The sequence below is a fragment of the Limimaricola sp. genome (assembly GCF_016125575.1).
Classification (GTDB): domain Bacteria; phylum Pseudomonadota; class Alphaproteobacteria; order Rhodobacterales; family Rhodobacteraceae; genus WGLM01.
Map to the genome: position 1 here is coordinate 57,152 of NZ_WGLM01000002.1, position 57,671 is coordinate 114,822.

A 57,671-nucleotide genomic window follows, 5' to 3' on the forward strand; every position below is an offset into this window, starting at 1 on the left:
ACGCCGGCATTGCGCGTGTCCCCGCCGCAAACAAAGCCGCGCGGCGCGGCTGCCACCCCGCGACCGGCGGAAGAGGCGCCTGTCAACTCGCAAGACGACACCACGCGCGATGACATCGCCGACCATGCATCGCATGACGACCTGGTGCACGACACCGTTTCCGATCATGCGGCAACGACGCCCGAAATGCTCGACTCCAGCCGCGATTATTTCGCCACCGACCGTTCGCGTCTGGAGGCCATCATCGGCGAGCTGGAGGCCGCTGTCACCCGCCAGCCCGACGAATGGGAACCCGACGGCAGCGAGGTCGAGCAGACGTTCTCGTTCGATTCGATGGCGGGGATGTCTCTGCTCGATTACGCCGAGGATGCCGAGATCGTCGAACCCGCCACGCTTGAGGACACCGCCGAGGATGACGCTGGTGCCCAAGACGCAGAACCAGAACCGGCCGCCGAGGACGACACGGCCGATGCAAGCAGCGATGAGGCCACCGTACAGGATCAGGCCGAATACGAAGACGCGGCGGTCGAAGAACCCGCCGGGTTGGACGGGAATGAAGCATCCCCAGCCGCCGGTGATGCGCTGGATATTGAAGCGGAAGAGGCTGAGGCCGCGCGCTATGACGAACTGGCCGAAGACCCGGTTCATGACGCGGAAATCGCCAATCTCGACGAGAATCCGGATGCCTATCTTGGCGATGTCGCCACTCTTGACGAGGAGTCGCTGCGGGGCCTGATTGCCGACGTGTTGCGGCAGGAATTGCAGGGCGAACTGGGCGATCGGCTGAGCAGCAACATCCGCAAGCTTGTGCGGCGCGAGATCGCTCGTTTCCTCGATTCCCGCGGAAGCTGAGCCGTAGCCCTACACCGGTGCGGCCATCGCAAGAAGGGCGTCAAGGTCGAGATGCGCCTCGACATGGGCGGCCAGCGCATCCAGCACAGTCTCCACCCCGGTTCCATAGTCGGCAAGGCCGCTTTGGCCACCCCAGTCCTGCAGGATGTCGGCGCGGAAAGTATCGGCGGCAAACAACCCGTGCAGATAACAGCCGCGAACCCGGCCGTCGGCACTGGCCGCGCCTTCGTCACGCCCGTCGATCTTCAGCCACGGACGTGCCCGGTCTGGCCCCTCTGTTTGGCCAAGGTGAATCTCGTAGCCGCTGACGGGGCTGCCGGTGGGCAGGTAGGTGGCGTTGCTCAGCGCCAGCCGCTTGTGAGGGCCCATCACCGTAGTCACGTCCAGATGGCCCAGCCCGGCCACCCGGCTGGGCGGCCCTTCGATCCCGTCAGGGTCATCGATCCATTGGCCCAGCATCTGGAAGCCGCCGCAAATGCCCAGCACATGGCCGCCGCGCCGCAGATGCGCGGCAAGGTCCACGTCCCAGCCCTGCGCACGGAAATGCGCAAGGTCCGCGATCGTGGATTTCGAACCCGGGATCAGTACCACCGTGGCGTCGCCGGGCAGGGGACGGCCGGCCTCGATGATCTCGACACTGACGCCTGGTTCAGCCGAAAGCGGATCGAGGTCGTCGAAATTGGCAATGCGGTTGAGGCGCGGGACGGCGATCTTCAGCGGCCCACCGGGGCGGCTGGCCACATCCATCACATCCTCGGCTGGCAGGCGCCATGCATCCGCGAACCACGGCACTATGCCCAGTCCCTGCCAGCCGGTCCTCGCGGCGATAATCTCCATCCCTTCGGTGAACAGGGTGGGATCACCGCGGAACTTGTTGATGGCAAAGCCACGGATCATCGCGCGGTCCTGGTCAGGCAGCACAGCATGGGTGCCGACAAGCTGCGCAATCACCCCGCCGCGGTCGATATCGCCGACCAGCACCACGGGCACGCCGGCGGCGGTGGCAAAGCCCATATTGGCAATGTCGCCCGCACGCAGATTCACCTCGGCCGGGCTGCCAGCACCTTCGACAATGATCAGGTCTTGCGTCACGGCCAGCCTGTGAAAGCTTTCCAGCACCGCCGGCAGCAAGGTGGCCTTCATCGTGCCATAGTCGCGGGCCTTCAGCGTGCCGTGCCGATGACCCTGCACGATCACCTGTGCGCCGATGTCGGTTTCGGGCTTTAGCAGGACAGGGTTCATGTCGATCACCGGATCAAGGCCGGCGGCCCGCGCCTGTAGCGCCTGCGCACGCCCGATCTCGCCCCCGTCGATTGTGACCGCGGCATTGTTGGACATGTTCTGCGGCTTGAACGGAGCAACGCGCAGCCCGCGCTTCAGACAAGCGCGTGCAAGGCCTGCGACCAGCAGCGACTTGCCCACATTCGAGCCTGCGCCCTGCACCATGATCGCCCGTGCCATGCCTGATGTCCCGTCGATTGTTCCCAGCGCGTGATAGGAGGCTGGGTGCGGCAGGTGCAAATGAAAAACGCGGCCCACGATGGGGCCGCGTCAAGAGATAGACAAGGACGGTAGTGTCAGGCCGCCTGGCTTTCCAGTTCGGCAGCGTGGCGACGTTCGCTCTCTTCGCGCGACAACGCGACCGAGGTGCGCACACCCTTGCCGACAAATTCCATCAGGCCCTGCACGACACGCTCATTGGGGTCGATGCCGGCGCAGGACAAAACCTCGCGGCCGTCACGCGACCGCGCCCAGCGGGCGATCTGTTCGGGGCCGTTACCGTACTTCTTGTCATCCGCAATGGCATCGTCCAACGCGGCCAACACCACTGCGGCAAACAGTTTGCGCGCGCGGTTGCCTTGCTCGTTGTTGTAGGCGGTGCCGTCAACGAAATCCTTCATGATACGTCCTTCTTCTTTTTGGTCTTGTAACCCGTCGGTGGAGGCCCTTATGCCGTCTTGCGGCTGATTCGGGGACGCTGATTTTACATGGCAGTCATGCGTCTGACGCATAACTGTCACGCGGGCAAAGCCAAATCTAGTCGTCTTGCCGGCGCCCACCCTCCCAGATATAGGCGACGCTAACGAAGCATCAACCTTTCGCCACAAACTTGACAAAGGCGCACCATGGCCAAGATCAACGGTAACGAAATTCGGCCCGGCGACGTGCTGGACTATGACGGTGGCCTGTGGGCGGCCGTGAAGTGCGACCATGTCAAACCCGGGAAGGGCGGCGCCTTTGCGCAGGTCGAGTTGAAGAACCTGCGCGACGGCCGCAAGCTCAACGAGCGGTTCCGGTCGGTCGACAAGGTCGATAGCGTCCAACTCGACCGCAAGGATCAGCAGTTCCTTTTCGAATCCGACGGCATGCTGACCTTCATGGACAGCGAGACGTTCGAGCAGATTGCGCTGTCGGTCGATTTGCTGGGGGACCGCCGCCCGTTCCTGCAGGACGGCATGATGGTGCAGGTCCAGTATTACGGCGATGAGGCGCTGAACCTCACGATCCCGCCCAAGGTGATCTGCACCGTGGTCGAGACCGAGCCGGTGGTGAAGGGTCAGACCGCCGCCAACAGCTTCAAGCCCGCGATCCTCGACAACGGAGTGCGGGTGATGATCCCGCCCTTCGTCGGCACGGACGAGAAGATCGTCGTCAATACCGAGCTGTTCCAATACGTCGAACGGGCCTGAGCAGACATGTCCGCGCCGCCGAGCCTGTCCGACCGCGCGATCATGATCGCCGCGGTGCGCGACGCGGCGCGAGCCGAGATCATGCCGCGCTTTCGCACGCTGGCCGCCGGCGACGTCCGCTCCAAGGGCGACCCGTCAGACCTTGTCACAGTGGCCGACATCGCCGCCGAGGCGCGCATCGCCCATGACATTGGCGCGGCCCTGCCGGGCCTGCTCGTGGTGGGCGAAGAGGCCGTGGCCGCCGACCCCGCGTTGCGCCCCAGCCTTGCATCCGCTGCAAGGGTCGTGATCGTCGATCCGGTCGACGGAACGTGGAACTTCGCCAAGGGCCTTGCCGTTTTCGGCGTGATCCTCGCCGTGGCCGAGGGCGGGCAGCCCCAGTTCGGGATGCTCTATGACCCGGTGATGGATGACTGGGTCGAGGCCGGGCCGGGCGCAACATGGTTCGTCACCGCCGACGGGTCGCGGGTGCCGCTCACTACCTCCGCCGAAACGCTGCCCGAGCGGATGACGGGCTACGTGCCGACCGGCCTTTTCAATGCCGATCACCGCATGGCACTGGCCACCGCGCTGGCCGATGTGCGTCGCGTGCACAGCTTGCGCTGCTCCTGCCACGAATACCGGATGCTGGCGCAGGGCCATGCCGAGTTCTGCCTCAGCGGCCCGACGCCGCATCCGTGGGACCATGCCGCGGGCGTGCTGGCGGTGCAGGGCGCGGGCGGGGTGGCGCGGTTCCTTGATGGCGCGCCCTACGACACGGCGCGCGAGACAGGCATCCTGCTGAGTGCCAGTTCCGAAACCGTCTGGCGCGAGATCGCCCAGCGGCTCGATTTCCTCGCCTAGATCTCGGCGGTCACCGTCGCATCCCCGGCGCGCATGGGCGATGTCGCCCGGTCGAAACGCAGGTAGGCGATGGCGGCGTCGCCCGCCCGCGTGAACAGCGTACCAGCCGGCTTTTCACCCGCGACAATCTCGGTTCCCGGTTCTGCGGCACCGGTGATCTGCACCCGCACAAGGCCCTTCTTCAGCTCGGTCTTGTGTTTCATCCGCGCGGTCACTTCCTGCCCGACGTAACAGCCCTTGCGGAAATCCACCCCGTGCAACCGTTCAAACCCGGCCTCGAGGATGTAGGTTTCGGGCGTCAGTTCGACTCCGCTTTCGGGGATCAGGTGTGCCACGCGCAGCGCGTCCCAGTCGGTCGCGTCGCTGACATCCGCCTCGCCATAGGCGCGCCAACCCAGGGCGGGATCGCGCGGGTCGGGCAGGGCGCCGTCGGGCGCGGGGCCGATGCCGCGCGACACGATCAGGCCCGTCGGCGCGATTTGCACGTCGGCGCGCAGCTTGTACATGCCCAGCCGTTGCGCCAGCCCAGCCGCCAGCGGCGTGGCCACGTCGATCAGGATGCGCTCGGGCTGCCCGATGAGAAAGAAATCGGCCAGGTATTTGCCCTGCGGCGTCAGCAGCGCGGCATAAACGATGCCACCCCGCGCGCGGGTCACGTCATTGCTGACCAGCCCTTGCAGGAAATCTTCGCGGTCGGCGCCGGTGACGGCCAGAACGGTGCGGTTGGACATGGGGGGCCTCCTTCGCGGCAGATATAGGGTGCCGCGCGGCCCGCGTCAGCCCTGTGCGCCCTCGGCGAATTGCAGGCGGTAGAGGTCGGCGTAGAGCCCGCCACGTGCCAGCAGCGTGTCATGCGTGCCCTCGTCCACCACGCGGCCGCGATCCATCACCACGATCTTGTCCGCGGCCCGCACCGTGGACAGGCGGTGCGCGATCACCAGTGTCGTGCGCCCCTCGCTGAGCCGTTCCAGCGCCGCCTGCACGATGGCTTCGGATTTCGTGTCGAGCGCGCTGGTCGCCTCGTCCAGCAGCAGGACTGGCGTATCGCGCAAGAGCGCCCGCGCGATGGCGATGCGCTGGCGCTGCCCGCCCGACAGGTTCGATCCGCGCGGGCCGGCCGGGCTGTCGAGGCCCTGCGGCAATTGGTCGAGGAAATCGGCCACGTGGGCGGCGCGCAGCACCGTCTCCAGCCGGTCGGGTGCGGTCAGGCCGCGGTCGAGTTCGATATTGTCGCGCAGTGTCTCGTCGAAAAGCGCGGCATCCTGTGTAACGACCGAGAAGAGGCCCCGCAGATCGGCCAGCGTCATCTCGGTTGTCGCCACGTCGCCCAGTGTCACCCGGCCCGCCTGCGGATCGACCAGCCGCGTCAGCACGTTGAAGACGCTGCTCTTGCCCGCGCCCGAGGCGCCGACCAGCGCGGTCGTCTTGCCCGCCTCGGCGGTAAAGGTCAGGCCGCGCAGGACCGGCAGGTCCGCATAGGCCAGTTCCACCCCGTCCAGCCGGATCTCGGGCGCGCCCTTCGGCGCGGGCCTGGGCGCGGCGGGCGAGGTCAGGCGCGGCACCTGCGCGAAAAGGTCATGCACCCGCGCGATACTTGCCGTCGCCGCCTGGAAGAGGCCGCTGACGTTGCCCAGCCGCCGAAGCGGCTCGAACGCCAGCGCCATCGCCGTGAAGAAGGCCATGAACTGGCCCACCGTCTTCTGTCCGGCGATGATCTCGGAGCCGCCGTAGAACAGCACGCCCAGAAACCCGATGCCGGTCATGATATCGATCAGGCCGGGAATGGCGGCCTGCCCGAACGAGGTTTTCACCTCGGCGTCGATCCGCGCGCCGATCAGCGCGGCGTAGCGTTTCGCCTGGTAGTCCTCCAGCGCGTTCAGCTTGATCGCGGCGATGCCGTGGAACACCTCGTCCAGCCGCGTCGACATCTTTGCCGCGATCTCGCGCGAGGCACGCGCCTTGCGCCGCACGAACCCTTGGGCCGCCAAAGAGGGCAGGACAAGGATCGGAATGCCCAGCAGCGCGATCAGCGTCCAGCGCCAGTCGATCCACATCGCCACGCCGAACAGCCAGACGACCGCGACGCCGTCGCGGGCGAACCCGGTGACGATGCCGGTCCAGACGCCGCCGATTGCATTGACGTCGCCCTGCACCCGCTCGATCAGCGTGCCGGGCGGGTGGGTCTGGTGGAACCCGCCATCCAGCCGCATCAGGTGGCGCAACAGGTCGGTGCGGATGGCGGCCGCCGTCGTTTCATTGACGCGGGTCATCACCACCTTCTGGCCGACCGAACTGAAGGCGCGGGTAAAGAAGATGGCCATGATCGCGAAACCGACCAGCCAGATCGCGCTTTGATCGCCCGCGATGAAGATGCGGTCGAACATCGGCTGCATGATGTAGCTCAGCACGCCAAGGGTGGACCCCTCCAGCATCATGAACAGCACCGCCACGGCCAGCCAGCCCAGCCGCCGCGACAGGTAGCGTCGCCACAGCCAAGCGAACAGGGAACGCCCGCTCAGGTCGGGCGCGGGGCCTGTCGTGACGGTATCGGGATCGCTCATCTCTCGCTTTCGGGCAGGGGCAGGCTGTGCCCTATCTTGCCCCCTCTAGTCGGAAACGCCCCGCAAGGGCAAGTTCGGCCGCGTCGCCGATTGACGCCGCCCGCGCCGACGCTAGGGTCCGCTCGTCCAATTCCTAGCGCGGTGTGCCCCGATGCCCCTGTCCCACGGTCGTTCCTATCTTGCCATTCCGGGCCCCTCGGTGATGCCCGACCGCGTGCTCAGTGCCATGCATCGCGCCGCGCCCAACATCTATACCGGCGAGTTGCACGAGGTGACGGCCGCGCTGGTGCCAGATCTGAAGGCGGTAGCGCGCACCCGCGGCGAGGTCGCGATCTACATCGGCAACGGCCATGCGGCATGGGAGGCAGCACTGGCGAACGTTCTCAGCCCCGGCGAGACGGTGCTAATCGCCGCCACCGGCCGCTTCGGTATCGGCTGGGGTGAAATGGCGGCGGGCCTGAAGGCGCATGTCGAGGTGATCGACCACGGACAGCGCGCGCCTGTCGATCCCGCCCGCGTCGAGGCGGCGCTGCGCGCCGATACCGCCGGCACGATCAAGGCGGTGCTGATGTGCCATGTCGATACCTCGTCCAGCGTGCTGAGCGATGTTGCGGCCGTCCGGGCCGCCATCGATGCTGCCGGTCACCCGGCACTGCTGATGGTCGATTGCATTGCTTCGCTCGCCTGCGACCGGTTCGAGATGGATGCCTGGGGCGCTGACGTGATGGTCGCGGCCAGCCAGAAGGGCCTGATGACGCCGCCGGGCCTCGGCTTCGTCTTCTTCAACGACCGCGCGGCGGACGTGCAGCGGCGGGCAGGCTGCGTCACAAGTTACTGGAACTGGGTGCCGCGCGCCCGTCCCGAGATGTTCCACCAGTATTTCGCCGGCACCGCGCCCACGCATCATATTTATGGCCTGCGCGCCGCGCTCGACATGATCGCCGAGGAAGGGCTGGAACAGGTCTGGGCGCGGCACGAGGTACTGGCGCGCACCATCTGGGCCGCGTTCGAGGCTTGGGGTGCCACCGGCCCCGTCGCGCTGAACGTCGAGGACCCGGCACATCGTTCGCATGCCGTCACATCGGTCGGGATCGGGCCGGGCAATGGCGACCGGCTGCGCGGCTGGTGCGAGCGGGTGGCTGGCGTCACGCTGGGCATCGGCCTTGGCCGCACGCCGGCAGATGCCTTCTTTCGCATTGGTCACATGGGCCATGTCAACGCGCACATGGTGCTGGGCGTGCTCGGTGTGGTGCAGGCGGGCCTGATCGCGCTGAAGATTCCGCATGGCGACGGGGCGCTTGATGCCGCCGCGGCCGTGATCGCAGGCGCCGGAGACTAGGCGCGCGCCGCTGCCAGTGCGGCGGGCAGGGCGGCGGCGAAGGCGTCAAGATCGGCAGGCGTGCCACAGCTGACGCGGATGCAGCGGTTTTGCGGCGCGACGAAGGGCATGCGCACGAAGATGCCCCGCGCGATCAGCTCCTCCAGCACTGCCTTGGCAAAGGCGCCATCGCGGCCGCAGTCGATGGTAACGAAATTGGTGGCAGAGGGCAGCGGCGACAGGCCGTTCGCGCGCGCGATGGCGGCGATCCGGTCGCGCGCGGCGGCCACCTGCGCCTGCACATGGGCCAGCCAGTCGCCGTCGGCCAGCGCCGCCAGCGCGCCCGCCTGGCTGATCCGGTTCATCCCGAAATGGTCGCGCACCTTGTCGAAGGCGCGGATCAGGTTGGCGGGGCCGATGGCATAGCCCACCCGCGCGCCCGCCATGCCATGCGCCTTGGAGAAGGTGCGCAACCGGATCACCCGAGGGTTTTCGGGGTCGAGCGGAGGCGCGGTGCCTTCCGGTGCGAACTCGATATAGGCCTCGTCGAGGATCAGCAGCGCGCCCGGCGGCACCGCAGCGATGGTGGCTGCGATTCGTTCGGCCCCGTGCCAGCTTCCCATCGGGTTGTCGGGGTTGGCGAGGTAGATCAGCCGCGCGCCCACCTCCGCCGCTTTGGCAATCAGCGCGGCGGGATCTTCGGCATCGTCGCAGTAAGGCACCGTGTGCAGCACCCCGCCAAAGCCCGCGACGTGGTAGTTGAAGGTCGGGTAGGCCCCGGCCGAGGTGACCACCGCCTCACCCGGGCCGACGATCAGCCGCACCAAGAGGCCCAGAAGCCCGTCGATGCCGCCGCCCACCATCACGTTCCCCGCAGTCACGCCGAGATGGGCCGCCAGCGCGTGGCGCAGGTCATGGCTTTCAGGATCGCCGTATTTCCAGACATCCGCGGCGGCCGCTTGCATCGCCGCGATGGCCTTGGGCGAGGGGCCGAAAACGGACTCGTTGGCGCCCAGCCGCGCCACGAATGCCGCCCCGCGCGCCCGTTCCTGCGTCTCGGGCCCGACGAAGGGCACGGTCGCGGGCAACGAGGCGGCAAGCGGGGTCAGGCGCGGATCATCTGTCATGTCCGCAGCTAATCCGGCGCGCTGCATCGGGGCAAGCGGCCTTGCGCTTCATCTTGCTCCAAATACTCCCGCCGGAGGCTCCCGCCGCGGGCCACAGGAGCCTCCGGCGGGAGTACTGGCAGCCAGAAGAAGCCTCAGCCGATCTCGGCCAGACGGTCCAGCGCGGCCTTGATCTGCGCCTCTTCCTCTTCGCGCAGCGCGAGGTTGGCGCGCGCCTCGTCCACCACTTCGGGCGGGGCGGACTCGACGAACTTGGGGTTGTTCAGGCGTCCGCGCAGGCCGCTCAGCTCTTTGGCGAGTTTTTCCAGACCCTTGGCCAGCCGCGCCTTTTCCGCCCCGATGTCGATGATCTCGGCCAGCGGCAGGCAGAAGGCGGCCCCGGCCACGGGGATGGTGATGGCCCCCTTGGGTGCCTCGGCGGCAGGCGTGATGCTGTCGATCCGGGCCAGCCGTTCGATCAGGGCGCGGTTGTTGGCGAGCGCCGCCTGTCCTGCCTCGTCGGCCTGCAGCTGGATCACCGGCACCTTCAGCCCCACCGGCACGTTGACCTGCGCACGGGCCGAACGGATGCCCTCGATCAGCGAGATCGCCCAGGTCATCTCGGCCATCGCGGCCTCGTCGACCAGCTCCGCGCCATAGGTCGGCCAGTCGGCATGGACCAGCATCTTGGCCCGGCTGCCCAGCGTACCCCACAGCTCTTCGGTGATGAAGGGCATGATCGGGTGCAGCAGGATCAGGCATTGGTCGATGACCCAGGCCATGACCTTCTGCGTCTCGGCCTTCGTGGCGTCATCGCCATCCATCAGGAGCGGCTTGGAGAACTCGACATACCAGTCGCAGACCTTGCCCCAGACGAAGGCGTAAAGCGCGTTGGCCGCGTCGTTGAAGCGGAACGCCTCTAGCGCGGCGTCGACCTCGATGCGCACCTTGGCCGTCTCGCCGATGATCCACTTGTTGACCGTGGCGGTGGCCGTGGGAATGGCCCCGTCGGACCCCACCGCGCCGTTCATCTCGGCAAAGCGCGCGGCGTTCCACAACTTCGTGCCGAAGTTGCGATAGCCTTTGATGCGGTCCTCGCTGAGTTTCAGCACGCCGCCGATCGCCGCCATCTGCGCCATGGTAAAGCGCAGCGCGTCGGCGCCGTAGACATCGACGATTTCCAATGGGTCAATCACGTTGCCCCGCGTCTTGGACATCTTCTCGCCCTTCTCGTCGCGGACCAGCTGATGCAGGTAAACGGTATGGAACGGCACTTCGTTCACCACCGCGAGCTGCATCATCATCATCCGCGCGACCCAGAAGAACAGGATGTCCTGCCCGGTGATCAGCACGCTGGTGGGGAAGTATTTCTTCAGCTCCGGCGTATGCGCGGGCCAGCCCAGCGTGCCGATCGGCCAGAGGCCGGAGGAGAACCAGGTATCGAGCACGTCGGCGTCGCGCCAGACCGGGTAGATCAGGTGCGTCGGGTCCTGATCGACCTCGTAGCGCGCGAGGGCTGCGGCAAACGCCTCGGTCGCGGCGGCCTTGTCGGCCACCTCGACGACGCGGCAGGCATGCAGCGGCGTCGGCAGGCCGGAGATGTCCTTGCGGAACAGCGCTTCGACGCCCTCGAAATCGGGCGCGCAATGATGCGTAGGGTCGCGGTTTTCGACCGCGCCCTTCAGCAACAGGCTGAACATCTCGACCTCGTCCAACTCACCGTCGCCCTCGTCATCGGCAAAGTCGGTGGGCTGGATGCCAAGGCCGTACCAGACCGGAATCTGGTGACCCCACCACAGCTGGCGGGAAATGCACCACGGCTCGATATTCTCCAGCCAGTGGAAATAGACCTTCTCGCCGCTCTCGGGCAGAATCTTCGTGCGGCCGTCGCGCACCGCGTCCAGCGCCGGTTCCACGATCTTGGCGGTGTCGACGAACCACTGGTCGGTCAGCATCGGCTCGATCACCACTTTCGAGCGGTCGCCGAAGGGCTGCATGATCGGCTTGTCCTCGACCTGGATCATCAGGCCCTCGGCATCGATATCGGCCACCACGCGCTTGCGCGCCTCGAAGCGGTCCAGCCCGCGGTATTCCTCGGGGACAAGGTTGATCGCGTCGACCTCGGCCACGGTGAAGGGCGCGCCGGTAGCAAAGCCCTGCGCCTTGGCGGCCTCTTCGGCATAGGGCGCGCCATCGGCCCGCATCTGGCCGCGCGTGTCCATCAGCCGGTACATCGGGATGCCGTTGCGGCTGGCGACGCCGTAGTCGTTGAAATCATGCGCGCCGGTGATCTTGACCGCGCCCGAGCCGAAGGTGGGATCGGGGTAGTCGTCGAGAATGATCGGGATCAGGCGGCGGTGTTCCTTCGGGCCAACCGGAATTTCGCACAGCTTGCCGACGATGGGCGCATAGCGGGTGTCGGAGGGGTGAACCGCCACCGCGCCATCGCCCAGCATCGTTTCGGGCCGGGTAGTGGCGATGGAGATATAATCGCGCGTCTCGCGGAAGGTGACGTTGCCGTCCTCGTCCTTCTCCTCGTAGGTATAGGTCTCGCCGCCGGCGAGCGGATACTTGAAGTGCCACATGTGGCCGGCAACCTCGATATTCTCGACCTCGAGGTCACTGATGGCCGTCTCGAAATGGGGGTCCCAGTTGACCAGCCGCTTGCCGCGATAGATCAGCCCCTTGCGGTACATCTCGACGAAGACCTTGATGACCGCGTCGTGGAAATTGGCGTCCATCGTGAACGCCTCGCGGTCCCAGTCGCACGACGCGCCAAGGCGTTTCAGCTGGTTGCGGATGTTGCCGCCGGACTCGGCCTTCCACTTCCAGACCTTTTCAAGGAACTTCTCGCGGCCCATCTGCGCGCGGGTCTCGTTGCCCTCCCGCGCCAACTGCCGCTCGACCACCAACTGGGTGGCGATGCCGGCATGGTCGGTCCCGGGCTGCCACAGCGTGTCATGCCCGCGCATCCGGTGCCAGCGCGTCAGGATGTCCTGCAGCGTGTTGTTGAAGGCGTGGCCCACGTGCAGCGAACCGGTGACGTTGGGGGGCGGGATCATCACGCAGAAGGTTTCGGCCCCCGGTCGGGCATTGGCCCCGGCGCGAAACGCACCGGCCGCTTCCCATGCGGCGGACAGCCGCGCCTCGGCTTCGGACGGGTCAAAAGTCTTTTCCAGTGCCATCGGGGCCCCCGTTTCTTCTTGATCGCTGCGGTTTAGCTTGCGAGGCTAACAAGGGAAAGCCGTTATGGAGCCGCGCATGCCCTATCCGAAGCGATCAGCAGCGCGGATGTTCTGGGCCGCAGGAGGCTGGGGCGCGGCAATAGCCCTCGCGATGGGCGTGGCATTTGGCGCGGTCGCAGTGACACAACGCACATTCGCGCAAGATCTGGACCGCGACGGCGTCAAGGTGATGGGAACGCTTAGCGATCTGACGTCCACCAGCCGGACCAATCGCACCCCGACATATACCGCGCATTACTACTTTCAGACCCCGGACGAGAACATCGTCTCTGCCAGCCAGACGATCGGCTACGAGGATTATTATGCGTTGCAGAAGGGTGCGCCGATCGAGGTCACCTACCTGCCCGCCGATCCTGCCAAAAGCGAGGTCGTGCGTGGCCGCACCGGTTTCAACGGTTGGATCCTGATGCTGATCTCAGCGGTGTTTCTTGCCGGCGGGGTGGTCTGGGGCTGGGTCCAGTGGGGCCGGTCGAAGATCGAGGTGGCTTTGCGCGAACATGGCGAGGTGCGGAGGGCGCAGGTCGTGGCACACGAGGTGAAGGGCAAAACCAACGACAAGCCAACCTCATGGGTTGCACTTTGGCGGGATGAGACGGGTGCGGAAGGCAAGACCCTTGTGCACAAGGCCAAAACCTTGCCGGCCATCGGAGCGGCACTGACAGTTTACGCCGATCCCAAGGGCGGTGCGAAGGCCGTGTGGGAAGGCGACGTCGGCACGCGCTAACCCGCGCGGTCGATCCGGGTGGACAGGTGAATGAGGCTTTCCAGCGCCTGCACGCCGTCGATCGCGCCGATCCTGTCCAACGTCGTGTCGAGGTCCAGCGTGCTGGCGGTGCGCAATTCGCAGGCCAGATCGAACCGGCCCGACGTGGTGTGGCAACGGATGACCTCGGGCATCTTGCGCAGTTGTGCCAGAACACTGGCCTGCGCGGCCGGCGTCAGGTGGATCAGCACCGTCGCACGGATCTGGCTGCGTCGCACGGTTTCCGCCAGCCGCACGCCATAACCCGCAATCACTCCCGCCCGTTCCATGCGTTCGATCCGGGCCTGAACGGTTGTCCGCGCCAGTCCCAGTCGCGCCGCGAGGGTGGCGACGGGCAGGCGGGCATTCTCGGCCAGAAGGGCCAGGATGCGGCTGTCTGTGGCGTCAGGTTCCGTCATATTATCAAGATTATTGGCAAAATGCCGAAACTGCGAGTCAGATTCGGCGCTCTGCCGCATCATATTGACGGCAACTGACCGTAGACTTGCCAAAACAGGAGGTGCCCGATGCTCGACCATACCCGCATGGCTGCTGACCCGCTGGACTGGATGTCCCGGCATGGTGTTGACGCGCCGGTACATTTCCGCGCCGAGGCTGTGCTTGTTGCGCAGGCAAAGGCCTTTGTTCGCGGCTTTGGCGGCATGGTCACCTACGCGGTCAAGGCGAACCCGGACGAGGCGGTACTGCGTGCGTTGGCGGCCGGCGGTGTGACGGGCTTTGACGTGGCCTCGCCCGAGGAAATCGCGCTGGTGCGCAGGTTGTTCCCCCGCGCGGCGCTGCATTACAACAACCCGGTGCGCAGCCCGGCCGAAATAGCGGCGGGGCTGGCGGCGGGCGTCGCCTCGTGGTCGGTCGACGAGGCGGGCGAGCTGGAAAAGCTTGCGCGCCTTGCGCCGGGAACAGAGGTTGCCGTGCGGTTCAAGCTGCCTGTCGCGGGTGCGGCGTATAACTTCGGGGAAAAGTTCGGCGCGACCCCGGACGAGGCCATCGGCCTTCTGGCGCGGGTCGCCGCGCGCGGGCTGACCCCGGCGCTGACGTTCCATGTCGGCACCCAATGCACGGACCCCTCCGCCTGGGCCAGCTACGTTACCGAGGCCGCGCGGATCGCCGCTGTGGCGGGCGTGACGATTGCCCGGCTGAACGTGGGTGGCGGCTTTCCCTCGGCGCGCGGCGGCGTGGCGATCGACTTGAAACCCTATTTCACTGCCATTCACGCAGCACTTTCGGCCTTTCCGATCTGCCCGGCGCTGGTCTGCGAACCCGGTCGCGCGCTGGTGGCCGATGCCTTTGCCCATGCCGTGCCGGTCAAGGCGCTGCGCCCCGGCCGCGCCTACCTTGCCGATGGCATCTATGGTGCATTGTCGGAAGCGCCCTCGATGGGCGTGCCGCGCTTCAGCGTCCATGCGCCGGGCGGCGCGGCGCGGCAGGGCGCGGCCCGACCGACGGCCGTTTTCGGGCCGACTTGCGACAGCCTCGACCGGCTGCCGGGGCTTGTCCCGCTGCCCGTCGATACCGCGCCGGGCGACGTGATGCTCTTTCGCGGCATGGGCGCTTACGTCACCGGCGTCTCGACCCGGTTCAACGGCTATGGCGACTGGCGCACGGTGTCGGTCGCCAGCCTGTGATCACCCGCCCGTGCTATCCGGTTTGCGCGGATCGGCCGCCTTTGTCATAACGGCAGGGCGGGGCAGGGCTGACAGGTTCCGCGCGCAGGAGGCAAGGTGTCTTTCAGGGACTGGGTTCTGGGCCTCGTCGGGCGGCGCGCCGTCTCGGGCGAGGGCGCGCGTCGCCGACGCGGTCAGGCCACCCATGTCATCATCCTCGACGGCACGATGTCCTCGCTTGCGCCGGGGTACGAATCCAACGCGGGCCTCACCTTCAAACTGCTGCGCGAGGTGGGCAGCACCGCCAACCTGACCGTCTATTACGAGGCCGGCGTGCAGTGGCGCGACTGGTCGGGCACGATGGACGTGATGACCGGAAAGGGCATCAACCGGCAGATCGAACGGGCCTACGGCGTGCTCGCCTCGCGCTATCATCCCGGCGACAGGATCATGCTGATCGGCTATTCGCGCGGCGCCTACGCCGTGCGCTCGTTGGCCGGCGTGGTGGGCATGGTGGGGCTTGTCCGTTCGCGCGAGGCGACGGTGCGGGCGATAAGGCAGGCCTATCGTCATTACCGCGCCGGGGCGACCAGCCCGGCGGCCGAAACATTTCGTGCGCTTTATTGCCACGAAGACGTGCGGATCGAGGCGGTCGCGGTCTGGGATACCGTCAAGGCGCTCGGCCTGCGCCTGCCAATCCTTTGGCGCTGGGCCGAGACCCGGCACGAGTTTCATAACCACGCGCTGGGCCCCCATGTGGGCCACGGTTTCCACGCGCTGGCCATTGACGAGACGCGAGAGGCCTTCGCCCCGGTGATGTGGCAACGGCCCTTGGGCTGGGCGGGGGAAATGCAGCAGGTCTGGTTCCGCGGCACCCATGGCGATGTCGGCGGGCAACTGGGCGACGCGATGGACTCGCGCCCTCTGGCCAACATCCCATTGGTCTGGATGCTGGATCGTCTGGTAGAATGCGGCCTGACTTTGCCGGCAGGCTGGCGTGACCGCTTTGCGCAGGATGTCACCGCGCCGTCGCTGGGCACATGGAAAGGCTGGAGCTTGCTGTTTTTGGCCCGCAGGCCGCGCCTTGTCGGGCGCGACCCGTCGGAAACTGTGCATGAAACGGTGACGGGGCGGGTCGCGGCGCGCTTTGTCGGGCCCGCCTTCACGCCACGTTCTTCAACTCCACCTTGGGCGTCAGGCCCAGCGCATGACACACGTCGCGGGTCAGTTCGGGACGGTTGAGCGTGTAGAAATGCAGGTGCTCGACGCCGCCTTGCAGCAGGTCGTCGCACAGCTCGGTCGCCAGCGCGGTGGCCAGCAGGTCTTCGGTGCCGGTCGTGGCCGCACGGTCGAAGGCGCTGGCGACAAGTGGTGGGACGGTGGTGCCGCAGGCAGCGGCAAAGCGGCGGGCGCCGGCCCAGTTCTCGACCGGCAGGATCCCCGGCAGGATCGGCGCGGTGATGCCGGCATCGGCGCAGGCATCGCGGAAGCGAAAGAAGGTTTCGGCCTCGAAGAAGAACTGGGTGATCGCGCTGGTCGCGCCCGCGTCGATCTTGCGCTTGAGGTGGTCGATGTCGGCGCGCGCGCTGGCGGCCTCGGGGTGTTTCTCGGGATAGGCGCCGACCCGGATTTGGAACTTGCCCGTTTCGGCCAGCGCCGCGACCAGATCGGTCGACGAGGCAAAGCCATCGGGCGCGGGGCTGAAGGCGCCCGCGCCCTTGGGCGGATCGCCCCGCAGCGCGACGATCTGAGTAACGCCCGCAGCGGCGTAATCGGCGGCGATGGCCAGCGTTTCAGCGCGGGTGGCGTCCACGCAGGTCAGGTGCGCAGCCACGTCGAGGCCGGTGCGCTTGCGGATGGTTGCCACCGCTTCGTGCGTCAGTTGCCGCGTGGTGCCGCCCGCGCCATAGGTGACCGACACGAAATCGGGCGCGAAGGGCGCCAGCACCTGCAGCGTGTCCCACAGGCGGAACGAGGCCTCGAGGTTGCGCGGCGGGAAGAATTCGAAAGAGACGGTGGGCTGGGTCATCTTCTGTCCTGACATGCGTGCGACGACCGTTTTCTCCGATTGCAGAGCATGAAGCAAATTCATAACCTTCAGGATGATCATGAAGTTCATTCACGAAAGGCGGCTCGCTTGCATATCGAGTTCCGGCACCTGCGGACGATCAAGGCGATCCATGACACCGGTGGGCTGGCCCGCGCGGCCGACGCGCTGAACATGACGCAATCTGCCTTGTCGCATCAGGTCAAGGGCATCGAGGATCAGGCCGGGGTAGAGCTTTTCGTGCGCCGGTCCAAGCCTTTGCGCCTGTCGGCCGCGGGCATGAAACTGTTGGCGGCGGCAGAGCGGATCCTGCCCCAGATCGCGGCCCTTGAGGCCGAGTTCGCGGGGCTGGTCAGCGGACGGTCGGGACGGCTGCACATCGCGATCGAATGCCATGCCTGTTTCGAATGGCTGTTCCCGGTGCTGGAACAGTTTCGAAAGGCATGGCCCGAGGTCGATGTCGACATCCGCCCCGGCCTGGCCTTCGAGGCGCTGCCGGCGCTCAGGCGAGAGGAGGTGGACGTTGTCATCTCGTCGGACCCCGAGGAAATGCCGGGTGTCGATTTCACGCCGCTTTTCGATTACGAGCCGCTGTTCGTCGCAGCCGCGCAGAACCCGTTGGCGGCGCGCCCTTGGATCGAGGCGGCCGATTTTCGCGACCAGACGCTGATCACCTACCCGGTCGAGCGTGCGCGCCTCGATATATTCTCGCAGCTTCTGACCCCTGCGGGGGTCGAACCCGCGGCGCTCAGGCAGGTCGAGATGACAGCGGTCATCCTGATGCTGGTGGCCTCGAACCGGGGTGTTTCAGTTTTGCCCGACTGGGTGTTGCGGCAGGTTCGCACCAACAGCGAATATGTCACCCGGCGGCTGACCGAGACAGGGCTGACGCGCCGTCTTTACGCCGCGACGCGGGCCGAGGATACCGCGCGGCCCTTCATGGCCCATGTCGTGCGGTTGGCCCGGCAGGAGGCGGTCAAGCTGCAGCGCCCTGCAGCGGGTGGCACTTGGACGGGCGAAAGAGGCGACTGAGCGCGCGGCCCCGCGCCGCCGGATTTCAGGCGGCTGCGCCCGGTGGCCCGGCGCCATGGACAGGGGCGGGCAGCCGCGCCCCTTCGGCAAGCAGACGGGTGCGCGCGTCTGCCAAGGGCATGGCGGCGCCAAAGAGGAAACCCTGCCCGACGGTGCATCCCATCCGCCGCAACTGGCGCAACTGGTCATCCGTTTCCACGCCTTCGGCAACCACCCGCACGCCAAGTCCGGTGCCGATTGACAGAAACCCTGCCACCAGCACATCTGCGGCCGGATCAAGGCCCAGTCCGGCGACAAAGGTGGTGTCGATCTTCAGCTCGTCGAATTCCAGCTGCCGCAGGTGCTGGAATGATGCAAAACCGGTGCCGAAATCGTCCAGCGAGATGCGCAGGCCCAGCGCCCGGAAATGCGCGATGCTGGATTGGATCATCTCCGCCGCGCGCGCGATGAACACGTCTTCGGTGATCTCGAAGGTCACGTGGCCCCGGACCTGCGGATAGCGCGCGATCAGCGCCTCGAGGTCGGACCGGCCACTGCGGGTGGCCAGCGCCACCTCGGGCACGTTGATGGAGACCTGCCCGGGGTCCAGCCCTTCGGCCATCAGCGCGGCCACATCCCGCAGGACGCGCCCGGTAATGTGCGACAGGAATTCGCCCTGCAGCCCCAATTCGTTGACCTGCGGCAGGAAGTCGCCCGGCGATAGCTGGCCCCGGATCGGGTGCAGCCAACGTGCCAGCGCCTCGAACCCGGCGATGCGCCCGGTCTCAAGGCAGACCTTGGGCTGGTAGAAAGGCCGGATCTGCCCCCGCGTCATGGCGTCGAGAATGGCGGTGCGATCTTCGAGGCTGGGGCGCGGTACGAAGCGACCGGGCTCGTAGAGGGCCGCATGCCCCCCGCTTTCTGACTTGGCCTTGAACATTGCCTGATCGGCCTGCGCGCACAGCGCCTCGACCCCCAGTTTGCCGTCCTGCCCAAGGCTGATCCCGACCGAGGCGCTGACCTGCAACGCGCGGTCAAGGTAGTGGACCGGGGCCTGCATCGCGCGGGCCACGCGTTCGGCCAGCCGAAGCGCGGCACCGCTGCCCTCAACCCCCGGAAAGGCAAGGGCAAACTCGTCGCCGCCCAACCGCGCTGCGATGCCTCGGGTCCCGGCGATCCGGCGCAGTCTGCGGCCAATCTCGACCAGAACATGGTCGCCCGCTTCGTGGCTATAGGTGTCGTTGATCGGCTTGAACCCGTCGAGGTCCATCAGGAACACCGCCGTTTGTCCGCCCGGCTGCGGCGCGGCCAGCATGCGGCCCAGTTCGATGTCGAAGGCACGACGGTTGAGCAGACCGGTCAGGCTGTCATGCAGCGACAGATGTTCCAGCGCGCGCAACCGGGCATTGGCCTCTTCGCGCGCGCGCTCCAGCGCATGGGCGGTGTCCTTCTGCTTGGACAGCGTTTCGACCGTGTTGAAGATGTAGACCACCATCATCCCCGCCGTGACCAGCCATTGCCACGGCGAGGCTTGTGCATAGACCATGCCTGCCGAGAGGTAATAGACGACGAAGGCCGCGCTGAACGAGGGGATCATCAGCGACCAGTTGAAGAAGGGGAGTGCTGCGAAGGTATTGGAAATGTGAACGAAAATACCGAACAGCCACAGGTAGCCTGCAAGCAGCATGGCAACCGATCCCTGTCCGGTGAAAACGAATGCGGGAGCGATGAAGGCGCCGATCGAGGTCCAGTTGACCAGCCAGATCACCAGCACCCGCCCGGGGCTTACCAGCGCGTCGCGCGCCGGCATGGTGAGATGAAGGGTCAGCCCGCAGGCCTCGAAAAACAGGATCGCGCCGCCGATCAGCGCCGCGCTGCGCCATTCGCCCAGCCACAGCATGATGCCGCAGACAAGAAACGTCGAGGCCAGCCGCTTGGGCAGGTCGCGCCGCGAGATATGAACGACGAACCGCGACTGATAGCGGATCTTTTCGTATGTCTTAGAGAACATGCGCTGCGGCCACCCCGGTCCTCGTCGCAGTCTAGAGGTCAAGATGACAACAAAAGGTTAACAGATCATTGATGATCGCGGTTGCCGTCGCGCCCCTTGTCGGGGTTGCGCCAACCGCCTATACGCCCCGCCTGACCCCCGAAGGAGCGACAGATGCCCGGCAGCGCGAACCTCAACGTCATGATGAAGACCGCCCGCAAGGCGGGACGCGCCCTGCTGAAGGACTTTGGCGAGGTCGAGCACCTGCAGGTCTCGGCCAAGGGACCGGGCGATTTCGTCAGCCGTGCGGACCGTCAGGCCGAGACAACCATCCGCGACGATCTGATGGCTGCGCGCCCCTCTTACGGATTTGTCGGCGAGGAAGGTGGCGAGATCGCCGGCGAGGACCCGACGCGCCGCTGGATCGTCGACCCGCTCGACGGCACCAGCAACTTTCTGCACGGCCTGCCGCATTGGGCGGTGTCGATCGCGCTGGAACACAAGGGCCAGCCGGTTGCCGGCGTGATCTACGACCCGGTCAAGGACGAGATGTTCTATGCCGAGAAGGGCGAGGGGGCGTGGCTGAACGAAAGCCGGCTGCGCGTGTCGGGCCGGACCCGGATGATCGAATGCCTGTTCGCCACGGGGCTGCCTTTTGGCGGGCGGTCTGATCTGCCTGCGACCTTGCAGGATCTGGCCCGGCTGTTGCCCGCCTGCGCCGGTGTGCGCCGGTTCGGCGCGGCGGCGCTGGACCTCGCCTATGTCGCGGCGGGTCGTTACGACGGCTTCTGGGAACGGCGGCTGCATGCCTGGGACATCGCGGCCGGTGTTGTCATCCTGCGCGAGGCGGGCGGATTCATCGAGCCGTTGAACCCCGAGGGCGACATTCTTGCCGATGGCGAACTCGTCGGCGCGGCCCCCGGCGTGTTCGAAAGTTTTGCCAAGGTCATTCGCGGCGCCTGACGCCATAGTCTTGCCAAAATGGCCGTCTATCCTGACGGCATGATGATTAACATTTTTAAATCCGATTTCTTGCGGTCATTTGCCGCTGCCGAGGACGGCGCGGTAACTGTTGATTATGTGGTGGGTACCGCGATGGCGGTCGGCTTTGGCCTGGCCGTGACGAACGCAGTTTCGGGCGGCGCGGTGGCGTTGGCCGACAAGATCAGCACCGGAATCCAGAACGTGCACGTCGATTATCGGCCGGCCACGTCGGGCACCACGGTGGGAAACTCGTCGGGCACGTCGTCGGGCACGTCATCCGGCACATCGTCGGGCACTTCCGGCGGGTCTTATGGTGGCAGCAGAGACCACGAGGGCCACGACTGAGGCTGACCTAGCGGCGGTCCTTGGGACGGCGCACCACGGGCACGATGCTTGGCGCCAACCCCGTTGCCTCGGGATGGGGTGGCTCGCCGTGGCTTCGCGCCCAGAAAGCGGGCCCGCCGCGAAAAGCCCAGACCGGAATCATCAGCGTCAGCCCCAGTCCGAAGCCGGTCACATGCGCCCAATAGGCCACGCCGCCCCCCGTCGGGTCTGACCCGACGCCGCTGAACAGTTGCAGGCCGAACCACAGCCCCAGCACCAGCCATGCCGGGATCGGGATCAGTCGCGCATAGACGACGAGGAAAATCAGCACGTCGACCCGCGCGCGCGGAAAGAACAGCAGGTAGCCCCCCATCACCCCGGCAATCGCACCAGAGGCCCCGATCGTGGGCACCCGGCTGGCCGGGTCTGCAAGATACTGTCCCAGGTCTGCGCCAACGCCGCAGACAAGGTAGAAGGCGACGAAGCCCGCCGTGCCCAGTTGGTCCTCCATGTTGTCCCCGAAGATCCACAAGAACAGCATGTTGCCCGCAAGATGCATGAACCCGGCATGAATGAAGAGCGAGGTGACAAGCCCGCTGTAATTCTGCCCCGCGCTGATCCGCGCCGGGATCATCGCGTAATCAAAGAGAAACCGGTTCATGGCGAAGTTCGAATTCAGCGCGCCCAGCCCGTAAAGGTAGATGGCCACGTTCAACCCGATCAGCACCCATGTGGCCACGGGTGTGCGGGACGAGGGGTTGTGATCGCGGATCGGGAACATCGCAGGCTCCGGGCGGCTGTCTGAGGATCAGACTAGGCGCCCGGCGCGGATTGTCACCGCATGATTGCGCGTCATGCCGCCGCGCCGGAGACTTGCGCCAGCAGCGCGGCATTGCCGCCCGCCGCCGTGGTATCGATGCAGACGTGGCGTTCGTGCAGCACGTGCGCCGCGTCGGGCCGAGAGGTGACCAGCGCAACCAGCGGGCCCTCGCGGCGCGCCAGCGCCTCCTCAATCGCGCGACCGATCTTGGCTTCGCCCCACCACAACACCGCGCCCAGTGGCGCCAGCGCCGTCAGTGCGGCCGGGTCCACGGCGCCGCCGGCCTGTACCGCGTGACCGCCCAGCGCCTCGACCGCCGCCGCCTGTTCCGCTGCCGCCTCGGGGCCGGGGCCAAGGCAGAGGACAGGCGCGCGCGGATGCAGGCTCAAACGGTTCGATTCGCCCGTGGGGCCGGGCAGGTCACGCACGGGCAGTTTCCGCGCGGCGGGGGCAGCGCGCAGCGCCTTGCCCAGCGCGGCCATGTCGGCGGGCCCGGTCCAGTCCGCGCCCCCCGTTCCTGGTTGCGGGGCGGCAAAGCGCGGCAGGTAGTGCGGTCCGCCCGCCTTGGGCCCGGTTCCCGAAAGGCCCTCGCCGCCGAAGGGCTGGCTGCCCACCACGGCGCCGATCTGGTTGCGGTTGACGTAGATGTTGCCGGCATGCACGCGCTCGACCACGGTCTGCACCCGGTCGTCGATGCGGGTATGCAGGCCGAAGGTCAGGCCGTAGCCGCTGGCATTCACGGCGTCGATCACCGCGTCGATCTCGTCGGCGCGGAAGGTGGCCACGTGCAGTACCGGGCCGAAGACCTCGCGCTCCAGTTCGGCGATGCCCTTGATGCGGATCACCGCCGGGCCGATGAAATGGCCCTCTGCCGGCGCGGCCAGTTCGTGGATCACCCGCCCCTCGGCGCGGGCCTGCGCCACGTGCGCGGCAATCGTCGCATGCGCGGCGGCGTCGATCACCGGTCCGACATCGGTTGCTAGATCGCCCGGGTCGCCCAGCCGCAACTCTGCCATCGCGCCCTTGAGCATCTTCAGCACCTTCCCGGCCACGTCCTCCTGCAGGTAAAGGCAGCGCAGCGCCGAACAGCGCTGCCCGGCCGAACGGAAGGCCGAGGCGACGATGTCGCGCACGGCATGTTCGGGCAGGGCGGTGGAATCGACGATCATCGCGTTCAGCCCGCCGGTTTCGGCGATCAGCGGCGTGCCGGGCGCGCAGGTGCCGGCCATCGCCATGCGGATCTTGCGCGCCGTCGCGGTCGAGCCGGTAAAGACCACGCCGCCCAGCCGCGGATCGGCCGACAGCGCCGCGCCCACCTCGCCGCCACCCGGCAGCAATTGCAGCACCTCGGCCGGCACGCCCGCCGCATGCATCATCTGCACCGCGCAGAAGGCGACCAGCGGGGTCTGCGGCGCGGGTTTCGCCAGTACCGCGTTGCCCGCCGCCAGCGCCGCCGCGATCTGGCCGGTGAAGATGGCCAGCGGAAAGTTCCAGGGGCTGATGCAGGTCCAGATGCCGCGCGGCGCGAGATCGCCCGCCGCGACAGCCTGCGCCGCGTAATAGCGCAGGAAATCGACCGCCTCGCGGACCTCGCTGACCGCGTCGGCCAGTGTTTTGCCTGCCTCGCGCGCCAGCAGCGCGAAAAGCTCGGGCGCATTGGCCTCGTAGGCATCGGCGGCGGCGTTCAGGATGCGCGCGCGGTCGGTGACCGGCGCCTGCCATGTCCGGGCATCGTCCAGTGCTGCGGCAATCACCTCGGCCGAGGCTTCGGCCACCTGGCCTACGGCATCGCCTGCGGCCGGGTTGGTCACCGGGTGGGCCACGCCGGCACCGGCGAATTTCGCCCAGCCGGGGGTCAGCGGGTGTGCCTCCCACGCGGCCTTGTCAAAGGGGGCGCGGCCCGCGTCCAGCGCGTCCAGCGTCGGCGTATGGGTAATATCCCAGCCGCGCGAATTGCCGCGCTCTGGCTGGAACAGGTCTGGCCCGTCCGGCAGGTGCGGTGTGGCGCGCAGCGGGCCGAACGGGTCTGCCGCAACCACTTCGGGAGGGACCGCCTTGTCGACGATCTGGTTGACGAAGCTGGAATTCGCGCCGTTCTCCAGCAGCCTGCGCACGAGGTAGGCCAGCAGGTCTTCATGCGCGCCGACGGGCGCGTAGATGCGACAGCGCGTGCCCTCGGCCTTCAGCACGATCGTGTGTAGCGTCTCGCCCATGCCGTGCAGGCGCTGGAACTCGAAATCCTCGCGTGTCCGGCCCATGCTGCGCGCCATGTCCAGCACCGCTGCCACGGTATGGGCGTTGTGGGTGGCGAATTGCGGGTAGATCCTGTCGGTCAGGCCCAGCAGCTTGCGCGCATTGGCGATGTAGCTGATGTCGGTCGCCTGCTTGGCGGTAAAGACCGGGAAGCCTGCCATCCCCTCGACCTGCGCGCGCTTGATCTCGGCATCCCAATAGGCGCCCTTGACCAGCCGCACCATGATCCGCCGGTTCAGCCGCGTGGCCAGATCATGCAGGTAATCGATGACAAGCGGCGCGCGCTGGCCGTAGGCCTGCACCACGATGCCGAACCCGTCCCAGCCCCTCAGCGCGCCGTCCGACAGAACCGCCTCGATCACGTCGAGCGACAGGGCCAGCCGGTCGGCCTCTTCCGCGTCGATGTTGAAGCCCATGCCGGCGGCCTTGGCCAGAAGCGCCAGTGCCTTCACCCGCGGCACAAGTTCCTCCATCACGCGGGCCTTCTGGGCCACCTCGTAGCGCGGATGCAGCGCCGAAAGCTTGACCGAGATGCCGGGGTTCTCGGCCACGCTGTCATGCGTGCAATGCGCGGCAATCGCCGAAATCGCACGCGAATAGGACAGGTGGTAGGCCCGCGCGTCGGCTTCTGTTCGCGCCGCCTCGCCCAGCATGTCATAGCTGTAGGTAAAGCCCTTGGCCTGCATGCCCTCGGCCCGCTTCATCGCCTTGCCGATATCCTCGCCCAGCACGAACTGACGGCCCATCTCGCGCATGGCGCGGCCAACGGCGGTGCGGATCACCGGCTCGCCCAGCCGTTTGATCGCGCCCTTCAAGGCGCCGGTCAGACCCGCCTGCCGCTCGTCCAGCACCCGGCCCGTCAACATCAGCGCCCAGGTCGAGGCATTGACCAGCGACGAGGCGGAGCGGCCAAGGTGCTTGCCCCAGTCCGACGGCGCGATCTTGTCCTCGATCAGCGCGTCGATTGTCTCGGCATCTGGCACCCGCAGCAGTGCCTCGGCGAGGCACATCAGGGCAATGCCCTCGTCGGTGGACAGGCCGTATTCGGCAAGGAACACCTCCATCAGCCCCGGCTCGGCGCCGGCGCGTATCTGGCGGACAAGATCGGCGCCCTTTGCCGCGATCCGCGCACGCTCCAGTTCGCCAAGCGCCGCCTGTGTGCGCAACGCGTCCAGCGCTGCACCCTCGTCGGCATAGATGGCGGCGTCGATGGCGGCACGCAGGTCCGCGGCGGAGGTCTGGGTCATGATCTGTCCTTGTGATGATCGACCCATGATAGCCGATTGTCGCGGGGCGATTTGCCTGCTAATCGTTCACATGCAGAAGAATCCGCCCGAATTATGGGGGAAGAATTGGCCGAAAGTCTTTCCGATCTCGACCGGTTCGATCGCAAGATCCTCGACATGCTGGCCATCGACGGCCGGATCAGCGTGACCGAGCTGGCCCGCCGAATCGGCCTGTCGAAATCCCCCACGCAGGCACGGCTGAAACGGCTTGAGGAAACTGGTGTCATCCGCGGCTACCGGGCGCTTTTCGACCCGATCCGTCTTGGCCGCGATCACGTCGCCTTCGTCGAGGTGAAACTCAGCGACACGCGTGAGGCGGCACTGGCGGCCTTCAATGCCGCCGTTCTGAAGGTGCCCGAGATCGAACAGTGCCACCTGATTGCCGGGCCCTTCGACTATCTGCTGAAGGTGCGTACCGACAGCATGGTCAGTTACCGGGCCGTGCTGGCAGACAAGATCTCGACACTGCCGCACCTGTCGAGCACGTCAACTTACGTCGCGATGCAGGCGGTCAGGGAAGATGGCCTGCTTCCCGGCGAAGGCTGAGGGGGCTTGACCGCGGGCCGCGTCGCGCCACCATCGTTCCATGCGCTTTGCGATCGTCGCCCTTTGTCTTGTAGCCGCCCCTGCCCTGGCCGAGGAAACCTGTCCGCCGGGGCCGGACCATGGTGCGCAGCTTTCGGCGCTGATGCAGGACCTGCGCACAGCCCCTGACGAGCAAACAGCGACGCAGACGGCTGACAGCATATGGCGGCTCTGGACCGAGGCGCCGGATGCCAAGGCGCAGAAACTGCTCGATGATGCGATGCGCCGGCGAGAAGACTACGATTTCCTTGGTGCGCGCGACCTGCTCGACACCCTTATCGCGTACTGCCCAACCTATGCCGAAGGCTATAATCAGCGCGCCTTCATCAGCTTCTTGCGTCAGGAATACACCGCCGCCCTATGGGACGAGAACAAGGTGCTGGAAATGATGCCTGACCATTTTGGCGCCCTTTCCGGAAAGGCACTGACGCTGATGGCACTGGGCCGCGACGACGAGGCGCAGGAGGTGCTGCGCAAGGCGGTTACCATCGATCCGTACCTGAAGGAACGCGCTTTGCTTCGCCCCGATCCGGGCACTGCCCTCTAGCGCCGCTTTACGCCCCGCTCCGCGCGTTCTAGGACAGAGACGTGCCCGCGTGGTGGAATGGTAGACATCGGAGACTTAAAATCTCTTGGCCCTTGGGCCGTGCCGGTTCGAGTCCGGCCGCGGGCACCAGCCGATCCGGTAAAGCAGATGAAGCGACGCCACATGTCCGGATGGCGGGTGAGGCGCACAACCCCGCGGCCAGTTGCGCATTGCCGGAGGCCGATCAATCCAATTGGCCGTATTGCCGCACGCGAAATTAAGGGTCCGTTGTCGGGTGTTTGCTAAACCCGCGCCAATCGGCGTATGACAAAGCCGGGTTGTGGCTGGAAAAAGTGCAGGGGCGGGCGAATGCGAGCCGGCAATAACCGCTTGGAGGCATGGCTGGCACGGGCGATCTGGCTGCTGATATTCTTTGGCGGCCTGGTCTTCTGGGGTGTGACGCTGTGGCTTGCCGCGGGCTATTTTGCCAGTGCCAAGACAATCACCAGCGACCGTGGTGGCGTCCTGACGGATTACGAGGCTCGGGCTGCCGCGCTTGATGCCAAGGGAGAAGAGATCCGCGTTACCGGCGAATGCACGAGCGCCTGCACGGTCTACCTCGGCGCGCGGCATGTCTGCACAACCCCCGACGCAAGGTGGGGGTTTCACTCGCCGGCCGTGCAGGGCCCGGCTGCCGCTACCTTGGCTGCGTGGGATGCCGGGAAGGGCCCGGACGTGCTTTGGCTGATGACCGACACGGCGCGGCTTGAAATGGCAGGGTTCTACCCAGCGAGCTTGCGGGCCTGGTTTCTCAGCGGTCCTGGCCTGAGGCCGGAGGTTACATATGTGAGCGGAGCCGAGATGATCCGGCTCGGCTGGGCCAGTCGATGTCAGTAATGCGCGCAATTTCTTGACCGGGTCACCTGCAATAGTTGCCTGCGCCGGGCCTCTGTCGCCAGCGTCGCTCTGCCCTAACCGCCGGCCCCGTCAGCCAGGTGCGATCCACGCAAGACCAGCGGGCATTCCAGCCTGACCTGAGTATCGGGCAACGGCGCTTTCGACAGCAGCACGTCCGCGCACCACTGGCCCATCTCGCGGTGCGGTAGCAGCACGGTGGACAGCGGCGGTGCGAGGTGGCGCGCGATTTCCTGGTCGTCATAGCCCATCACGGCAATCGTCTCGCCCGGCTTTTCCCCCAATTCCTTAAGCGCCTCGTAGCAGCCAACGGCCATCAGGTCGTTGGCGCAGAATATCGCGTCGGGCCGGGTGGGGCCGGCCATCAGACGCAGGGTGGCGTCGCGTCCGCCATTGGCGAGGAAATTGCCCTCGACGATCAACGACGGGTCGACGGGCAGGCCCGCCGCCCGCAACGCACGCTCGTAGCCTTCCATCCGCTGGTCAGAGGCTTCCATCCATGGCTCGCCCGAGACGAAGGCGATCTTGCGATGGCCCGCGTCGATCAGGGCGCGCGTGGCCACCTCGCCGCCGCGCCGCTCGGCCGGGACGATGCCGGGCAGCCGTCCCTTGGCCTCGTAGCAGTTCAGCAGCACCGCGCGCTGCATCGAAAGCGCCTCGGGCGGGGTGACCTGCCGCGTCAGGATCGAGCCATAGACGACGCCAGCCACCCGGTCGGCGGCCCATTTGCGCAAGACTGCGCGTTCGTAGTCACGGTCGCCGCCGGTCATCACCACCTCGACCAGCACGTCCGATTTCCACGCCTGTTCCTGTAATCCCTCGATCGAGATCGCGGCGAAGGGGCTGGTGGCAACCTCATCTAGCATCAGCCCGATCACGGTATGGCCGGCCGATTTGGGCGGGCGCCCGGCACCGCGCGGCCGATAGCCCAGCGCCTGTGCCGCTTCTGTCACCCGGCGGCGGGTGTCGGAGCTGATCCGCATCCCCTCCATCCCGTTGAGAACGAACGAGACGGTTGCCTGTGACACGCCTGCGCGCAGCGCCACATCAGTCATCGTGACACGCGTGGGGCGAGGGGAGTCGTCGTCGGCCATTTGCACCGGCTGGGATTCGAGGTTGTTTCTGCTAATAAATATTGCTAATAATATTAGCACAAGGCCGAATCGTCGGTCTTTGGGGGAGCCATTTCAGCGGGGGGGAGCGATGCCGGAGGTCCGGAGCAGACGCCGTCACCTGAGCGAGGCGCAGGCCGCGGTGATCCTGCTTGCGCCGTTTCTGGCAGTTTACGCGGCCTTTCTCATTTACCCGTTTTTCCGTGGCTTCTGGATCAGCCTGCACGACTGGAACCTGATGGCCGTGGCGCTCAATCCAGACGCCACGCAGTTTGTCGGCCTGAAGAATTACATTCACGTCTTGTGGGGCCGCAACATCACCTGGGGCGTCTGGGTCAGCCCGACGCTGCAGGCGCTGGGCCTTGCAGGCCTGGCCCTTGCTGTTCTCCTTCGCCGGATGGACCGGATCAGCCGTGTCACCGCTATCGCCCTTGGCGTGGCGGCGGTGCTGCTGTTTGTCCTCCCTGGTTTCCATCCCGGCGAAGGGGGGCGCTGGTACGACCGGCGGTTCTGGCCAACGGTTGGCCATACGTTGGTCTTCGTGGGTCTGACGGTGCCGGGCGTGACGATATCCGCACTGGTGCTGGCTGCGGCCCTGAACCGCGAGACCAAAGCGATGGCCGTACTCCGCACGCTGTTCTTTCTCAGTCAGGTCCTGTCGGTGACGGTGGTCACGCTGATCTGGCAGATCATGTTCTCGCCGCAGCAGGGCCTGATCGCCAACATCACGAAGCTTTTCGGCGGCTCGCCCATCGTCTGGCTGACCGACGAACGCTTCGCGATGGCGGCGATCGTGGTCACCACCGTCTGGTGGTCACTGGGCATCGCGATGATCCTGTTTCTTGCAGGTCTGCAGGACATCAGCCGCGACATTTACGAGGCCGCGGCGCTGGATAATGCGACCGGGTTCAAGGCATTCCGCTATATCACCCTGCCCAACCTCAAGCGCACCATCACGCTGGTGATCGTTTTGCAGATCATCCTGCATTTCCAGGTCTTCGGGCAGGCTCACTTGATGACGGGGGGCGGGCCCAACGACACCACGCAGGTGCTGGTGCGCTACATCTACCAGACCGCCTTCCGCGACAGCGATCTTGGCCGGGCCGCCGTGATGGCGGTGTTCCTGTTCGTGATCATGGGGGCCTTTTCGGTCCTGCAATTCGTGCTGGGACGGGAGGAGGCGTAATGGGCAACAGGTCTTACGTCTGGCTGGTCGTTGCGCTGTCGATCCCTGCCTTTCTATGGCTGGTGCCGACGCTGTGGATGCTGTCGCTGTCGTTGCAGCCCAATGACGTGCTGGCGCGAACCACGTCGTCAACTGCGCTGGGCCTCGTGCCGCTGCCGTTCACCCTCGACAACTACACGGCCCTTTTCGCTTACGGCAAGACGCCGCTGTGGTTCCTCAATTCGGTGATCGTGGCTTTCGGCATGACACTGGGCGTGCTCGCCGTCTCGACGACGGCAGGTTACGCGCTGGCCCGGCTGCACTTTCCCTTCAAGACGGCCATCACCGTGATCTGCCTTGTCGGGCTGATGGTGCCTGAACAGGCGGTCTTCATTCCACTTTATACGATGTTCGCCGATTTCGGCTGGCACAACAGCTATCACGCGCTGATCCTGCCGCGCATGGCCGTGCCGATCGGCGTCTTTCTGATGATGCAGTTCTTCAAGGCGATTCCGGGCGACATCGAGGAGGCGGCGCGCCTCGACGGCGTGGGCTGGCTGCAGATCTTCTGGTACGTCATGCTGCCGTTGGCGCGGCCGGCGATGATGACGCTGGCGATCCTCACCTTCCTTTACGCCTGGAACGATTATCTCTGGCCGCTGGTTTCGGCCAGCCACCCCGAGTTCTTCACCATCACGCTGGGTCTGGCCAGCCTGCAATCCAATTTCGCGCAATCGGAAGGGCTGGGCCGTGTCATGGCCTCGGGCGTCATCGCCTCGCTTCCGGTCGTGATCCTGTTCCTGATCTTCCAGCGCTACGTCGTGCAAGCCATGACCGTGGGCGGAAGCAAGGGATGAACCGGGGCCAAAGGCCCCACATGAAACCGGGAGGAGACCCATGAAACACCTGTTCATCGGCGCGGCGCTTGCCGCGACCATCGCGACGGGCGCGGCGACGGGAGCGCGGGCAGACGAGACCGTGACTCTGGCCCGCTTCTTTGGCGCCTGCGAGGACGCCGGCACCGATACCACCACAACGGTGGGCGAGGCCTGCATCATCCAGTCCATCATCAATGCCGCCAGCGCCCAGATTCCCGGCGTGACGGTCAAGACGCTGCCAACCGACTGGGGCAACTACTATGACCACATCAAGGCGATGTTCGCCGCCGGCGACCCGCCCGATGTCTTCGTCATCCACCGCTCGGCGCTGGCCGAATATGGCAAGCTGGGCGCGCTGGCCGACCTGACCGACGATCTGGCCGGCGTCGGCATCGACGTGAACGATTTCACCGATAAAGCGATCAAGGCGGCCAGCTATAACGGCCGGATGATCGCCATGCCGATGGATTTCCACGCCAACCTTTTCCACGTCAACATGGACATCATGAAAGAGGCCGGCCTCGTGAAGGACGGCAAGCCGATCCTGCCGAGCAGCCCTGAAGAACTGCTGGCGCAGGCCCAGCAGGTGAAAGAGCGCACCGGCAAGGATTATCTGGCGGCCGACTTCGCGCAGTTCCCGATCGGGGTGCGGCTGGTCGAGGCGCTGCTGTGGCAGCAGAACTCGAACATCTTTACTGCTGACGGCACCGCGACCATCGACACGCCCGAGGCGCGCAATGCGATCCACGCGATCACCCAGCTTTTCGATACCGGGCTTGCCAATCCGAAGCTGAACTATGCCGATAGTCAGCAGGCCTTCCTGAACGGCGATGCGGCGATCCTGGTGAATGGCGACTGGGTGGTGGGCGATTTCACCGACCAGGCCACCAAGCCGGATGTCGCGCTCAAGAACTACTACGTGGCGACCTTCCCGCAGCTCTTCCAGTCGCCGGCGACATGGGCCGACAACCACACCTGGGCAATTCCGGCCTCGCTGAAGGCAAACGACCCCGAGAAATACCAGGCCGCGCTGAAGGTGCTGAAGTTCATCTACGACCATGACATCGACTGGGCCCGCACCGGGCACATGGCGGTGCGCAAGTCGGTGCTGGAAAGCGATGCCTATGCCGCCCTGCCGCACCGGACCGAGTATGCCGGCACAACGGCGATCGCGCACGATACGCCTGCCTCGCCCAGCTACAACGCGATCCAGGACGTGCTGAACCGCGAATTCCAGGCGATCTGGCTGACTGGCAAGCCGGTGGACCAGGCCCTCGCCGACGCGCAGGGCGAGGTGCAGGACATCCTCGACCGCTAAGCTTTCATGCCACCCCGGTCCCCGCTGTTGTTGCGGGGGCCGGACCCTTTCTTTCGACCTGACAGACCGGAGTGCCCGCGATGACCCGATGGACACCAGCCCGGGCGCGGGCCTGGGCGGCGGAGCGGCCCTGGGTCTGCGGCTTTAACTACCTGCCATCGACGGCGGTGAACTTCCTCGAAATGTGGCAGGCCGAGACATTTGACCGCGCGACCATCCTGCGCGAGCTTGGCTGGGCGGCCGAAATCGGCTTCAACGCGCTGCGCGTCAACCTGCACACGCTGGTCTGGCAACATGACCGCGACGGGCTGGCCGAGCGGTTCAACTGGTTGCTGGACGCGGCCGCACGCGCAGGGCTGCAGACCGTGCCCTGCCTTTTCGACGATTGCGGGTTTGGCGGGGACGAACCCGCCTTTGGCCCACAGCCAGAACCAATTCCGGGCGTGCACAACAGCCGCGCAGTGGCCAGCCCCGGGCGCGCCGCGCTGTCAGACCCTGATCTCTGGCCGGTTTTCGAAGGCTATGTGCGCGATATCGTCGGCCGCTTTGCCGCTGATCCGCGTATCCTGTTCTGGGACATCTACAACGAGCCGGGCAATCGGATGATCTTTCACCGCGACGGCGCCCGCGAGCATGAACCGGATTTCACTCCACACAGCCTTGCCCTGATGCGCGCGGCCTTCGACTGGGCGCGGGAGGCACGGCCGATCCAGCCGCTGACGGTGGCAGCATGGACAACGCCCGCGCCGGGCGTCGCCGCCGCACCCTACCAGACCGAGGTTGATCGCGAGGCGCTGGCGCTGTCGGACATTGTCACGTTCCACGCCTACTGGGACAGCGCCCATGTCGCGGGCTTCATCGACCATCTGGCCGCGCTGGAGCGCCCGATGTTCTGCACCGAATGGATGGCACGCCCCGTGGGCAGCCGCATTGCCGACCAACTGACCTTGTTCAAGGCGCGGGGTGTCGGGGCGTTTCAGTGGGGGTTGGTGGCGGGGCGCACCCAGACGACCCTGCCCTGGCCCGCCAAGCTTGTCGCTCAGCACGGTGGAGCGGCCGACAGATCGGTCTGGTTCCACGACCTTCTTCATGCCGACGGCACGCCTTACGATCCCGCCGAAACTGCCCTGATCAGACGGCTGACCAGCGCTGACGCCGGGATCGCCGGCTGACATCGCCTGCCATTGTTCCCCGATTCTCTGGATCATCGCCTTCAAATCCGGATCTGACCGGAAGGGGCGTGGAATCCGGATTACTGCGGAAGATGTGATGCGAGGCCGCTTTCGCCTGCGAGATCGTGGTCGGCGCGTATGTGAAATTCTTGATGTACGACGCGGCCCCAACTGTGCTTGACCAAACGTCATCGCCGGCGAGACCAGGACGCGTGTCAGGCGGTCACGGGGCCACTCTTTCGTATCGGCTGATCAGCAGATTCTGCGCCAGTTTTCGCAAAATTTGTTGAAAAAACAGGGAAATTATGCACGCTCGAAGGTATAGTGAATGAGATCGTACCCGGGGAAAGCATGCCAAACCCCTTGTTCTACAGTAGTGTCGTTGCCCTAAATCGTGATGCCCACCGCCGTCTGAAGCTGACGAATCGGTCGGCGCGATTCGGTTTTGCCAGCGAGTCGCATCTGGTCCCCGCGATGGTGGAAGAGTTCACCGCCGCGGCGCCCGAGCTGCCTATCGCCTTCTTGCCCGGCGGGCCCGCGCCCAGCCCGGTCTTCGTCGCTGGCCTTGCGCCGGGGCAGAACCTGATTGTCGATGCCGAGGGCGGCTGGGACGCGGGTTATGTCCCCGCTTACCTGCGGCGCTATCCGTTCATCATCGGCGAAACGACCGGCACTGATCCGGTCCTTTGCGTCGATTCCACCTATGACGGCCTGACCGAGGACGAGGGCGATCCACTGTTCGATGAAGAGGGTGCGCCGACCCGCGTGGTGCAGGATGCCATCGAATTGACCGGCCGCTTTCGCGATGCGGCAACGCGCACGCAAGGCTTCTGCTCGCGCCTCAACGAACTCGGCCTGCTGCGCAGCGTGACGCTCGACGTCAAGCGGCCGTCGGGCGAGACCACGGTCGTGCACGGCCTGATGACGGTCGACGAAGCGGCACTTGCCGAATTGCCCGAGGAAGATTTCCTCAGGCTGCGTAAAGACGGCTACCTGCCGGCGATCTACGCCCATCTGCTCAGCCTGCGCACGCTTGACCGGCTGAACGACAAACTGACCGCCCGCCAGCAGATGGCGGCCGAATGACAGTTGGCATCCGGGCGCGTGGGCGCCCGGAGATCGCCGCCTGACCAAGAGACACAAGCGAGCCCGCGCGCCGGGCCGCGACTGAGGCCGGAACGGCCCGAAGGGACAGAACAAGATGACCACCAAGACCTCGCCTGCCGGATTCGTCGCCTGTGCCTTCGCCGCCTTCATGGCGCTTCTGGCCGCAGCCCCGGCACAAGCCGAAGCGAATGCGCCCGCCGCGGCCTCCGCCGCGCCGCAGGCGCAGGCCGCAACGCCACTGGTCATCGACGGGTTCCGATCTGCCAAGTTCGGGATGGACGAGGCCGCCGTCCGCGCCGCCATCATCGCCGATTTCGGTGTCAAGGATGCTGACATCAACGCAGGTGAGAACGCGGTGGAGCGCACCAAGATCCTGACCGTCTCGGTGCCCAACTTGCTGCCTGATGGCGGCACGGCGCAGGTCTCGTACGTGCTGGGCTATACCAGCAAGGCGCTGATCCAGATCGGCGCGACATGGAGCACCAAGACCGACCCGGCGATGACACCGAAGATGCTGTTCGACAATGGCGACGTGCTGCGCAGCCATTTCCGCGCCGAGGGCTACCAACCTGACTCGATCAAGCTCAACGTCGCGCTGCCGACCGGGGTGCTGATGTTCCGTGGTTCGGATTCGCAAGGTCATGCAACCCTGCTTTTGCTGCAGGGAACCTACACGGATGGCGCTGACGGCGCCAAGACGCTGACGCCGACCAGCCTTGACCTGCTTTACTCGGCCAACCCTGACGCGCCCGACATCTTCAAGCTGCAACAAGGAGCGTTCTGATGCCTCGCAAAGCCTTCAGACGACAAAAATCCCGCAAGCAGCTTGGCGCCGCGCCCGTGCCGGGCGCTTTCGCGCATTTACCGCCCCACGTTCAGGGCCTCGGCCGCCGCTCGGTCGCGGCAGGGCTAAAATTCGGCGCCAGCAGCCTTGCGCTGGGTGTGCTGACTTCGGCCCTGGCACCGGTCGTGGCCCGCGCGCAAGAGGCAGCACCCGCGCCCGCGCCCAACATCAACATCGTGGCTGACGGCCGTACCCGCACCAATGTGACCGTCGCGGGGTCGACTGCCTCCATCACCACTGCCACGGTTTCGAACCAGACCGGCTTCAACACCTTCTCCAGCTTCCAGCAGGGCGCGGGCAGCACCGTCAACCTCTACGTGCCCGATGGCGCGAGCAACCTCGTCAACATTGTGCGCGGCGGCTCGGTGATGATCGACGGCGTGCTGAATTCCTACAAGGACGGCCAGATCGGCGGCAACGTCTACTTCTCGGATTCCCAAGGCTTCATCGTCGGCCAGAACGGCGTGGTCAACGTCGGCTCGCTGACCGTCAACACGCCGACCGACAGCTTCCTTGACGGGGTCGTCGGTCCAAATGGCAGCGTCAACGACGCACAGGCCGGCCGCCTGATGAGCGGTCAGATTCCGCTGTCGGCCGATGGCTTCATCACGATTTCGGGCCAGATCAACGCCCAAGACGGCATCACCCTGCAAGGGCAGGGCGTGACGGTGAACGGCCCGCAGACCACCGGGAAGGACCTGACCCAGCGCCAGCGTTTCAACGCCACGGTGAACTCGCAAGGCATGACCGAGGGCGCGCAGATGGTCAGCCGCAACGGCGTGATCTCGATCGTCGCTGCAGGCAATGCGCATGTCGGTGGGCGGCTGCGGTCGGGCGGCGCGTCGGGCGGCGGCGGCCGGATCAGCGTGCAGTCGGGCGGCAAGACCACCATCGCCCCCACCGCGATCCTTGATGTCGACGGCACTGCCGGACCGGGTGGCGCGATCGTCGTAAAGGCGCATGATACGCTGGATGCCAAGTCGGGCGCGCTACTGACCGCGCGCGGCACCAAGGGGCCCGGCGGTTTCATCGAACTGAGCGGCGGGGTGGTGAACCTTGGCGCGCTCAACATCGATCTGGGGTCAGATACTGGCAAGGCGGGCGCGCTGCTGATCGACCCGGCCCAGATCACGGTCAACGATGGCACCACCTACGTCACTGGCGGTGCCAGCGTCTCGCTAGTCGCTGACAACACGATCACGGTAACAGGCACTGGCCGGATCGACACCACCAGCACCACCGGCGCCGCGGGCGATATCAGCCTGACCGCGCCCGAGATCACCTTGCAGGACGGCGCGGTTGTGACCGCGAATGACGGCGTCAACGCCGCAGGCACCGTGACCTTCACCGCGACCGAGGCCAATGGTGGCACGGCGCAAATCAATATTGGTGCGGCTACCGTCTCCGGCGGCGACGTCAACCTGCTTGCCAGCGCCACCGCGGCGCCGCTGACGCTGATCGCCTCGACGCCGACAGCGACAGCCTCGGTCTCGATGACCAATTCCAATATCACCGCCACCGGCAAGTTGACGGCGACCGCCACCGCCACCACCTCGGCCAGTGCCGTGCCGCTGCCGATCGGTGTCGTGGTCACCAACGTTTCGGCCACGGTCGATGTGCTGGGCACCACCCAGATCACCGCCGACAGCGCCGAACTCGCAGCCTCTGCGACCGCCTCCAACCTGATCAACACCCAGTCGCTGGTGCCGGCCAATTCCACCGCCGACGGGGCCGTCGCGGTCTCGACCGTCAATTCCACCGCAGCCACCCATGTCGGCGACAGTGCCGGGCTGACGGTCACGAATGATCTTGCGCTTTCGGCCGAGAACACCGTCACCAGCCATGCCAACGCTACGCCCAGTACCGCCACATTCGGCGCCAGCGTCGCGGTCAGCGTCGTCGATGCCACCACGACCGCCACGGTCGACGGCGCGGCCAGCATCCAGGCCGGCAGCCTCGATATCGGGGCCTCGACCGTCAACGACATCGTCGCCACAGCCGCCGCCACGGCGGGCGGGGCCTCGTCCAGCGGCCCGGCTTCGGGCAGCAAGGCGGCCGAATACCTGTCGGACCCGAAATACACCTCGGCCGAAAGCACGTCCGAAGGCAGCGTCTCGGTCGTCGGTGCGCTCGCGATCTCGGATCTGACGTCGACGACGACGGCCAGCATGTCCTCGACCACCGCCGCCACCGTCGGCGGCGACCTGCAGCTGCACACCGATAGCGGCAATGCCGCCGCGGTAACCGCCGACGGGTCTGCCGTGCAATCCAACGTGGGCGTGGGTGTGGCCGTTGGCATCAACCTTGCCAAGGTCGTCAACGCGGCCACGCTGGGCCAGGATGTCACAGCGGACGCCGTTACCGTCTCGGCCAAGTTGCCGGAGGCGCCGGCGACCGTCACCGCCGATGATTTCACCACCACCGCCACCTCGGGCGCGGGCGGCACCAGCGTCGGCGTTGCGGGCTCGCTCGCCGTCAACCTGATTGATGTCCAGAACGCGGCAAGCATTGCCAGCGGTACCACCACAATCAACGGCACCGGCGACGTGACGCTGGAAAGCGAGGGCGAAACCACGTCCGAGGCCAGTGCGACGCCCAGCACGGGCGGGGTCAGCGGTGACGTGGGCGTGGGCGCCTCTGTCGCCATCAACATCGTCGCCAACCGGACCACTGCCAGCGTCGCCGATGGCGCCGGCATCACCGGCGCGGGCGCGATCGAGTTGTCCGCCAAGGCCACCCACGAGATCACCACCGAGGCCGAGACCGGCGCGACCGGGGGCATCGCTATCACGCCGGCGCTGGCGCTGTCGCTGGTCACCAACACCACTTCGGCGCAACTCGGCACCCTGACCGGAACGCAAGAGGCAGAGTCCATCTCGATTTCTGCCGCTCAGCATGCCACCGAAACGACAAAGGCCTCGGGCGAGGCCGCGGGTGACAAGGCTGCCATTGGCGCGGCTGTCGCGGTGGCGCTTGTGGACGATACCGCTTCGGCCACCACCCTGCGCAACCTGGATGCCGCCAATGACATCACGATCGAGGCAGGCGGCGCGTCTTTGAACACGCTGACGGCCAAGGCCAGCGCGAGTGGCGGCGAGGCGGCCGATTCCTCGGGCGAGGCGAAAACGGGGCAGGATTCCAGCGTCGATGCCACGGTGACGAAGAACCTCACCGACGCGACGCAAAAACAGCAGGACGCGGGCGTCGGCGACGGCGAACAGCAAGGCGCCGCCTCGGATGCTGCGGCGAACGAGGATGGTCATTCCGCCTCGACCAGCGAAGGCAAGGTCACCGTTGCCGCAGCGGTCGGCGTGAACATCCAGAACGCCACTGTTTCGGCAGGCATTCCTGATAGCGTCGACGTTACCTCTGGCGGCAAGCTGACCGTCGGCACGGCAGCCAACACCACCGGGTCCGTTAGCGCGGATGGTTCCGCCGTGGGCGAGGCCGGCAGCGCGCCTGCCGCGGTGGGCATCGGCGCGGCTGTCGCGGTGAACGTCGTGCATGCCAAGAATGATGCGACCATCGGCACCGGCACGGTGCACGCGGCGGAAATCGATGTCTCGGCTCTGAAGCTTGACGTGGCCGTGCTGATGGCGGGCGGCACCGCCGACCCGGTCAGCGATACCTATCTTGCCAGTGCCAAGTCGGGCGCGGGCGGATCGAGCGTTGGCATCGCCGGCTCTGTCGCGATCAACCTTGTCGATACAGAAAGCGTGGCGACCATCGCTGCGGGGGGCAACGTTACCCTGACCGGCGGAACCGGCGCCGTGTCCCTCAGCACAGATGACCGGACCGACACGACCGCCAGCGCCCTGCCGGATGAAACTGGCGCCTCGGGCGGCAAGGTGGGCATCGGCGCCTCGGTCGCCATCAACATCCTCGGCAACCGCTCGACCGCCGCGGTGGGCAACGGCACCGATCTGAACGGTGCGGGCGACATTACGCTGTCGGCCACCGCGACCCACGCCATCACCACCGAGGCCGAGGCCGGCTCGGAAGGCGGCATCTCGATCACCCCGGTTCTGGCACTGTCGCTGGTAACGAACACGACCTCGGCGAAACTGGGCACCTCGTCGGTGGCACAGCAGGGCGCGACCGTCAGCCTTCAGGCCGCGCAGCACGCGACCGAGACGACAAGCGCCAAGGGCCAAGCCGCCGGCGGCACCGCCGCCATCGGCGCCGCCGTCGCGGTCGCGCTGGTGGACGATTCCGTCTCGGCCACCACCTTGCGCAATCTCGATGTGAGTGGCGATGTCACGATTCAGGCCGGTGGCGCCTCGCTCAACACACTGACGGCCGAGGCCAGCGCCAGCGGTGGCAAGGCCGCCGATTCCTCCGGCGAGGCCCAGCCGGGCCAGGATTCCAGCGTCGACCAGACGGTGACGAAGAGCCTTTCCGCGGCCACCCAGAAGCAGGCCGACTCGGGCGTCGGCGACAGCGAACAGCAAACCGCCAGCACCGACGCGGCCGGCAACGAATCCGGCCGCTCGGCCTCGACCAGCGAGGGCAAGGTGACCGTTGCGGCGGCGGTGGGCGTGAACGTGCAGAACGCGACCGTGACCGCGGGCGTGCCTGATGGGGTGGGCATCACCGCGGGCGGCACGCTGACTGTCGCCACGGCGGCCAATACCACCGGCTCGGTCAGCGCCGATGGCTCGGCAGTTGGCGAAGAGGGCGCGCAGGCGCAGGTCGGAATCGGCGCGGCCGTGGCCGTGAACGTCGTCCATGCCAAGAATGACGCCACCATCGGGACTGGCGCGGTGCAAGCGGGCAAGATCGACGTTACGGCCAGCAAGCTTGATGTGGCCGTCCTCATGGCGGGCGGCACCGCCGATCCGGTCAGCGATATCTACCTTGCCAGCGCCAAATCCGGCGCGGGCGGTTCCAGCGTGGGCATTGCCGGGTCGTTGGCACTGAACATGGTCGATACCGAGGGGCTGGCGACCATCGCGGCGGGCGGCAGCGTAGCGCTGTCCGGCGGAAGTGGCGCGGTTTCGCTGTCGGCTGACAACCGGACCGAAACAACTGCCAAGGCGCTGCCGGATGAAACCGGGGCCTCCGGCGGCAAGGTGGGTATCGGCGCGTCTGTTGCCATCAACATCCTTGGCAACCGCGCGGATGCAAGTGTCGGCAACGGAACCGATCTGGCCGGCGCGGGTGACATCACGTTGATGGCCACCGCAACCCATGCCATCACCACCGAGGCCGAGGCCGGCTCCAAGGGCGGTTATGCCATCACGCCGGTGGTGTCGCTTGCCCTTGTCAACAACACGACCTCGGCGCAGTTGGGCACGCTTCCGGCAGTCCAAGGCGCGACCGGTGCCGTTTCGATTACCGCCATCCAGCAGGCCAGCGAAACGACCAGTGCCAAGGGTCAGGCCGCGGGCGGCACGGCGGCGATCGGTGCCGCCGTTGCGATCAATCTCGTCAACGATACCGCCACGGCCACCACGCTACGCTCGCTTTCGGCAGGCGGCGACGTGACGATCCGCGCGATGGGCGCCTCGCTGGGCGACCTGACGGCCGAGGCCAGTGCCGCCGGCGCCGCCGAGGCCGATACCTCGGGCGATGCGCCCGCGGGCGAGGATGCGACGGTCAACGACAAGGTCGACAAGCAGCTGACCGACGCCACGCAGAAGCAGACCGACGGCAATGTCGGCACCTCCGAACAGAAGACCGCGACGTCCGACGCGGCCTCGCAAAACCATTCCGCCGAAACCTCGCAGGGCAAGATCAGCGTCGCCGCGGCGGTGGGCGTGAACATCCAGAACGCGACCGTCACCGCGGGCGTGCCCGACGGGGTCGACATCACGTCGCCCACCGGCGTGCTGACCATCGCCACCGCGTCCAACACCGATGGCAAGATCACCACCAAGGCCGACGCCGTCGGCACCGAGGGCAGCCAGACCCAGATCGGCATCGGCGCCGCTGTCTCGGTCAACGTGGTTCATGCCAAGAACGATGCGACGCTCGGCACCGCCACCCATGACGTGCAGGCCCTGACGATCGACGCCAGCAAGCTCGATGTCGCGGCCTATGTCGCCGACGATACCAGCACCGCAACACGGAAGGATTCCTTCCTTGCCAGCGCCACCTCGGGCGGCGGCGGCACCAAGGTGGGCGTGGCCGGTGCGTTGGGCCTGAACCTTGTCGATACCGAAAGCATGGCGACCATCGCCGACGATGCAGAGGTGACGCTGCACAGTGGCAACGTCTCGATCACCTCGGCGGCGCAAACCTCGGAAGTGGCCAAGGCCCTTCCGGTGGAAGGTACGACCGGCGGGCAGGTGGGTATCGGTGCGTCCGTTGCGATCAACATCGTCGGCAACCGCTCGGTTGCACGGATTGGCGAAAACGTCGTGCTTGACGATGCCGACGAGATCACGCTGAAGGCCACGGCCGACCACGAGATCGAGACCGAGGCCGAGGCGGGTGCCGCGGGCGGTGTCAGCATCGTGCCGGTGCTGGCGCTGACGCTGGCCACCAACACCACCGCAGCCACGATCGGGGCCAGCGCCGATACGCTGAACCTCAACGGCGCGCTTGAAGTCGAGGCCGAACAGGGCGTGACCGAAACCACCAACGCCTCGGCCGATGCGACCGGCGGCAAGACGGCGTCGGTCGGCGCGGCACTGTCGCTGGCGCTGATCACCGATACCGTGTCGGTGACGACTGACAGGTCGATCCATGCGCTGGGCGACGTGTCCTTCAAGGCCAGCGGCACCTCGACGGGCAGTCTTACGGTCAAGGCAAGTGCCGAGGGTGCCAAGGGCGCGGATAGTTCCGACAAGGCTACCGATGGCGGTGGCGACAGCGTTGACAGCAAGGTCGACAACCAGCTGGCCTTCGGCAAGTCGACCCAGACCTCCAGCGGGGTGGGCGACAGCGAACAGCAGGCCGGAACCGAGGCGACCTCGGGTCAGGACCACTCGGCCAAGTCGAGCGAGGGCAAGGTATCCGTCGCAGCGGCGGTGGGCGTGAATGTCACCTCCAACACCGTCACCGCGATCCTGCCCGACGGCAAGAACATCAGCGCGGGTGGCCGGCTGACCGTCGCCGCCGTCAATGGCACCGATGGCACGGTCACGGCCGATGCAAGTGCCACCGAATCGCAGATCTCGATCGGTGCGGCGGCTGCCGTGAACGCTGTGACAGAGGTGAATACGGCCAGCCTTGGTGCCGCGACCTACACCGCCGAGGGCGTCACCGTAACGGCGCTGAAGGGCACACCGCCCGATGCGCCGCATGTCGATACCTTCAGCACGGCCGCGACCTCGGGCGCGGGTGGCAGCAAGGTGGGCATCGCCGGGGCACTGGCGCTGAACCTGATCCACGCCAGCTCCACCGCCACGATCTCGGGCAGCGCCACTGTCGATGCCGGGGGCGATACCGTGGTCATCGGCGCCGACCAGCGGATGACCGCTTCGGCCAGCGCGACGCCCAAGGACGACAGCGACGTGACCGGCGGCAAGGTGGCCATTGGCGCTTCGGTCGCGCTGAACCTCATCACTACCACCGCCAATGCCGAGGTGATGGACGGCGCAGGCCTTTCGAACGGCGCCGGGATCAGTGTGTCCGCCGTTTCGGACATCTCGACCGAAACCGAGGCCAAGGCAGGTTCCGAAGGCGGCATCGCGATCGACGCGGTCGTCGCGCTTGCGCTGCTCGACGAAACGACGACGGCGCGGATCGGTACTGGTGCTGCCACCACCACGGCAGGCAATGTCTCGATCACCGCCACCAATACCGGCGAGAACAAGGCCACCGGTACCGGCGAGGCCAAGGCCGGCAAAGTCGGCGTTGGCGCTGCAGTTGCCGTTATCTCGGGCAATGGTGCCCAGGATACCGACCTCAAGAACACCTCCGTGACATCCGCCACGCTGGCCCGTGACCTGACCGCGGATGCGCTGACGATTTCGGCCACTTCCGCGCGCAGCTACGAGGCCTATGCCACTGCCAGTGCGGGCGGCGGCAAGGACAAGGAGCCCTCTGAAACCTCCAACGCCTCCAGCACCCAGACGCTGGGCGAGACCGAGAACTACCAGAAGGGCACCGACGGCTCGAGCCAGGAAACCGGCAATGGCGGCAGCAAGGTAACGGTGGCCGCCGCCGTTGGCGTGGCCGTGGCACAGGATATGGTCACGGCCAGCCTTGGCGACGTGACGGTCAACCTGACCGGCGATCTGAACGTGAATGCCGGCAATGACACCAACCTTGCCAGTAAAGGCGATGGCAGGGCCTCTGGCGCCAATATCGGCGTGGCCGTTGGCGTTGGCCTGTCGATCTCGAACAACGTGGCAAGCGCCAGCATCGCCGATGGGGCGACCGTGGCCAGCGCCGGCGCGATCAACGTTACTGCCGATACCAGCCAGAACATGGGGCAGGAGCCGGGCAAGACCGATTTCCGCAACGGTTTGGGCGCGGTGGCCTTCGCCGGGGCATCGTCCAAGAAGGTCAGCGTCGCGGGCGCGCTTGCGGTGGATGTGTCGAATACCACGACCAGCGCGACGATCGGCGACAACGTCAACATCGGCAACGTCAGCCGCGTGGGCGATGTCACGGTCAGCGCCGACAATACCAGCCGGATGTCGGCCAAGGCGACCAGCGTCTCGACCACGTCGGGCAATGTGGGTATCGGCGCCTCTGTCGCCGTCATCGTGTCCGACAACAATTACACTGCCAATGTCGGCGCCGGCACCAACATCACCTCGGACGCCCTGTCGGTCACCGCGACGAACGAGAAGATCCCGCCGGGGGTGACCTTCAACTTCACCGACCTGAAGAACTTCCAGGAAAACATCGTCAACCAGCCGCTCTTCGGCGCTGGCAACTACTATACCGAGGCAATCGGCGGCGCGGCGGCCGCTTCGGGCACGGTGGCCGTCGAAGGCTCGTTCGCGGTCATGGTGTTCAACGATTCCGCTTCGGCCGCAGTCGGCAAAAGCCTTGCCAGCACGCCCGTCATTGCCACCACCACGGTCAATACCGCGGGCGGCGACGTCACCGTCGCGGCCAAAAACGAGTTTGATGCCAAGGCGTTGTCGGGCGCCGTCTCGCTCAGCGGCAAGGTTGGTGTCGGTGTCTCCAGCTCTGTCATCGTCAGCCACGGCCACACGACGGCGGAACTTGCGGACAGCACGCATCTTGTTAGCGCGGGCGCCGTCGGCGTGACAGCCGATGCCAGCCAGAGCTTCGATGTGGTCGGCATCAGCGCCTCGGGCGGCGGCAACGTCGGCGTGGCAGGCGTGGCCACCGTGCTGGTCTCGGGCAACACGGTGCAGGCGCTGATGGGCCAAGGCGTGCAGGTTGGGGCCGCGGGCGATGTCAGCCTTGACGCCACGAACGATTTCGACGCGCTCAGCGTCGCGGGCGGGCTGGGTGTGGGCGGCAGCGCGGGCGTTGGCGCCGCGGCCTCGGTCCTGACGGTCGAAAACGTCACCCGCGCCGCGATGGCGGATGGCACCTCTGCCGGGACGGGCGTGACCGTCAGCGAGGGCGGCGCGCTCGACATCGGGGCGCATGCGACAGAAACGGCAAAGACATTCGCCGTTGCAGGCGGTGCCGCGGGCACGGCCGGTGTCGGCGCGGGCGCGGGCGTCTATGTCATCGACACCACCACAGAGGCGTTGATGGGCAACTATGCCCGGATCGGGCAGGGCTCGTCGGTAGGCGACATCACTATCGCCGCCACCGATGACAGCACCCTCGATACCTTCCCCGGCGCCGCAGGCGTCGGCGGGTCGGTCGGTGCGGGTGCGGGTGTCGGCGTGGGCGTGCTGACCAAAACTGTCAGCGCCTCCATCGGTGATGATGCGTTCGTGACTGCCAACAATGTCGAGGTGAACGCCCGCAGCGGCGAGGCCATCAATGTCATCGCCATCAGCGCGGGCGTCGGCGGCAGTGCGGGCCTTGCTGGGGCCGTTGCGGTTTACACGGTCACCGATACGACGACCGCCAGCATTGGTCATAACGCGTCCGTCTTGGCCACCGACGACGTGGCGGTCCTGGCCAACGACTTTGCCACGCTGGATGCGCTGGCCGGCAGCCTCGGCGCCGGCGGCAGCGCAGGCGTTGGCGCCTCGGCGGGCATCGTGATCATCGATAATACAACTCATGCCAGCATCGCCGATGGCGCCGCGGTCACGGCATTGGGCTTTGGCTCCGGCACGTCCTATGTGTCTGACTTCACGGTGTCTTTTGGTTCTATCGCCGACAACTTCCAAGGTGCCGACCTGCCCGACTGGGACAGCTCCACCGGAATTTCGGCCGGCAATGCCAGCGCCACCAGTGACGTGGGCCTGACGGCGGCGGCGGCCCGCGACACCGGGCTTGCCCTGCTGACCAAGAGCCGCAGTTCGGCGGCGCAGACCCAGACCGGACATGGTGTGATCGTCAATGCCGCTGGCAAGACCTCGGTCCGTTCGCTGGAGATCGGCTTTGGCGGCGGCGGTTCGGTGGGTGTCGCGCTGTCGGCCAACGTGCCGATCCTGAGCTCCGATACCCGCGCCACGATCGGAGCCGCGCTGATCAACAAGATGACCGGAACGCCGGCGACTGCGCAGGGCGTCACGGTGGCCGCGGCCAACGATACCTATGACATGGGTATTGCCGGTGCGGCGGCCGTCGGCGGCGCAGCCGGCGCGGGCGCAGGCGTCAGCGTGGCGGTGGTCAACACCACCACGATGGCCACGGTCGATAGCGGTGCGAACATGGCTGCGAAGGGCAACGTCAACGTCACGGCCCGCGCGCAATCCGATTTCGTGACCTTCGACGCTGCCTTGGGCGGCGGTGGCACGGTGGGGCTTGCCGGCGGCGTTGGCGTGATCTCGATGACAGATACCACCACCGCAGAACTGGCCGGCACGACCGTCGCCGGTGGCAACGTCCAGGTTCTGGCCGACGATCAGACCCGCATCGCCTCGATGGACGGTGCCGTGGCCATCGGCTTCGGCGCGGCGGGCATCGGTGGCGCGGTCAGCGTCGTATCGCTGACCAAGACGACGACAGCCGACATCGCCGCAAGCGCCAACGTGACGGCGCTGGGTACCGGCAGCGGCAACACCTTCAACGCCTATGACGGCAGCTCGATGACCTCGGCATCGGCGGTCCGCGGCATCAACGTCGCGGCGACCTCGGGCGAAAGCACGCTGACCCTCGCCGCCTCGGCGGCAGGTGGCCTTTATGCCGGTATCAGCGGCGTGGTGACTGTGCAGTTGCAGAACATTACCACGCTGGCCTCGATCGGCGACAACGCGCAGATCAACCAGGACGCCTCGCAATCGGGCGCAAATGGCGGGCAGGACGTGGTGGTCACCGCACGTGACACCAACATCACCAGCGTCTATGCCGGCGGCCTTGCCGTGGGCTTTGCCGGGATCGCGGGCACCGTCGACGTGGGCGTGATCAAGACCACAACCGGCGCCTCGATTGGCGACGGTGCGACGTTGGACGCCAAAAACGATGTCCTTGTCAGTGGCCTGTCGAACAAGGCGGGCAATTCGGTCATCGTCTCGGGTGCGGGCGGTGTCGTGGGCGTTGCTGCCGCGGTGGCGATTTACGACTACGGCAATGGCATCACCCCGGGCGGCACGGCCGACGACAAGCTGGGCGATGCCAGCGACGGACAGAACAACATGTCCGACGTCACCAAACAGGCCAGTGACCAGACCAAGGACAGCGACGGCAACGGCGTCAGTTCGCTATTCACCGGGCCGGACACAGATCCACGCATCGCCTCGGCCAGTTCGCAGGCGCAAACGGCCCGCCAGGGCGTGTCGCTTGATCCTGCAAATGTCGGCCTTGGCGTACCCGCGGGCACCTCGGCCAACATGGGTAGCGCACATATTTCGGCGGGGGGCACACTGGCCCTGCGCAGCCGCGACGATCTGAACACCGATTTCACCGCCGGTGCGGTGGGCGTCGGCATCGCCGGCATTGGCGCCGGTATCGTTGTGCAAAGCGTCGACACGACGAACACGGCGCAGATGTCGGGCGCGGCACAGGTGAATGCCGCCTCGCTTGATATGCTGGCGATGACATCGCACACGCTGAAAACGACGACAGGCGTCGGTGCCGCGGGCGGGTTCGGACTGGCCGCCGCGGTCTCGGTGGTTTCGGACGATTCCGATACCTATGCCTATATCAACGGCGCGACGATCACCCTGACCGGCGGTACGGCTGCCGTGAACGCGGATTCGACCCGCTCGCTGACCACCAAGGCGTACGGTGTGTCTGTCGGTATCATCGGGGCGGCCGGTGTCTCGTGGGCCGAGGGCGATATCGGTGGCAACACCAAGGCCGCGATGGGGGCCGACGCGACCGGTCATGACCCTGCCTTGGGGATGAGCATCGGCGACAGCAGCCATCGCGCGGCGAGCGTTTCGCTGGGCGCAAGCGGGACCGCCAGCACGACATCCGACACGATCGCCGCAGGCGGCGGCATCGGCGTTGCGCTGCAGGGTGCCGTCGCGATGGCGTCGATCGACGGGGCCGTGAGCACGGCCATGCACGCGGCCCATATCTACACAACAGGCGCGATCACCAGCGCGGCCCAGATCAGCAACACGACTGGCACCACGTCCGGCGGCGCGGCGCTGGCTGGTGGGCTGGCGGCCGGCGTCTCGGTCTCGCATTCGTCCGGCTTCACCGACGTCTCCACCACCGTCGATGGCGGTTCGATCCTCGATGGCGGTTCCATCTGGATCAGCGCGAAGGTGTTGAACAACAACAATTCCGCCGTCGCGGAGGCCGTTGCGGGCGCCCTTGTGGGCGTTGCGGGCAGCGACGCGGCCAGCAACAGCGGCGTCACCGCGATCACCACCGTTTCGGACAGCGGCATCAACGCCACGGGTGCAGTCAACATCAACTCCGAAGTCTCGACATCACAGGACTCCGACGCGAGCGGCTTTGTCGGCGGGGTCGTTGCCGTGGGCAGCAACAACGCCTCCTCGGCCTCCGGTTCGACCACGCGCGCGGCCATGATCGACATGTCCGGCGTCAAGGCGGGCTCGCTCAACATCACGGCGACGGGGACGGACAGCAACACCTCCAGCTCCACGGCCGGCTCGGGCGGCGTGGTGGCCGGGGCGGCCTCCAAGGCCGTCACCTCGAATACCAGCACGACAGAGGCTTATGCCGACACGACGAGTCCTTCGGCCAAGTACCTGATCGATGTTGGCAATGGCCTGATGGACGTCAACGCCACCTACACCGCAGTATTCGGCGGAACCGTCGACAGCACCCAGGCCTCGCTGGTCGGCGCCAGCGGTGCCCAGCTGGTGCATGGCGTCGGCGCGACGGTTTCGGCCTACCTCGGCGACGACGCCTATGTGCGGGCGGCCAGCCTTTCGGTCGTGGCCCATAATCTGGTTCACAACTTCTTCGTCGGGGAAACTCCGTTCGACCTGTTCCCCGGTGGGACGGCGGCCTCGGCTTTCGACGTCAACAACGCAGGCTGGAACGTCGATTCCGGTTCGGGCGGCCTTGTGAACCTGCCTGCTGGTAGTTCGACCGCGACGATAACCCAGTCGACCCAGGCCAACATCGGCGCAAATGCCGATATCCGGCTGATGCTGCCCACGTCCGGCACCTCGGCGCTGACGCTTGAAGCCTACAACGAGACGATTGCTCACCAGAAAGCCAAGCTCGATTCCGGCGGTCTTGTCGCGACGGCTGCGGCCTCGGTCGCGATGAACGCGATCCAGAATGCGACCGTCAACATCGGCGATAATGGCAATATCGTCGTCGATCTTGGCGACATTTACATCGCGGCCTGGGGCAATGCCGACATGGACGGGCGCGCCGCGGCGACAACCTATGGTGTTGCCGGTGCGCCCTCGGGCAATGCTGACGCGGTGATGACCGCGAACAATGCGGTAGCGATCGGCCAGAACGTGCGGATCGAAGCGACCAACGGCCTTGACCCGATGGATGGGATCACGCCACCGACCAACGGCACGATCAACATCTTTGCAGGCGACGGACCGGACGGCACGGCGGCCGTGTATCGGCTGGCCACCACGCTGGATCTTTTCAACAATGCCGCGATTCCGATCAGCGGCACCCCCGACCCGAAGTCGATCCTCGTCGACAACGCGCATGTCACGCAGGGCACGACCACGCCCGGCGGTCCGCCACTTATCGGGATCGTTGCGGCCGGCGACATCACGATTGCGGCCGATCGTGGCACCACGACGCTGTCGGCGCTGGGTACCGGTAAGGACATCTATCGCGAGGCGGCGGCGAAACTTGCCAGTGCGGTAAGCAATGCCTTCGGCGGCGATGACGTGTCCTTCGACTACCACGGTGGGACCGTCAGCAGCACCGGCTCGACCTTCCTGACCCTTAACGGGCTGGTCGCGACGGGTCTGCAACGGTTCAAGTCGCTGACCATCGACTATGTCGGCGGATGTGATCCGCACCTGACCACCTGCTACAGCCTGACCGGTAACATCGATTACCAGCAGCCAACCACGGTCAGCCCCGACAACTCGATCATCCTGCAGCGACTGGCGCAGCTGGAAATCCTGATGGAGCAGGCAAAGGGCGATACCGTGGCGCTGGGCGCCTATCGCAACGAGATCACCTTCTTGCACCACAAGCTGGTGGCGATGGGTCTGGGCGATTTCAATGGCCCCAACGGCGCGTTCGAACTGACACCCTACCTGACCGGCAGCTCGGAATACGATCTGTTGCAACAGCAGATCAACACGCAGCAGGGCATCCTGACGAACGTCACAAACGTGTTCCAGCTTGAGGCCAATGTCGTCAACGCCGATATTCCGTCGGTCATCACGGACATCATCGATAACGGCACGTCGCAGGACTACGTCGCCTACGGCAATTCGGTCAAATCGACGATCACGACGCTGCACAACTTCACGTCGATCTACTCTCAGCCTCCGACCATCGACGACGGCCACGGGCACCAGATTCCGAACCCGGCCTACAATGCGTCCTTCATCAACACCTACAATGGCATCGGCGGCAAGCTGAACACCGCGAACACGTATCGCACCGCCATCAACTCGCTCAAGAACACCAACGCGTCGCTGCAGACCCAGGTCAACGCACAGATCGCCATCATCAACGACGCGGCGTCTTCGACCAGCGACGTCAATAACGCCAAGGCCCAGATGGTGAGCCTGCTGGACGACATCGCGACGAACAATGCGTCGATCCAGACTAATGCCGACAGCCTGACGACCCTGATGAACGGGCTCAACAGCGACCTGACTTATCTGGTCAACACCGCCAAAACCTCGGCAGACAACAGCACCGTCAATAATCTGAATTACGCGCCCACATCGACCAGCGACAGCGGCGGTGCGCTGTGGGCCATGGGCAACGCAAAAACTGCAGTCAGCACGCTGTCAACCGGGTTTAGCACTTACAAGAGCAGCGTCAGCGATACCATCGGCGTGCTGAAGGGCATTTCGCCGACGCCGGTCAACGCCTATTCGATCGACAGTTTTGCCAGCACCACGGCGAACATTTTGGGGATCATCAAGGATGCCCAGGATGCGCAGGCCACCGCTTCGACGACGCCCGCCTCGGCGCCGACGACGGTGCTGATCACGCTTGATGACATCGCGGCGCGGCTTGGCAACATCACCCTTCGTGGTGGCGTGGTCACAGGCGGGGGCACCGGCATTCTGTCGGCGCCCGGCGATGCCAAGATCCAGGTGGACAACAATACCGCCGCCTCGGTGAAGCTGAACAACATGATCATGCCATCCTATGACGCGGGCCATGTCCGCGTGAACGGCGTGATGGTGAATGCCAGTGCCGACATCGACCCACTGAACGCGGGCAACGTCACGGCGAACTTCGCCAATGTTGTCACCGGTCTGGTCAGCGGTCAGCCGCAGGTCATCATCAACAGCAACTACAACCCGGCCAGCCAGGTCTTCTACAATCCGCTCAGCACCGATCCTTCGGTCAGCACGCTGATGCCGTCGCCCGATATCGTGGTCAACGGCAACATCAAGAACCCCGACGGGCGTGTGGCGATCACCAGTCAGGCGGGCGACATCTTCGTCTATGGCACGATCGAGGCCGCATCGCTGGATATCCTCGCCAAGAATGGCGACTTCGTGTCGAGCTACGTCAACGGCTTCGACCATGTCGGCGGCGACCCGGCCGGGTTCAACAACGCGGTCAACCCGGCCGAGGCTGGCACCGGCATCATCGTCAACGGTGCAGTGTCGATCAGTGCGCGCTATCTCAACATCAACTCGACGATCCAGAGCGGCATTGCCCAGTGGGATGTCAACATCGCCAACGGCTTCAAGCTGACGGCAACCGATGTTGGCACGATCGGCGTGAACTCCAGCGACGTGCAGGCTGCGCTTGATACCTACATAGCCAACCTCACCTCGTCGGCCTCGCCGTCGACGGTGTCGACGACCGCCTATGTCAATGGCAGCCTCTCGGGAGCGAGCACGCAATCGATCAAGCTCGACCTCAACCCGACCGGGCTGAACCAGACGGAATTGGCGAACGCGATCAAGGAGTATAACGACGCGATCGTCGCGTGGTCGGCCGGGGGCCAGAACGGACCTGCGCCCGATCCGCTTTATACGATCTCCGACAGCGGCGGTCAGGGCCAGCTGATCAACATCCAAAACTACCAGTCAGGCACGGCGTTCTCGCCGCGGCTGGAGTTCACCATTGCCCAGGCCGAGGCCTATGCCAACGCGGGCCATGCCAACAAGACCTACGCGGTCATCACGTCGGGCAGCAATATCGGCGTCGGCTACGATGTGGACCATGCCCAGTTGGTTGTCGATGGCACCGAGGTGCATGGCGGCTATATCCAGATTTATGGCCAGTTGATGAACACCGCCTCGGCGGGTGGGCAACTTAACGTGCTGGACGGCTTCGGCACGATCAACGTCACCAACACCACCAACATCCCGTTGGTGCTGCAGACGCTGAATGCCGGCCCCGATACCACCGGCACGGTGGGCCGTGGCACCGAAGGCAAGATCGACATCACCGACATCACCCACGTCGTCTCGCCCTACACCGTCACCAGCGATGGCAGCGTGGTGCCCAACGGGCCGTCGCAGGTGTCCTTCACCCACGCGGTCTATACGCGCAACTACGACGTGACGACCGGCAGCGCTTCGATTGTGCGGACCTTGCAAGACGGCATGATCGACCCGGTCACAGGCGAGCTGGATTATGGCAGCAACCCGCTGATGACGACGGTTCTGACCGGCAGTGATGCCGGCGGCGCGGACGCCCGCAGTACCTCTTTCGATCTGCCGGACAATCAGCGCTACATCTGGACGACAAGTTCGCAGAACACCGCGACGGTGGCTGTATCCACAACCAGTGGTCAGCTGTTCGGGTCTTCCTCGCTTGAGATCACCAACTACTCGACGCTGACGGCGACCGGGCAGGTGACCAAGACGACGACGCGCCTGGCCGACGGCACCTACCTCAGCCAGGACAACACGCCGACGGGCACGACGGCGTTCTTCAACGACAGTTTCGGTAACCCGGCACTCGCCAAGACCGACACCAACTACTACAGCTACGTCGCCAACTCGACGCTCGATCAGGGCTCGCCGACGGCCGACTCCGTCGTCACTGGCGACTTCTCGTTCCAGACTGGGATCAACTCGCACTTCGACGGGTCGTCAGGGCGCGATTGTAACTGGTGGACGCTCTGCATCTACTCGACCGTCACGTCCTACTACACGATCACGCAGGACTACACGACGATCAAGTCGCACTCGATCCGGGCCGATTTCCCGATTGGAATCAACTTCATCGGCAGTGACAATGCGGCGGTGAACGTTACCTCGAACTCGAACGTCACACTGCGCGATGATGTCACGGCTGCGGCCGGTTCGGTCACAATCGCTGCCAATGGCGGGACCAGTTCGATCTTTGCGGCCAACCCGCAAGCGACGATCACCGGTGATCGGATCAAGCTGACGGCGGCCGGCTCTGTCGGTACCTCGGGCCAGGCGATTCCGGTGCAGATGAACCGCGCCGCGCCGACCGACCCGTTGGTGCCCGCCACGGGGGCCCTCGTGGCAACTGCGGCGGCAGGCAACGTCAACCTCACAGCCCAAGGCTCGGTCCTGATCGAGAAGGTCACCGCCGCGGGCTCGCCCCTGACGGGTGGCGGGCTGCCGACCGGCATCGGCCAGGTCAACATCAACGTCGGGGGCAATATCCGCGCCGCCGCCACGTCAGACTTCATCGATGGCGGGTCGGTTGCCTATATCCAGGCGCCGCGTGTCAGCCTGACCTCGCTCAACGGCGAGATCGGCTCGATCGCCACGCCGCTGATGGTCAATACCGGGTATTCGCTGGACGGCCGCAACTTCGGCGATCCGGTGCTGAATCCCGGCATGAACATGAACCCCTATTACGGGCTGAGTGCGCTGGCCGCGGGCGATATCGGCATCACATCGGGTGTCTGGTCGAGCAATACCCATGGCAACATGCTACTTGATCAGGTCGTCTCGATCGGTGGCGACGTGGCGCTCAGTGCGGCGGGCCAGATCCTCGACAACAACCCGGCCGAAGCGATCGACTCGCGGACCTGGGATCAGCTTGTGGGCTTCTGGGATTCGCTTGGCCTCGTGCGTGGGTCCCCAGAGAACAACGACAAGATCAACCTTGCCATCACCGCTTACCAGAACGGGCGGACCGCGGACTACAATACCTATTGGCAGATCCGCATGTTGCAGTCTGATCCAACGGTCTATGATCCGAACTTCAGCGTCGTGATTGATCCGACGTCATCACGCTACAAGGCGCTGGTGGATCAAGGGGTTGATCCGGCCGCCTTCGCGCAGGCACAAACCGACCGCTACCATGCCCTTAATGCCGAGGTCGGCGACCTGACCACGACCTACGACAAGTCGTTCCAGTATGTCGCCGGTTCGGACGAGATCGACCAGCTGTCGCATGGCGGCGACTGGAGCGAACGGCAACTTGCCCTGTCGCTTTCGCCCGGTGCGCTGAAGACGATCACGGGTACCAATCCTGTCATCAAGGCGCCCAACGTCTCGGGCCGGACCGTGTCGCTAACGGCAGGTATCGGCATCGGTGAGACCGTGAATGGCACCACTTCCAGCCCCGGCGTCGATATTGCTGCCGACATCGATCCCAGCACGCTGTCGCCCGCGCAGAAGATCGCGCTGGTCACAGCCGAGCGGCCGGACCTCGAACTGGTGGTCAGCGCCATCACGCTGCCGTCCGATCCGACGCCGCAACAGCAGGCGGAATACGATGCGGCCAGCACCTTGGGCATCCTCTCGACGCCCACGATCGTGCGGCTCGGGCTGGACGAAGCCGACATGACGCCGGCAGAACTCGCGGCCTTCAACGCCGCCGCTGACGGGCTCGTCGATGCCTCGAACCTGACCATCCGCGTGCTGTCCAAGCGACCGCTGAACTTCGATGCCACCACACGGCTCGACGTCAGCGTCACCGACGCGCCCGGGACCAGCGGTACCGGCACGCCCGATACCGGCATCGCCTATCTTGCCTCCCGCGGGTCGGCGCTTCTGGGCAATGTCAGTGTGCCTGGCAATACCCGGATCAAGGTGCAGGGTTCGATCGCCAATGCCGGCACCACTGGCATCGTCGCAACTGGCGACCTGATCCTCGAATCGGCACAGGGCGGTATCGGCACCGGAATCGTCCCGGGCAGCAACCCGCTGAGCCCGACCTACTTCTCGCCGATGCGGCTGGCCCTGTTGCCGGATGCCACGATCACTGCGCGTGCACAGGGCAGCATTGATCTCGACATGGCTGGAACGGCGCTGGTCGACACGATCTACTCGCCCAAGGACGTGACGTTGCTTGCCGCGGATTCGATCTTGAATGCCAATGACGACCTTCTGATCAACATCCTCGGCACCGACGTGACGCTGACCGCCCAGAACGGCGACATCAAGGGAACGGGGCCGGTTGGCACCGCCCTCAATGTCGGGGTGAACTTCCAGGGCGGCATCACCGCCTCGGCGCCACATGGGGAGATCGCGCTTTACGGCCCGTATGGCCATGCCTTCGTGATCCAGTCGGCGCTGGCACCCAACGCGATCTCGTTGCAGGCTGCGGACGAAATGGTGCTCAACGGCCAGGTTTCTACGGCCGGACCGGTTCAACTGATCTCTGGCGGCCTTTTGGCGATGACCGGCATTGCGCAGGTCAACGCGTCGGTCAGCGATGACATCACCGTCATTGCCGGCTCGATGCAAATGTTCGACGGCGCGACAATGGTGGCGACAGGTGGCAGCATTGGCATCACCACCACGACCGGCGACGCGCTGGTCACCGGCATCACCAGCGGTGCGAACGTCACCATCGGCGCCGCGGGCCACGTGCTGGCCGGGCACGATTCGGCACGCACCGACATCACCGCGCTGGGCACCGGCGCGCTGGTCAAGATCACCGCCGGCGAAGGCATTGGCGATCAGACGCGGACCAATTTCCCGCAAGCGGCATGGCCCTTCGATGGCGTCGTCGCCGAGGGTGAAGATCCGATCATCCTGACCACCGACACCCCCAACCCGCTGATCATCAAGACCCACAAGATCGACCTGACGGCGGCTACCGGCGACATCGACGTGACGACCCCGCTCGACGTCACCGATGCCGCACTAGAGGCGACCACGGGCAATATCGACATCACCGGCGGCGGCAGCTTCCACACCCAGACGATGACCTCTGGCGGCAATGCCAGCATCGTCACGCCCGGTGATCTCGTGGCCGATCTGGTCCATGCAGGAACTGGCGGGCCGGGCACGGTGCATCTGGAAACCACCGGTGGCGCGCTGACCGTCGGCACCTCGACCAGCACCGGCACGCAGACCCTGCTGGCGCTGAACGACGTGGGCTTTACCCAGATCACCACGACCGGCGCCCTGCCGGGCGATCCAGGCGATGTCGTCATCACCTCGACTGATGGCGCCATCACCGGCGGCTCGATCGATGCGGCGGGCTCGGTCCACCTCAATGGCAACGGTATCCAGTTCGACAACATCGTCGCCGGGATCGACGCCATCTTCGACTCGAGCAAGGACATCATCGGAACCCTGCTGCAGGCGGGCAACAACGTCGATCTGACGGCGGGGTCCGATACCTATGCCGGCGACATTCGCATCGGCACGGTGATCGGCAAGACGATGACCTTCGACGCCACGGGCGATCTGACACTGCCCGACGTGCGGGTCGCAACTTCGATCGTGTTGCGCGGCGGCAATGTGACCGCGGGCATCACGCAGGTGCCCTCGGGCCCCGATCCGCTGCTGATGACGCTGACCGGCGGACGCGGTTCGGTGGGCACGATGGCCAACGTGACGGTGGACGCCCCGGCTGGCCTCAGCATTGATGAGTTGAAGTTCATCGATACCGTGCTGGGCACCACGGCGCGGTCGGTCTCGATCGCCGACGCTTACGTGCCCGGATCGCTGTTGCTGACAACGCCGCTGCAGGTGCTGCTCTTTGACGATCGGACGCCCGCGCCGCATTACAACGCCGACGTGCAGTTCCACGAGCCGACGTTCAAGTTCTACCTGAACCTGCAGGACTACTACAGCATCTCGAATGCCTACGTGGTGCAATACGTTGTCTCGCCGCAATCTGCCAACCAGTTGCCGGTGCCGGTCTTCGACGGTGCAGGCCTTGTGCGCGATACCATCCGGGTGATGCGTAACGGCGAGGATTGGGGCACCGGGCCGGGCTCGCTGTTCTGGCTTATGGATCAGGTCCTGCCGCCGGGCACTGTCGTCTATGTGGACGGACAGCAACTGATCATCGACGGAGTGCCCTACGACATCGGGGTGGTCGGTGGACAGGGGCCGGCCGTGCAGCTAGGAAGCGCGCAGTAAAGCGCGAAGAAAAAGGAGCAGGGCAGTGGCACAGAAATCATCGCGCGGGGCGCTCGGGATGCGCCCTCTGCGCTTTGCAGGCTACGTTGGCGCCATCGGGGTTCTGGCCGCGACGGCCGCGTTCGCCGACACCCCGGTCAACCCTGCCACCACTGCCGAACAGCAGGCGCTGCTTCGCGCCCAGCAGTTGCAGGCTGAAAGCGCCAGCCGGATCAGCGGCCCGGTTGTCATCAGCCCCGAACGTGCGCGCGGCGACAGGGTGCCGCCGGGCGGTCCGACGGTGCTGCTCAAGGCGGTCGACATCACCCCGCCCTCTGCCTTCATCAGCCAGGCCGAGCTGGATGCGATCACGGCAAAATACATCGGTCACAATGTTGACTTCAGCCAGATCCAGCAGCTGGTTCAGGACATCAACGATCTTTACGAGAAGAAGGGCGTGGTCACGGCCAGTGCCGTGCTGCCGCCGCAGACGCTGAACGCGGGTGT

At 65.9% G+C, this 57,671-nt stretch carries 33 protein-coding genes and 1 tRNA gene (2 of these 34 running past the window's edge); 22 read left to right on the top strand and 12 right to left on the bottom strand.

Annotation, left to right across the window (positions count from 1 at the left end):
- Positions 1-852: the 3' portion of a hypothetical protein gene (locus GC146_RS01830; RefSeq protein ID WP_291833557.1), read on the top strand. The gene continues 111 nt to the left of window position 1, outside the view; the window shows 852 of its 963 coding nt (coding positions 112-963); the start codon falls outside the window, past its left edge; its stop codon occupies positions 850-852.
- A gap of 9 nt (positions 853-861) precedes the next feature.
- Here GC146_RS01830 and GC146_RS01835 read toward each other — a convergent pair whose 3' ends face one another.
- Positions 862-2,313: a cobyric acid synthase gene (locus tag GC146_RS01835; protein WP_291833560.1), complete on the bottom strand. Its 1,452-nt coding sequence runs from the start codon at positions 2,311-2,313 to the stop codon at positions 862-864.
- A 116-nt stretch (positions 2,314-2,429) separates the two neighbouring features.
- Positions 2,430-2,753, bottom strand: a complete 324-nt coding sequence (locus GC146_RS01840) for a DUF6280 family protein (RefSeq protein WP_291833563.1) — start codon at positions 2,751-2,753, stop codon at positions 2,430-2,432.
- 225 nt (positions 2,754-2,978) lie between these two features.
- Here GC146_RS01840 and efp point away from each other — a divergent pair, with 225 nt between their 5' ends.
- Together efp and GC146_RS01850 are read left to right on the top strand one after the other, a co-directional pair.
- Complete coding sequence (gene efp, locus GC146_RS01845) at positions 2,979-3,542, top strand: elongation factor P (RefSeq protein ID WP_291833566.1); 564 nt, start codon at positions 2,979-2,981, stop codon at positions 3,540-3,542.
- A 6-nt stretch (positions 3,543-3,548) separates the two neighbouring features.
- Entirely contained in the window at positions 3,549-4,385 is an 837-nt protein-coding gene (locus GC146_RS01850) for an inositol monophosphatase (RefSeq protein WP_291833568.1), read from the top strand.
- Here the strand turns inward: GC146_RS01850 and GC146_RS01855 are convergent.
- Complete coding sequence (locus GC146_RS01855) at positions 4,382-5,116, bottom strand: folate-binding protein (RefSeq protein WP_291833570.1); 735 nt, start codon at positions 5,114-5,116, stop codon at positions 4,382-4,384. The two genes, GC146_RS01850 and GC146_RS01855, sit on opposite strands and share 4 nt — an antisense overlap.
- Positions 5,117-5,161: 45 nt before the next feature.
- Entirely contained in the window at positions 5,162-6,946 is a 1,785-nt protein-coding gene (locus GC146_RS01860; RefSeq protein ID WP_291833571.1) for an ABC transporter ATP-binding protein, read from the bottom strand.
- 151 nt (positions 6,947-7,097) lie between these two features.
- On the opposite strand from GC146_RS01860, the gene GC146_RS01865 reads away from it, so the two are divergent.
- Entirely contained in the window at positions 7,098-8,285 is a 1,188-nt protein-coding gene (locus GC146_RS01865) for an aminotransferase class V-fold PLP-dependent enzyme (protein WP_291833573.1), read from the top strand.
- On the opposite strand, the gene GC146_RS01870 is transcribed toward GC146_RS01865, so the two are convergent.
- Together GC146_RS01870 and GC146_RS01875 are read right to left on the bottom strand one after the other, a co-directional pair.
- Entirely contained in the window at positions 8,282-9,391 is a 1,110-nt protein-coding gene (locus tag GC146_RS01870; RefSeq protein ID WP_291833575.1) for a pyridoxal phosphate-dependent aminotransferase, read from the bottom strand. The two genes, GC146_RS01865 and GC146_RS01870, sit on opposite strands and share 4 nt — an antisense overlap.
- 134 nt (positions 9,392-9,525) lie before the next feature.
- Positions 9,526-12,555 carry a valine--tRNA ligase gene (locus GC146_RS01875; protein ID WP_291833576.1) on the bottom strand — a complete coding sequence of 1,010 codons (3,030 nt, stop codon included), beginning with the start codon at positions 12,553-12,555 and terminating at the stop codon, positions 9,526-9,528.
- A gap of 76 nt (positions 12,556-12,631) precedes the next feature.
- Here GC146_RS01875 and GC146_RS01880 point away from each other — a divergent pair, with 76 nt between their 5' ends.
- A complete protein-coding gene (locus GC146_RS01880; RefSeq protein WP_291833578.1) occupies positions 12,632-13,339 on the top strand; it encodes a DUF3592 domain-containing protein in 708 nt (235 codons plus the stop codon).
- On the opposite strand, the gene GC146_RS01885 is transcribed toward GC146_RS01880, so the two are convergent.
- On the bottom strand, positions 13,336-13,776 hold the full coding sequence (locus tag GC146_RS01885; protein ID WP_291833579.1) for an Lrp/AsnC family transcriptional regulator: 441 nt from the start codon (positions 13,774-13,776) through the stop codon (positions 13,336-13,338). The two genes, GC146_RS01880 and GC146_RS01885, sit on opposite strands and share 4 nt — an antisense overlap.
- Before the next feature lie 108 nt (positions 13,777-13,884).
- On the opposite strand from GC146_RS01885, the gene GC146_RS01890 reads away from it, so the two are divergent.
- A complete protein-coding gene (locus GC146_RS01890) occupies positions 13,885-15,003 on the top strand; it encodes a type III PLP-dependent enzyme (RefSeq protein WP_291833582.1) in 1,119 nt (372 codons plus the stop codon).
- Positions 15,004-15,099: 96 nt separating this feature from the next.
- Positions 15,100-16,224 carry a DUF2235 domain-containing protein gene (locus tag GC146_RS01895; protein WP_291833584.1) on the top strand — a complete coding sequence of 375 codons (1,125 nt, stop codon included), beginning with the start codon at positions 15,100-15,102 and terminating at the stop codon, positions 16,222-16,224.
- Here GC146_RS01895 and metF read toward each other — a convergent pair.
- On the bottom strand, positions 16,145-17,011 hold the full coding sequence (gene metF, locus GC146_RS01900) for a methylenetetrahydrofolate reductase [NAD(P)H] (protein ID WP_291833586.1): 867 nt from the start codon (positions 17,009-17,011) through the stop codon (positions 16,145-16,147). The two genes, GC146_RS01895 and metF, sit on opposite strands and share 80 nt — an antisense overlap.
- Positions 17,012-17,119: 108 nt before the next feature.
- Here metF and GC146_RS01905 point away from each other — a divergent pair, with 108 nt between their 5' ends.
- A complete protein-coding gene (locus tag GC146_RS01905; RefSeq protein ID WP_291833588.1) occupies positions 17,120-18,061 on the top strand; it encodes a LysR family transcriptional regulator in 942 nt (313 codons plus the stop codon).
- 25 nt (positions 18,062-18,086) lie between these two features.
- On the opposite strand, the gene GC146_RS01910 is transcribed toward GC146_RS01905, so the two are convergent.
- Positions 18,087-20,051, bottom strand: a complete 1,965-nt coding sequence (locus tag GC146_RS01910) for an EAL domain-containing protein (protein WP_291833590.1) — start codon at positions 20,049-20,051, stop codon at positions 18,087-18,089.
- A gap of 153 nt (positions 20,052-20,204) precedes the next feature.
- Between GC146_RS01910 and GC146_RS01915 the strand changes: the two genes are divergently transcribed.
- Together GC146_RS01915 and GC146_RS01920 are read left to right on the top strand one after the other, a co-directional pair.
- Entirely contained in the window at positions 20,205-20,993 is a 789-nt protein-coding gene (locus tag GC146_RS01915; RefSeq protein WP_291833592.1) for an inositol monophosphatase family protein, read from the top strand.
- Positions 20,994-21,035: 42 nt separating this feature from the next.
- The gene (locus GC146_RS01920) at positions 21,036-21,359 is read left to right on the top strand and encodes a hypothetical protein (protein WP_291835787.1); all 324 of its coding nucleotides are present in this window, start codon (positions 21,036-21,038) and stop codon (positions 21,357-21,359) included.
- A 7-nt stretch (positions 21,360-21,366) separates the two neighbouring features.
- Here GC146_RS01920 and GC146_RS01925 read toward each other — a convergent pair whose 3' ends face one another.
- Both GC146_RS01925 and putA read right to left on the bottom strand, forming a co-directional pair.
- Entirely contained in the window at positions 21,367-22,119 is a 753-nt protein-coding gene (locus tag GC146_RS01925) for a rhomboid family intramembrane serine protease (RefSeq protein ID WP_291833595.1), read from the bottom strand.
- Positions 22,120-22,190: 71 nt separating this feature from the next.
- Positions 22,191-25,658, bottom strand: coding sequence for a bifunctional proline dehydrogenase/L-glutamate gamma-semialdehyde dehydrogenase PutA (putA, locus tag GC146_RS01930; protein ID WP_291833598.1), 3,468 nt, complete (start codon positions 25,656-25,658; stop codon positions 22,191-22,193).
- A 105-nt stretch (positions 25,659-25,763) separates the two neighbouring features.
- Between putA and GC146_RS01935 the strand changes: the two genes are divergently transcribed.
- From GC146_RS01935 to GC146_RS01950, 4 genes are all read left to right on the top strand, one after another.
- The gene (locus GC146_RS01935; protein ID WP_291833600.1) at positions 25,764-26,243 is read left to right on the top strand and encodes an Lrp/AsnC family transcriptional regulator; all 480 of its coding nucleotides are present in this window, start codon (positions 25,764-25,766) and stop codon (positions 26,241-26,243) included.
- A 40-nt stretch (positions 26,244-26,283) separates the two neighbouring features.
- Entirely contained in the window at positions 26,284-26,829 is a 546-nt protein-coding gene (locus GC146_RS01940) for a tetratricopeptide repeat protein (protein ID WP_291833603.1), read from the top strand.
- Between the two features lie 43 nt (positions 26,830-26,872).
- Positions 26,873-26,958 (top strand) — tRNA-Leu (locus tag GC146_RS01945).
- A gap of 219 nt (positions 26,959-27,177) precedes the next feature.
- Entirely contained in the window at positions 27,178-27,705 is a 528-nt protein-coding gene (locus tag GC146_RS01950; protein ID WP_291833607.1) for a hypothetical protein, read from the top strand.
- 74 nt (positions 27,706-27,779) lie between these two features.
- On the opposite strand, the gene GC146_RS01955 is transcribed toward GC146_RS01950, so the two are convergent.
- Complete coding sequence (locus tag GC146_RS01955; RefSeq protein ID WP_291833609.1) at positions 27,780-28,817, bottom strand: LacI family DNA-binding transcriptional regulator; 1,038 nt, start codon at positions 28,815-28,817, stop codon at positions 27,780-27,782.
- 109 nt (positions 28,818-28,926) lie between these two features.
- Between GC146_RS01955 and GC146_RS01960 the strand changes: the two genes are divergently transcribed.
- The 8 genes from GC146_RS01960 to GC146_RS01995 all read left to right on the top strand — a co-directional run.
- On the top strand, positions 28,927-30,021 hold the full coding sequence (locus GC146_RS01960) for a sugar ABC transporter permease (protein WP_291833611.1): 1,095 nt from the start codon (positions 28,927-28,929) through the stop codon (positions 30,019-30,021).
- Positions 30,021-30,857: a carbohydrate ABC transporter permease gene (locus GC146_RS01965; protein ID WP_291833614.1), complete on the top strand. Its 837-nt coding sequence runs from the start codon at positions 30,021-30,023 to the stop codon at positions 30,855-30,857. The genes GC146_RS01960 and GC146_RS01965 overlap by 1 nt, the downstream gene beginning before the upstream one ends.
- 40 nt (positions 30,858-30,897) lie before the next feature.
- Positions 30,898-32,196 (top strand): extracellular solute-binding protein, encoded by a 1,299-nt coding sequence (locus tag GC146_RS01970; protein ID WP_291833617.1) that lies wholly within the window; start codon positions 30,898-30,900, stop codon positions 32,194-32,196.
- A gap of 80 nt (positions 32,197-32,276) precedes the next feature.
- Positions 32,277-33,368 (top strand): hypothetical protein, encoded by a 1,092-nt coding sequence (locus GC146_RS01975; protein ID WP_291833620.1) that lies wholly within the window; start codon positions 32,277-32,279, stop codon positions 33,366-33,368.
- Positions 33,369-33,719: 351 nt separating this feature from the next.
- Positions 33,720-34,454 (top strand): SapC family protein, encoded by a 735-nt coding sequence (locus tag GC146_RS01980; protein WP_291833622.1) that lies wholly within the window; start codon positions 33,720-33,722, stop codon positions 34,452-34,454.
- Between the two features lie 115 nt (positions 34,455-34,569).
- A complete protein-coding gene (locus GC146_RS01985; protein ID WP_291833625.1) occupies positions 34,570-35,259 on the top strand; it encodes a hypothetical protein in 690 nt (229 codons plus the stop codon).
- Positions 35,259-57,185, top strand: coding sequence for a leukotoxin LktA family filamentous adhesin (locus tag GC146_RS01990; RefSeq protein WP_291833629.1), 21,927 nt, complete (start codon positions 35,259-35,261; stop codon positions 57,183-57,185). The genes GC146_RS01985 and GC146_RS01990 overlap by 1 nt, the downstream gene beginning before the upstream one ends.
- 25 nt (positions 57,186-57,210) lie before the next feature.
- A protein-coding gene (locus GC146_RS01995; RefSeq protein WP_291833632.1) for a POTRA domain-containing protein crosses the window boundary here: on the top strand, positions 57,211-57,671 show its start. 1,207 nt of this gene lie beyond the right edge of the window; only the first 461 of its 1,668 coding nucleotides appear in the window; its start codon is at positions 57,211-57,213; the stop codon falls past the right edge of the window.

Bases quoted from the DNA above. Each gene is read 5' to 3' on its own strand.
- GC146_RS01835 (WP_291833560.1), bottom strand. From the start codon at position 2,313: ATGGCACGGGCGATCATGGTGCAGGGCGCAGGCTCGAATGTGGGCAAG.
- GC146_RS01840 (WP_291833563.1), bottom strand. From the start codon at position 2,753: ATGAAGGATTTCGTTGACGGCACCGCCTACAACAACGAGCAAGGCAAC.
- efp (WP_291833566.1), top strand. From the start codon at position 2,979: ATGGCCAAGATCAACGGTAACGAAATTCGGCCCGGCGACGTGCTGGAC.
- GC146_RS01850 (WP_291833568.1), top strand. From the start codon at position 3,549: ATGTCCGCGCCGCCGAGCCTGTCCGACCGCGCGATCATGATCGCCGCG.
- GC146_RS01855 (WP_291833570.1), bottom strand. From the start codon at position 5,116: ATGTCCAACCGCACCGTTCTGGCCGTCACCGGCGCCGACCGCGAAGAT.
- GC146_RS01860 (WP_291833571.1), bottom strand. From the start codon at position 6,946: ATGAGCGATCCCGATACCGTCACGACAGGCCCCGCGCCCGACCTGAGC.
- GC146_RS01865 (WP_291833573.1), top strand. From the start codon at position 7,098: ATGCCCCTGTCCCACGGTCGTTCCTATCTTGCCATTCCGGGCCCCTCG.
- GC146_RS01870 (WP_291833575.1), bottom strand. From the start codon at position 9,391: ATGACAGATGATCCGCGCCTGACCCCGCTTGCCGCCTCGTTGCCCGCG.
- GC146_RS01875 (WP_291833576.1), bottom strand. From the start codon at position 12,555: ATGGCACTGGAAAAGACTTTTGACCCGTCCGAAGCCGAGGCGCGGCTG.
- GC146_RS01880 (WP_291833578.1), top strand. From the start codon at position 12,632: ATGCCCTATCCGAAGCGATCAGCAGCGCGGATGTTCTGGGCCGCAGGA.
- GC146_RS01885 (WP_291833579.1), bottom strand. From the start codon at position 13,776: ATGACGGAACCTGACGCCACAGACAGCCGCATCCTGGCCCTTCTGGCC.
- GC146_RS01890 (WP_291833582.1), top strand. From the start codon at position 13,885: ATGCTCGACCATACCCGCATGGCTGCTGACCCGCTGGACTGGATGTCC.
- metF (WP_291833586.1), bottom strand. From the start codon at position 17,011: ATGACCCAGCCCACCGTCTCTTTCGAATTCTTCCCGCCGCGCAACCTC.
- GC146_RS01910 (WP_291833590.1), bottom strand. From the start codon at position 20,051: ATGTTCTCTAAGACATACGAAAAGATCCGCTATCAGTCGCGGTTCGTC.
- GC146_RS01915 (WP_291833592.1), top strand. From the start codon at position 20,205: ATGCCCGGCAGCGCGAACCTCAACGTCATGATGAAGACCGCCCGCAAG.
- GC146_RS01920 (WP_291835787.1), top strand. From the start codon at position 21,036: ATGATTAACATTTTTAAATCCGATTTCTTGCGGTCATTTGCCGCTGCC.
- GC146_RS01925 (WP_291833595.1), bottom strand. From the start codon at position 22,119: ATGTTCCCGATCCGCGATCACAACCCCTCGTCCCGCACACCCGTGGCC.
- putA (WP_291833598.1), bottom strand. From the start codon at position 25,658: ATGACCCAGACCTCCGCCGCGGACCTGCGTGCCGCCATCGACGCCGCC.
- GC146_RS01940 (WP_291833603.1), top strand. From the start codon at position 26,284: ATGCGCTTTGCGATCGTCGCCCTTTGTCTTGTAGCCGCCCCTGCCCTG.
- GC146_RS01950 (WP_291833607.1), top strand. From the start codon at position 27,178: ATGCGAGCCGGCAATAACCGCTTGGAGGCATGGCTGGCACGGGCGATC.
- GC146_RS01955 (WP_291833609.1), bottom strand. From the start codon at position 28,817: ATGGCCGACGACGACTCCCCTCGCCCCACGCGTGTCACGATGACTGAT.
- GC146_RS01960 (WP_291833611.1), top strand. From the start codon at position 28,927: ATGCCGGAGGTCCGGAGCAGACGCCGTCACCTGAGCGAGGCGCAGGCC.
- GC146_RS01965 (WP_291833614.1), top strand. From the start codon at position 30,021: ATGGGCAACAGGTCTTACGTCTGGCTGGTCGTTGCGCTGTCGATCCCT.
- GC146_RS01970 (WP_291833617.1), top strand. From the start codon at position 30,898: ATGAAACACCTGTTCATCGGCGCGGCGCTTGCCGCGACCATCGCGACG.
- GC146_RS01975 (WP_291833620.1), top strand. From the start codon at position 32,277: ATGACCCGATGGACACCAGCCCGGGCGCGGGCCTGGGCGGCGGAGCGG.
- GC146_RS01980 (WP_291833622.1), top strand. From the start codon at position 33,720: ATGCCAAACCCCTTGTTCTACAGTAGTGTCGTTGCCCTAAATCGTGAT.
- GC146_RS01985 (WP_291833625.1), top strand. From the start codon at position 34,570: ATGACCACCAAGACCTCGCCTGCCGGATTCGTCGCCTGTGCCTTCGCC.
- GC146_RS01990 (WP_291833629.1), top strand. From the start codon at position 35,259: ATGCCTCGCAAAGCCTTCAGACGACAAAAATCCCGCAAGCAGCTTGGC.